This is a genomic window from Amycolatopsis sp. 195334CR, assembly GCF_017309385.1.
Classification (GTDB): Bacteria; Actinomycetota; Actinomycetes; order Mycobacteriales; family Pseudonocardiaceae; genus Amycolatopsis.
On sequence record NZ_JAFJMJ010000001.1, the window covers coordinates 1,241,174 to 1,296,789 of the forward strand.

General features: G+C 70.6%; 54 protein-coding genes (2 of these 54 running past the window's edge). 21 read left to right on the forward strand and 33 right to left on the reverse strand.

From position 1 onward, the window contains the following. Positions 1-825, reverse strand: the 5' portion of a protein-coding gene (locus tag JYK18_RS06060) for a bifunctional o-acetylhomoserine/o-acetylserine sulfhydrylase (protein ID WP_206801165.1). It extends 474 nt beyond the left edge of the window; only the first 825 of its 1,299 coding nucleotides appear in the window; it begins with the start codon at positions 823-825; its stop codon lies off the left edge, out of view. Between the two features lie 168 nt (positions 826-993). On the opposite strand from JYK18_RS06060, the gene JYK18_RS06065 reads away from it, so the two are divergent. Together JYK18_RS06065 and JYK18_RS06070 are read left to right on the forward strand one after the other, a co-directional pair. Next, a complete protein-coding gene (locus tag JYK18_RS06065) occupies positions 994-1,515 on the forward strand; it encodes a hypothetical protein (protein WP_206801166.1) in 522 nt (173 codons plus the stop codon). A 49-nt stretch (positions 1,516-1,564) separates the two neighbouring features. After that, on the forward strand, positions 1,565-3,118 hold the full coding sequence (locus JYK18_RS06070) for a CdaR family transcriptional regulator (protein ID WP_206801167.1): 1,554 nt from the start codon (positions 1,565-1,567) through the stop codon (positions 3,116-3,118). On the opposite strand, the gene JYK18_RS06075 is transcribed toward JYK18_RS06070, so the two are convergent. The 3 genes from JYK18_RS06075 to JYK18_RS06085 all read right to left on the reverse strand — a co-directional run bounded on the left by JYK18_RS06075 (position 3,091) and on the right by JYK18_RS06085 (position 4,778). Continuing rightward, complete coding sequence (locus JYK18_RS06075) at positions 3,091-3,525, reverse strand: pyridoxamine 5'-phosphate oxidase family protein (protein ID WP_206801168.1); 435 nt, start codon at positions 3,523-3,525, stop codon at positions 3,091-3,093. The two genes, JYK18_RS06070 and JYK18_RS06075, sit on opposite strands and share 28 nt — an antisense overlap. Next, entirely contained in the window at positions 3,522-3,803 is a 282-nt protein-coding gene (locus JYK18_RS06080) for a hypothetical protein (protein WP_206801169.1), read from the reverse strand. The genes JYK18_RS06075 and JYK18_RS06080 overlap by 4 nt, the downstream gene beginning before the upstream one ends. 75 nt (positions 3,804-3,878) lie before the next feature. Then, positions 3,879-4,778 (reverse strand): zinc-binding dehydrogenase, encoded by a 900-nt coding sequence (locus JYK18_RS06085; RefSeq protein WP_206801170.1) that lies wholly within the window; start codon positions 4,776-4,778, stop codon positions 3,879-3,881. A 159-nt stretch (positions 4,779-4,937) separates the two neighbouring features. Between JYK18_RS06085 and ald the strand changes: the two genes are divergently transcribed. Next, a complete protein-coding gene (gene ald / locus JYK18_RS06090; protein WP_206801171.1) occupies positions 4,938-6,050 on the forward strand; it encodes an alanine dehydrogenase in 1,113 nt (370 codons plus the stop codon). A gap of 7 nt (positions 6,051-6,057) precedes the next feature. Here ald and JYK18_RS06095 read toward each other — a convergent pair whose 3' ends face one another. Together JYK18_RS06095 and JYK18_RS06100 are read right to left on the reverse strand one after the other, a co-directional pair. Then, positions 6,058-6,771, reverse strand: coding sequence for a TetR/AcrR family transcriptional regulator (locus JYK18_RS06095; RefSeq protein ID WP_206801172.1), 714 nt, complete (start codon positions 6,769-6,771; stop codon positions 6,058-6,060). Next, positions 6,768-8,267, reverse strand: a complete 1,500-nt coding sequence (locus JYK18_RS06100; RefSeq protein ID WP_206801173.1) for an MFS transporter — start codon at positions 8,265-8,267, stop codon at positions 6,768-6,770. The genes JYK18_RS06095 and JYK18_RS06100 overlap by 4 nt, the downstream gene beginning before the upstream one ends. 405 nt (positions 8,268-8,672) lie before the next feature. Between JYK18_RS06100 and JYK18_RS06105 the strand changes: the two genes are divergently transcribed. The 4 genes from JYK18_RS06105 (at position 8,673) to JYK18_RS06120 (ending at position 15,227) form a co-directional block, all read left to right on the forward strand. Next, the gene (locus tag JYK18_RS06105; protein ID WP_206801174.1) at positions 8,673-9,656 is read left to right on the forward strand and encodes an ABC transporter ATP-binding protein; all 984 of its coding nucleotides are present in this window, start codon (positions 8,673-8,675) and stop codon (positions 9,654-9,656) included. After that, positions 9,656-10,540 carry an ABC transporter permease gene (locus tag JYK18_RS06110; RefSeq protein WP_206801175.1) on the forward strand — a complete coding sequence of 295 codons (885 nt, stop codon included), beginning with the start codon at positions 9,656-9,658 and terminating at the stop codon, positions 10,538-10,540. Before JYK18_RS06105 ends, JYK18_RS06110 begins: the two co-directional genes overlap by 1 nt. A gap of 72 nt (positions 10,541-10,612) precedes the next feature. Next, positions 10,613-14,389, forward strand: a complete 3,777-nt coding sequence (locus tag JYK18_RS06115; RefSeq protein WP_374194990.1) for an ABC transporter ATP-binding protein — start codon at positions 10,613-10,615, stop codon at positions 14,387-14,389. A 238-nt stretch (positions 14,390-14,627) separates the two neighbouring features. After that, on the forward strand, positions 14,628-15,227 hold the full coding sequence (locus tag JYK18_RS06120) for a DUF4291 domain-containing protein (protein WP_206801176.1): 600 nt from the start codon (positions 14,628-14,630) through the stop codon (positions 15,225-15,227). Here JYK18_RS06120 and JYK18_RS06125 read toward each other — a convergent pair. The 4 genes from JYK18_RS06125 to JYK18_RS06140 all read right to left on the reverse strand — a co-directional run bounded on the left by JYK18_RS06125 (position 15,182) and on the right by JYK18_RS06140 (position 16,978). Then, positions 15,182-15,541, reverse strand: a complete 360-nt coding sequence (locus JYK18_RS06125) for a DUF6086 family protein (protein ID WP_206801177.1) — start codon at positions 15,539-15,541, stop codon at positions 15,182-15,184. The two genes, JYK18_RS06120 and JYK18_RS06125, sit on opposite strands and share 46 nt — an antisense overlap. 35 nt (positions 15,542-15,576) lie before the next feature. After that, positions 15,577-15,903, reverse strand: a complete 327-nt coding sequence (locus tag JYK18_RS06130; protein ID WP_206801178.1) for a hypothetical protein — start codon at positions 15,901-15,903, stop codon at positions 15,577-15,579. Between the two features lie 189 nt (positions 15,904-16,092). Next, entirely contained in the window at positions 16,093-16,404 is a 312-nt protein-coding gene (locus JYK18_RS06135) for a type VII secretion target (protein ID WP_206801179.1), read from the reverse strand. A 13-nt stretch (positions 16,405-16,417) separates the two neighbouring features. Next, on the reverse strand, positions 16,418-16,978 hold the full coding sequence (locus tag JYK18_RS06140) for a YbaB/EbfC family nucleoid-associated protein (RefSeq protein ID WP_206801180.1): 561 nt from the start codon (positions 16,976-16,978) through the stop codon (positions 16,418-16,420). A 243-nt stretch (positions 16,979-17,221) separates the two neighbouring features. On the opposite strand from JYK18_RS06140, the gene JYK18_RS06145 reads away from it, so the two are divergent. After that, entirely contained in the window at positions 17,222-20,950 is a 3,729-nt protein-coding gene (locus JYK18_RS06145; protein WP_206801181.1) for a multifunctional oxoglutarate decarboxylase/oxoglutarate dehydrogenase thiamine pyrophosphate-binding subunit/dihydrolipoyllysine-residue succinyltransferase subunit, read from the forward strand. A gap of 83 nt (positions 20,951-21,033) precedes the next feature. Here JYK18_RS06145 and JYK18_RS06150 read toward each other — a convergent pair whose 3' ends face one another. Continuing rightward, positions 21,034-22,599 (reverse strand): S8 family peptidase, encoded by a 1,566-nt coding sequence (locus JYK18_RS06150; protein ID WP_206801182.1) that lies wholly within the window; start codon positions 22,597-22,599, stop codon positions 21,034-21,036. A gap of 280 nt (positions 22,600-22,879) precedes the next feature. Between JYK18_RS06150 and JYK18_RS06155 the strand changes: the two genes are divergently transcribed. Continuing rightward, positions 22,880-23,401 (forward strand): GNAT family N-acetyltransferase, encoded by a 522-nt coding sequence (locus tag JYK18_RS06155; RefSeq protein ID WP_206801183.1) that lies wholly within the window; start codon positions 22,880-22,882, stop codon positions 23,399-23,401. On the opposite strand, the gene JYK18_RS06160 is transcribed toward JYK18_RS06155, so the two are convergent. From JYK18_RS06160 to JYK18_RS06175, 4 genes are read right to left on the reverse strand one after another with little or no spacing between them, the layout of a single operon-like run. Beyond that, positions 23,398-24,279, reverse strand: a complete 882-nt coding sequence (locus JYK18_RS06160) for an ABC transporter substrate-binding protein (RefSeq protein ID WP_206804044.1) — start codon at positions 24,277-24,279, stop codon at positions 23,398-23,400. The genes JYK18_RS06155 and JYK18_RS06160 overlap by 4 nt on opposite strands. An 8-nt stretch (positions 24,280-24,287) precedes the next feature. Further along, on the reverse strand, positions 24,288-24,989 hold the full coding sequence (locus tag JYK18_RS06165; RefSeq protein WP_206801184.1) for an ABC transporter permease: 702 nt from the start codon (positions 24,987-24,989) through the stop codon (positions 24,288-24,290). Continuing rightward, the gene (locus tag JYK18_RS06170; protein WP_206801185.1) at positions 24,986-25,690 is read right to left on the reverse strand and encodes an ABC transporter permease; all 705 of its coding nucleotides are present in this window, start codon (positions 25,688-25,690) and stop codon (positions 24,986-24,988) included. Before JYK18_RS06170 ends, JYK18_RS06165 begins: the two co-directional genes overlap by 4 nt. 11 nt (positions 25,691-25,701) lie before the next feature. Continuing rightward, complete coding sequence (locus JYK18_RS06175; RefSeq protein WP_206801186.1) at positions 25,702-26,793, reverse strand: ABC transporter ATP-binding protein; 1,092 nt, start codon at positions 26,791-26,793, stop codon at positions 25,702-25,704. Between the two features lie 94 nt (positions 26,794-26,887). Between JYK18_RS06175 and JYK18_RS06180 the strand changes: the two genes are divergently transcribed. Continuing rightward, positions 26,888-28,264: a bis-aminopropyl spermidine synthase family protein gene (locus tag JYK18_RS06180; RefSeq protein ID WP_206801187.1), complete on the forward strand. Its 1,377-nt coding sequence runs from the start codon at positions 26,888-26,890 to the stop codon at positions 28,262-28,264. A 56-nt stretch (positions 28,265-28,320) separates the two neighbouring features. Here the strand turns inward: JYK18_RS06180 and JYK18_RS06185 are convergent, their stop codons facing one another. Further along, on the reverse strand, positions 28,321-29,493 hold the full coding sequence (locus tag JYK18_RS06185; RefSeq protein ID WP_242578981.1) for an NADP-dependent malic enzyme: 1,173 nt from the start codon (positions 29,491-29,493) through the stop codon (positions 28,321-28,323). Between the two features lie 395 nt (positions 29,494-29,888). Here JYK18_RS06185 and JYK18_RS06190 point away from each other — a divergent pair, with 395 nt between their 5' ends. Further along, a complete protein-coding gene (locus tag JYK18_RS06190) occupies positions 29,889-30,503 on the forward strand; it encodes a dTDP-4-dehydrorhamnose 3,5-epimerase family protein (protein WP_206801189.1) in 615 nt (204 codons plus the stop codon). Here JYK18_RS06190 and JYK18_RS06195 read toward each other — a convergent pair. Further along, a complete protein-coding gene (locus JYK18_RS06195; protein WP_206804045.1) occupies positions 30,487-30,948 on the reverse strand; it encodes a hotdog fold domain-containing protein in 462 nt (153 codons plus the stop codon). The two genes, JYK18_RS06190 and JYK18_RS06195, sit on opposite strands and share 17 nt — an antisense overlap. Before the next feature lie 78 nt (positions 30,949-31,026). Between JYK18_RS06195 and JYK18_RS06200 the strand changes: the two genes are divergently transcribed. Both JYK18_RS06200 and JYK18_RS06205 read left to right on the forward strand, forming a co-directional pair. Further along, positions 31,027-31,611 (forward strand): acid phosphatase, encoded by a 585-nt coding sequence (locus JYK18_RS06200; RefSeq protein WP_206801190.1) that lies wholly within the window; start codon positions 31,027-31,029, stop codon positions 31,609-31,611. 11 nt (positions 31,612-31,622) lie between these two features. Next, a complete protein-coding gene (locus tag JYK18_RS06205) occupies positions 31,623-32,105 on the forward strand; it encodes a GNAT family N-acetyltransferase (RefSeq protein WP_206801191.1) in 483 nt (160 codons plus the stop codon). On the opposite strand, the gene JYK18_RS06210 is transcribed toward JYK18_RS06205, so the two are convergent. Beyond that, positions 32,102-32,569, reverse strand: a complete 468-nt coding sequence (locus tag JYK18_RS06210) for a hypothetical protein (protein WP_206801192.1) — start codon at positions 32,567-32,569, stop codon at positions 32,102-32,104. The two genes, JYK18_RS06205 and JYK18_RS06210, sit on opposite strands and share 4 nt — an antisense overlap. Before the next feature lie 314 nt (positions 32,570-32,883). Between JYK18_RS06210 and JYK18_RS06215 the strand changes: the two genes are divergently transcribed. Together JYK18_RS06215 and JYK18_RS06220 are read left to right on the forward strand one after the other, a co-directional pair. Further along, complete coding sequence (locus tag JYK18_RS06215; RefSeq protein WP_206801193.1) at positions 32,884-33,810, forward strand: diacylglycerol kinase family protein; 927 nt, start codon at positions 32,884-32,886, stop codon at positions 33,808-33,810. A gap of 292 nt (positions 33,811-34,102) precedes the next feature. Further along, positions 34,103-34,357: a WhiB family transcriptional regulator gene (locus JYK18_RS06220; RefSeq protein ID WP_113694291.1), complete on the forward strand. Its 255-nt coding sequence runs from the start codon at positions 34,103-34,105 to the stop codon at positions 34,355-34,357. A gap of 417 nt (positions 34,358-34,774) precedes the next feature. Here the strand turns inward: JYK18_RS06220 and JYK18_RS06225 are convergent, their stop codons facing one another. Both JYK18_RS06225 and JYK18_RS06230 read right to left on the reverse strand, forming a co-directional pair. Then, positions 34,775-36,289 carry a sensor histidine kinase gene (locus JYK18_RS06225; protein WP_206801194.1) on the reverse strand — a complete coding sequence of 505 codons (1,515 nt, stop codon included), beginning with the start codon at positions 36,287-36,289 and terminating at the stop codon, positions 34,775-34,777. Between the two features lie 4 nt (positions 36,290-36,293). Next, positions 36,294-36,509: a biotin/lipoyl-binding carrier protein gene (locus JYK18_RS06230; RefSeq protein ID WP_206801195.1), complete on the reverse strand. Its 216-nt coding sequence runs from the start codon at positions 36,507-36,509 to the stop codon at positions 36,294-36,296. 139 nt (positions 36,510-36,648) lie between these two features. Between JYK18_RS06230 and JYK18_RS48275 the strand changes: the two genes are divergently transcribed. Further along, the gene (locus tag JYK18_RS48275) at positions 36,649-36,723 is read left to right on the forward strand and encodes a 50S ribosomal protein bL37 (RefSeq protein ID WP_098515123.1); all 75 of its coding nucleotides are present in this window, start codon (positions 36,649-36,651) and stop codon (positions 36,721-36,723) included. A gap of 58 nt (positions 36,724-36,781) precedes the next feature. Here the strand turns inward: JYK18_RS48275 and rsrA are convergent, their stop codons facing one another. Together rsrA and JYK18_RS06240 are read right to left on the reverse strand one after the other, a co-directional pair. Further along, positions 36,782-37,105 carry a mycothiol system anti-sigma-R factor gene (gene rsrA, locus JYK18_RS06235; protein WP_206801196.1) on the reverse strand — a complete coding sequence of 108 codons (324 nt, stop codon included), beginning with the start codon at positions 37,103-37,105 and terminating at the stop codon, positions 36,782-36,784. Beyond that, positions 37,102-37,728, reverse strand: coding sequence for a sigma-70 family RNA polymerase sigma factor (locus JYK18_RS06240; protein WP_206801197.1), 627 nt, complete (start codon positions 37,726-37,728; stop codon positions 37,102-37,104). Before JYK18_RS06240 ends, rsrA begins: the two co-directional genes overlap by 4 nt. Before the next feature lie 176 nt (positions 37,729-37,904). On the opposite strand from JYK18_RS06240, the gene ybaK reads away from it, so the two are divergent. Beyond that, positions 37,905-38,384 (forward strand): Cys-tRNA(Pro) deacylase, encoded by a 480-nt coding sequence (gene ybaK / locus JYK18_RS06245; RefSeq protein WP_206801198.1) that lies wholly within the window; start codon positions 37,905-37,907, stop codon positions 38,382-38,384. Positions 38,385-38,420: 36 nt separating this feature from the next. Here ybaK and JYK18_RS06250 read toward each other — a convergent pair whose 3' ends face one another. From JYK18_RS06250 to JYK18_RS06260, 3 genes are all read right to left on the reverse strand, one after another. After that, the gene (locus JYK18_RS06250; RefSeq protein WP_206801199.1) at positions 38,421-39,503 is read right to left on the reverse strand and encodes an IS110 family transposase; all 1,083 of its coding nucleotides are present in this window, start codon (positions 39,501-39,503) and stop codon (positions 38,421-38,423) included. Positions 39,504-39,815: 312 nt separating this feature from the next. Next, entirely contained in the window at positions 39,816-40,427 is a 612-nt protein-coding gene (locus tag JYK18_RS06255) for an alpha/beta family hydrolase (protein ID WP_206801200.1), read from the reverse strand. Next, positions 40,424-41,188, reverse strand: a complete 765-nt coding sequence (locus JYK18_RS06260; RefSeq protein ID WP_206801201.1) for an SOS response-associated peptidase — start codon at positions 41,186-41,188, stop codon at positions 40,424-40,426. The genes JYK18_RS06255 and JYK18_RS06260 overlap by 4 nt, the downstream gene beginning before the upstream one ends. Before the next feature lie 152 nt (positions 41,189-41,340). On the opposite strand from JYK18_RS06260, the gene rsgA reads away from it, so the two are divergent. After that, complete coding sequence (gene rsgA / locus JYK18_RS06265) at positions 41,341-42,345, forward strand: ribosome small subunit-dependent GTPase A (protein WP_206801202.1); 1,005 nt, start codon at positions 41,341-41,343, stop codon at positions 42,343-42,345. Between the two features lie 104 nt (positions 42,346-42,449). Continuing rightward, positions 42,450-43,280, forward strand: coding sequence for a hypothetical protein (locus JYK18_RS06270; RefSeq protein ID WP_206801203.1), 831 nt, complete (start codon positions 42,450-42,452; stop codon positions 43,278-43,280). 62 nt (positions 43,281-43,342) lie between these two features. Here JYK18_RS06270 and pruA read toward each other — a convergent pair whose 3' ends face one another. The 3 genes from pruA to JYK18_RS06285 form a co-directional block, all read right to left on the reverse strand. Next, a complete protein-coding gene (gene pruA, locus JYK18_RS06275) occupies positions 43,343-44,971 on the reverse strand; it encodes an L-glutamate gamma-semialdehyde dehydrogenase (RefSeq protein ID WP_206801204.1) in 1,629 nt (542 codons plus the stop codon). An 81-nt stretch (positions 44,972-45,052) separates the two neighbouring features. Beyond that, the gene (locus JYK18_RS06280; protein WP_206801205.1) at positions 45,053-45,556 is read right to left on the reverse strand and encodes a hypothetical protein; all 504 of its coding nucleotides are present in this window, start codon (positions 45,554-45,556) and stop codon (positions 45,053-45,055) included. Beyond that, positions 45,553-46,956: a wax ester/triacylglycerol synthase family O-acyltransferase gene (locus JYK18_RS06285; protein WP_206801206.1), complete on the reverse strand. Its 1,404-nt coding sequence runs from the start codon at positions 46,954-46,956 to the stop codon at positions 45,553-45,555. Before JYK18_RS06285 ends, JYK18_RS06280 begins: the two co-directional genes overlap by 4 nt. 35 nt (positions 46,957-46,991) lie before the next feature. Here JYK18_RS06285 and JYK18_RS06290 point away from each other — a divergent pair, with 35 nt between their 5' ends. Further along, positions 46,992-47,759: an RNA methyltransferase gene (locus JYK18_RS06290; RefSeq protein WP_206801207.1), complete on the forward strand. Its 768-nt coding sequence runs from the start codon at positions 46,992-46,994 to the stop codon at positions 47,757-47,759. Here the strand turns inward: JYK18_RS06290 and JYK18_RS06295 are convergent. Beyond that, positions 47,751-48,146, reverse strand: coding sequence for an HAD-IA family hydrolase (locus JYK18_RS06295; protein ID WP_206801208.1), 396 nt, complete (start codon positions 48,144-48,146; stop codon positions 47,751-47,753). The genes JYK18_RS06290 and JYK18_RS06295 overlap by 9 nt on opposite strands. Positions 48,147-48,260: 114 nt before the next feature. Here JYK18_RS06295 and JYK18_RS06300 point away from each other — a divergent pair, with 114 nt between their 5' ends. After that, positions 48,261-48,713: an Rv3235 family protein gene (locus tag JYK18_RS06300; protein WP_206801209.1), complete on the forward strand. Its 453-nt coding sequence runs from the start codon at positions 48,261-48,263 to the stop codon at positions 48,711-48,713. A gap of 179 nt (positions 48,714-48,892) precedes the next feature. Here JYK18_RS06300 and secA read toward each other — a convergent pair whose 3' ends face one another. The 4 genes from secA to JYK18_RS06320 form a co-directional block, all read right to left on the reverse strand. Continuing rightward, positions 48,893-51,733 carry a preprotein translocase subunit SecA gene (secA, locus tag JYK18_RS06305; protein WP_206801210.1) on the reverse strand — a complete coding sequence of 947 codons (2,841 nt, stop codon included), beginning with the start codon at positions 51,731-51,733 and terminating at the stop codon, positions 48,893-48,895. 165 nt (positions 51,734-51,898) lie between these two features. Beyond that, the gene (hpf, locus tag JYK18_RS06310) at positions 51,899-52,588 is read right to left on the reverse strand and encodes a ribosome hibernation-promoting factor, HPF/YfiA family (protein WP_206801211.1); all 690 of its coding nucleotides are present in this window, start codon (positions 52,586-52,588) and stop codon (positions 51,899-51,901) included. A 545-nt stretch (positions 52,589-53,133) separates the two neighbouring features. Further along, on the reverse strand, positions 53,134-53,790 hold the full coding sequence (locus JYK18_RS06315; protein WP_206801212.1) for a ComF family protein: 657 nt from the start codon (positions 53,788-53,790) through the stop codon (positions 53,134-53,136). 581 nt (positions 53,791-54,371) lie between these two features. Further along, a protein-coding gene (locus JYK18_RS06320; protein WP_307795795.1) for an LpqB family beta-propeller domain-containing protein crosses the window boundary here: on the reverse strand, positions 54,372-55,616 show its 3' portion. 504 nt of this gene lie beyond the right edge of the window; the window shows 1,245 of its 1,749 coding nt (coding positions 505-1,749); its start codon lies off the right edge, out of view; it ends in the stop codon at positions 54,372-54,374.

Here is a 55,616-nt window from a genome sequence, read left to right on the forward strand (position 1 = left end):
CGCGCCGGTGTCGCGCAGCAACTGCACGCGGGCCTTCGCGGCGTAGGCCCCCGGGCCGAGCGCCTCCCAGTACTTGAGGCCGTTGTAGCTCGGGTCCGGCTCGCTGAACCCGGGGAACTTCGCCGGGTCCGCGCCGAAGTCGAAGGTGCCGGCGTCGACCAGCAGGCCGGCGATCGTGGTGCCGTGGCCGCCGAGGTACTTGGTCGCCGAGTGGATCACCACGTCGGCGCCGTGCTCGATCGGGCGCAGCAGGTACGGCGTGGGAATGGTGTTGTCCACCACCAGCGGTACGCCCGCCTCGTGCGCGGCGTCCGCGACGGCCCGGATGTCGAGCACGTTGCTGCCCGGGTTCGCCAGCGTCTCGGCGAAGAACAGCTTGGTGTTCGGCCGGACCGCCGCCTTCCACTGCTCGATGTCGTCCTGGTCGTCGACGAAGGTGACTTCGATGCCGAGCTTGGGCAGCGTGTAGTGGAACAGGTTGTAGGTACCGCCGTAGAGCGACGGGCTGGAGACGAAGTGGTCGCCGGAGTTCGCCAGGTTCAGGATCGCCGCGTTGGTGGCCGCGGTGCCCGACGCGAAGGCCAGCGCCGCCACCCCGCCTTCGAGCGCGGCCACGCGCTGTTCGAGCACGTCCTGGGTGGGGTTGTTGATCCGGGTGTAGATGTTGCCCGGCTCGGCGAGGCTGAACAGGTCGGCGCCGTGCTGGCTGTCGCGGAAGACGTACGACGTGGTCTGGTAGATCGGCGTGGCCCGCGCCCCGGTGGCCGGATCGGGGGCGGCGCCGGAGTGGATCTGCTTGGTTTCGAAGGACCAGCCGTCGGTCATCGTCGGGACTCCTCGCGGCAGAAGGGGATTTGCCCCGAAGCTAGCCACCGGGTCCGGTCGACCCAACCGCCTCTCACGACGTGGGAGCCGGGTACACCTTCGGGCGTAGGCCGCGAAGCCGCTCTGGACACGACGACGAGACGCCGGTACGCGGTGATCCTGGAGCACATGACCAGGTTGCGTCCCAACACCCGCAAGTGGCTGCTGTTCACCCACGTCGTGGCGTCCATCGGCTGGATCGGCGTGGAACTCTCGATCGTCGCGCTCGGCGCGGTCGGCCTGCTCACCGACGACACCGCGGTGGCGGGCGGGGTGCAGTTGAGCGCCGGCACGCTCGGCGAGATCTTCTACCTGCCCGCCAGCCTCCTCACGCTGGTTTCCGGCATCGCGCTGAGCCTCGGCACGAAGTGGGGGCTGGTGCGGTACTGGTGGGTGGCGGTGAAGATCGCGATCACCCTCGCGCTGACCATCGGCGGCAACCTGGCCGTGGTCCCGAAGTTCGCCGAGGCCGCCGACCTGGCCGCCCGCGGCGAGCCGATCGGCGACACCGCGGTGATGCTGGTGACCGCGATGAGCGCCGGGCTGACGTTGCTGCTGATCGCCACCCTGCTGTCGTTCTTCAAACCCGGCGGGAAGATCAGGCCCGCCGCCACACCGGTGCCACCGGCGAGGACGCGCGTGAGCGCCTGACCGGGGCGGCGAGTTGCGGCGGCCGTCGGCCAGCCCGGAGGATTCCCCCATGGCGTCCGTGCGCACGGTGGTCGATCGGGTGGGACCCACGTTGCTGCACGCCCTGATGCTCCCCGACGACCCGCCCGCCGTCGCGGACGTGGTGATCGCGGAGCCGGGGACGCCCGGCCACCTCGCCGCGGGCGACCTGGTGCTCGCGGTGGCGGTGACCAATCCGGCCGACGCGGTCACCCTGGTCCGGTGCAGTGCGGAGAAGGGCGCGGCGGCGGTCCTGTTCAAACCGCCGCTGGCGGCCAAGCCCTCGGTCAAGCGGGCCGCCAAGGCCGCTGACATCGCGTTGATCGAGGTCAGCGCGGCCACCTCGTGGGCGCAGCTGGTGTGGCTGCTGCGGACCGTGCTCGACGCGCTGACCGACGAGGCCGAGGCCCCGGAGAACGGCGGCGACCCCGGCGGCGGTGACCTCTTCCGCCTGGCCGACGCGGTGGCGGCGGTGGTCGACGCGCCGGTCACCATCGAGGACACCAACTCCCGTGTGCTCGCCTACTCCGCCCGCCAGGACATCACCGACCCCGCGCGCGTGTCGACCATCATGGGCCGCCGCATCCCGGACGACGTGCTGGCGCGGTTCCGGTCCCGCGGTGTGTTCCGCGAACTGTCCCGCGGCCGCCAGACGATCTTCGTGCCCGAGCAGCGCGACGGCACGCTGCCACGGCTGATCGTGCCCATCCGGATGGGTGGTGAGCTGCTCGGCTCGATGTGGGCGGTGGTGCGCGGGCCGGTGTCCGACGAGCGGGCCGCGGCCTTCGCCGACGCGGCCCCGGTGGTCGCGCTGCACCTGCTGCGGCGTCGCGCGCACGCCGACGCGCAGCGCCGGGCCAGCGCCGAACTGCTGCGCGCGGTCCTCCAGGGCAAGGCGAGCCCGCGCAAGGCGGTCGCCGAACTGGACCTGGCCGAGGTGCCGCACCGGGTGGTGGTGATCGACACCCCGGAGGACGGCTCCCGCAACGCCGAGGGCAGCAGGCTGGCGCTGCTGGAACGCATCTCCAGCGGCATCGGGTGGCGGCCGGTGGCCACCGAACTGGCCGGCCTGCTCTACGCGGTCGTCCCGGACGGCGACGCCTGGGCCGAACTGCGCGAGGTCCTCGCCCAGGCCAAGACCAAGCGCGGCGCGCCACGGGTGGCCGCGGGCGGGGCGGGCGAGGTCGCCGACCTGGCGCGGTCCCGCGCGGAGGCCGAGGAAGCCTTCGGCCTGCTGCGCGCCGGGCTGGTGCCGGGCCGGGTGGTCAGCTTCGACGAGGCGTGGACCGCGCTCGCCCTGCACCGCGCGGCGACCGCCGCCGGAGCCGCGAAGGTGGCCGAACTCGGGCCCCTGCAAGCGATCCGCGCCTACGACGACGCCCACCGCACGGACTACACCGACACCCTCTACGAATGGCTGCGCCACCCCGGCGATCCGCGCGCGGCCGCCCGGTCGCTGCGGATCCACCCCAACACCCTGCGGTACCGCATGCGGAAACTGGGCGAGCTGGTGCCGATCGACCTCGACGACCCGGACGTGCGCCTCGCGCTGCTCACTCAGCTCGTCGCGTTGCGCTGGGCCTGATAGCTGAGGTCGACCGCGCGCAGCGACGACGGCCGGAGGCGCAGCCAGCGGCAGCGCGCGTCCTCGTACAGGTAGGCGCGGAACCGCTCGTCCCACCGGGATTCGTCGTCACCGAGGTAGCGGCTCAGCTTCCGCCTGCCACGCGGGACGTCGAACGGCAGCAGCTCCGCCTCGCCGCGCGCGACCACCTGACGCACCAGTCCGGTGTCCAGCTCGCAGACGTCGACCACCAGCGCCAGCGCCGGATCCCGCTCGACCAGCGACGGCAGCCGCGACCACGGGCCGGTGAGGATCCAGAACGCGCCGTCCTCCCAGAGGTACCAGGTGGGCCGCACGCTCGGCCCGGCCGCGGCGACCCTGGCGGTCAGCGGCCGGGCCAGGAAGGCGTCGACGTCGAACGGGCTCACCGCAGCAGTCCGGCGACCTCGCCCAGCAGCTCGATCTGCTCGCCCCGGTCCGGGGTGAACGGCATCGCGGCGAGCCGCTCGGCGACCTGCGCCGGGCTGCCGGTCACCAGCGAGTCCCTGGCCTGTGTCGCGGTCATGCCGTACCCGGTCAGCGAGCGGACCTGCGCGTCGAGCACCGGCCCCACCGCGAGGCTGAGGTTGACCGTGATCCCCGGCGCCAGCGCGAACTCCACACCGTCCACAGTGGCCGGTTTGCCCGCCACCGGGTCCGGCAGCACTTCGAGGGCCGCCGCGGCCTGGCGCGTGCTTCACGAAGGAGTCCACAGTGGACCCGTTCAGGTAGACCCCGAGCTTCACCGGACCTCCAGCAGGGTTTTGCCGAGCGTGGCCCGGCTTTCGATGGCGGCGTGCGCGTCCGCCGCGCGGTCGAGCGGGAAGCGCTGCCCGATCACCGGCCGCAGCCGCCCGGCGGCCGCCTCGGCCAGTGCACGGCGGGACAGCTCCGGCATCTCCTCCGGTTTCGCCAGCGGACCGCGTTCCACCCGGACCCGCCGCTCCGCCGCGTCCCCGAGCTCGGCGGCTTCCCCGCCGGCCTGCCCGAAGACGAACATCCGCCCGCCCGGGCGCACCGCCTCGAAGGCGGCCCGGCCGATCTCCCCGCCGACACCGTCGAACACCACGTCCACCGGTGGCGCCCAGCCGGGCACGCGGTAGTCGACGGCCACGTCGGCACCGAGTTCCTTCGCCAGCGCCAGCTTCTCCGGCCCGCCCGCCGCCGCGACCACCTCGGCACCGGCATTCTTGGCGAGCTGGACGAGGAGGCTGCCCACCCCACCGGCGGCCGCCTCGACCAGCACGCGTTCCCCCGGTCGCAGCGCCGCGGCCCGGCTCAGCATCAGCGCGGTCCGCCCGTCCGCGAGCAGCGCCACCGCCTCCGCCAGGTCCAGCTCCGCCGGGACCTCGAGCACGTTCCCCGCCGGCGCGACCGCCCGCTCGGCGTACCCGCCGCTCCCCCGCAGGCTGCTCACCACGCGCTTGCCGTCCACCAGCCCGCCGACCCCGTTGCCCGGGATCACCGGCAGCTCCGAGCCGAACGGCCCGAAGCCGGTGCGCCGGAACTGCGTCTCGACGTAGGTCACGTTGGCGAACTCGACGTCGATCAGCACTTCACCCGGTCCGGCCACCGGCTCCGGTGCCTCCCCCGCGACGAGCACCTCGGGCCCGCCGAACTCCCCCAGCCACACCGCTCGCATGCGGACAACTCAACAATCTCCACCTCGGTGGAGGTCAAGAGTAGTGCTGCGAAAACCATGAACCGGGGTCAATCCTGTCCGGCCAGCACGATGACACCGCCGTCCGAGTGCTTCACCGTGAAGCAGAGCACCTTCGTAACCACCGCCCAGGAGGCAGCCGTGCGGATCGCCGTCCCCCGTGAGATCAAGACCCACGAGTACCGGGTCGCCCTCACCCCGGCCGGGGTGCACGAGCTGACCCGCCACGGTCACGACGTGTTCGTCGAGGCCGACGCCGGGCTCGGCTCGGCGATCACCGACGAGGAGTACCTGTCGGCCGGCGCGAAGATCGTCGCCAGCGCCGACGACACCTGGGCCGAGGGCGACCTCGTGCTCAAGGTCAAGGAGCCGATCGCCGAGGAGTACCACCGGCTGCGGGCCGACCAGACCCTGTTCACCTACCTGCACCTGGCCGCCGACCAGTCGCTGACCGAGGCGCTGCTGAAGGCGGGCACCACCGCCGTCGCGTACGAGACCGTGCAGACCCCGAACGGCGCGCTGCCGCTGCTCGCGCCGATGTCGGAGGTCGCCGGACGCCTCGCCCCGCAGGTCGGTGCCTACGCGATGATGAAGCCGAGCGGTGGCCGCGGCGTGCTGCCCGGCGGCATCCCCGGGGTGCACCCGGCGCGCGTGGTGGTCATCGGCGGCGGGGTGGCCGGGCTCAACGCCGCGCGGGTCGCCCTCGGCCTCGGCTCGGACGTGGAGATCCTGGACACCAACGTCGACCGCCTGCGGCAGATCGACAACGACTTCGGCGGCCGCATCCGGACGGTCACCTCGAACGCCTTCTCCGTGGAGCAGGCCGTGCTGGAGGCCGACCTGGTGATCGGCGCGGTGCTGGTCCCCGGCGCGAAGGCGCCGAAGCTGGTCTCCAACGACCTGGTGTCGCGGATGAAGCCGGGCAGCGTGCTCGTCGACATCGCGATCGACCAGGGCGGCTGCTTCGCCGACTCGCGCCCCACCACCCACAACGAGCCGACCTACCAGGTGCACGACTCGGTGTTCTACTGCGTGGCGAACATGCCCGGCGCGGTGCCGCGCACCTCGACCTACGGGCTGACCAACGTGACCCTGCCGTACGCGGTGGCGCTGGCCGACCAGGGCTGGCAGGCCGCCCTGCGCGCGGACGCGAGCCTGGCGAAGGGCCTGAACACGCACGCCGGCCAGCTGACGAACGAGCCGGTGGCCGTCGCGCACGGACTCCCCCACACCCCGCTGTCACAGGTCGTGTGACGGCCCCCTAGCCCGGGTCCTCGGCGGCGATTCCGCGGAGGATCCGGGCGAGGCCGTATTCGAAGAGCTCGTCCGGGTTCACCCCGTCGGTGAGGCCGAGGTACCGCGAGATCCGCGGGAACCGGTCGCCGTAGGCCTCGGTGAACCGGGCGGTCACGTCGGCGTTGACCTCGTTCAGGGTCCGCCCGTGCGCGGCCACGCGCTGGCTCCACTTCATCTCGTTCACGATGAAGCCGTAGATGTAGTTGTTCAGCACTCCCGCCGCCGGCGCGATCTCCTCGCGCGGCAGCGGCGAGTCCTCCAGCGCGCCGACGAAGGCGTCGTACACGCGCATCGCCTCGGGGCCGGCGTTCAGCATCACGCCGTAGACCATCGCGGTCCAGGGGTGCGCGCGCACGGCTTCCCGCAGCCCACCGGCGATCGCGCGCAGGCGGTCGGCCCAGTGGTCGTCGTCCGGCGGCAGCGCGATCTCCCCGGACACCGCGTCCAACGCCAGTTCCAGCAGCGCGTCCTTGGTCGGCACGTGCCAGTAGAGCGACATCGGGGCCACGTCGAGCCGGGCGGCGAGCTTGCGCATCGACAGCGCCTGCATGCCGTCGGCGTCGAGCACCGCCACGGCCGCCTCGACGATCTGCTCGCGGGTCAGCCCCGGCTGCCGAGAGGTCGACGGCCGCCGGTCGGTCAGCCAGATGCTGTCGAGCAGCGGTCCCTCATCGGTCACCCATTCACCCTATCGGCGCCCTCCCGGCGCAGGAGGACCCAGGCGAGCGCACCCGCCGCGACCGCGGCCACCGCACCGCAGAGCAGGCTCGTCGAGATGCCGGAGACAAACGCGTCCCGCACGTCACGCACCACCTCGGGCACGCCGCCCGTGGCCTGGAGCGCGAGGCCGACCGACCGCTCCACCCCCTCCGGCAGGAACGACGGCAGTTCGGCGGCGAACCGCGCGGCCACCACGCTGCCGAGGATCGCCACGCCCAGCGAGGTGCCCAGTTCCTGCAGCGTCGAGGTCAGCCCGGAGGCGATCCCGGCGCGTTCCCGCGGGATCGCGCCCATCAGCGCGTTCGCCGAGGTGGGCATGGCGACCCCGACCCCGGCGCCGACCAGCACCAGGCCGAGCAGCGTCGGCCCGTAGCCGCTGTCGGTGGTGACGAAGCTGAGCGCCAGCAACCCGGCGCCGACCACGGTCAGCCCGGACGCGATGGTCGCCGGAACGCCGATCCGCGCGCTGATCCTCGGGCTGAACGGGGTCACCACCAGCACGCTGAGCGCCAGCGGCATCACCCGGAACCCCGCCTCCAGCGGCGAGTACCCGAGCACGAACTGCAGGTACTGGGTGAACAGGAACAGCGAACCGCCCATGGCGAAGGCGACCAGCGCGTTGCTGGCGACCGCGCCGGTGAACCGCGGGCTCCGGAACAGCGCCAGGTCCAGCATCGGCTCGGCGGCACGGCGTTCCCAGGCGATGAAACCGGCCCCGGCGGCCAGTCCGGCCGCCAGCGGGACCAGCACCTGGCCCGAGGTCCAGCCGTGCTCGGGCACCGAGATGATGCCGTAGACCACGCCCACGCTCATCACCACGGACAACAGCACGCCCGGCACGTCGGCGCGACGGCTCGTGGGTGCCTTCGACTCCGGCACCAGCAGCGCGATGGCGGTGATGGCGATCGCGCCGACCGGCAGGTTGAGCACGAAGACCGAGCCCCACCAGTAGTGGTCCAGCAGCGTGCCGCCGATCACCGGGCCGAGCGCGAAACCCAGCGAGGCCACCGCGGACCAGGCCGCGATCGCCTTCGGGCGTTCCTTCTCGTCGAAGATCTGCATCAGCACGGCGAGCGTGCTCGGCATCAGCAACGCCGCCCCGATGCCCATGCCACCGCGGGCCAGGATCAGCTGGAGCGGGGTCTGGGCCAGCGCGGCGATCGCCGAACCGCCGGTGAACAGCACCAGGCCGAGCAGCAGCGCGCGCTTGCGGCCGAAGCGGTCGGCGAGCGAACCGGTGGTGAGCAGCAGTCCGGCCAGCACCAGCGAGTAGGCGTTGATCGTCCACTGGATCTCGGCGGTGGTGGCGCCGAGCGAATCGGTGATGGCCGGGATGGCCACGTTGAGCACGGTGTTGTCCAGCAACACCACCAGCAGGGCCAGGCAGAGCACGGCGAGGATCACCCAGCGGCGCGGGTGCGACGTGCTCTGGCCGGCCGGCGACAGTTGCGTCATGGCCTCCCCTTACGGTGTACGACTCCCTTACACCGTACGAGGACGGGCGCGCGGAAGCCACCCGGGTTCTCGGAGAGCGGATTTCTTCGCGGGAACAGACCGCGGACATGAAGCGGCGGCCCGCTCAACCAGCCTGGGGGTCACTGGGAGCGGGCCGCCAAGGCACAGTCTAGGCACTCCCGCCGCGCTTCGCCCCCCGGGGTGCGGATGAGTTCGTGATTAGTTGTCCACGCGAAGCGCCGCGGTCTGGTGAAAGTCCCAGTGGGACGGCCGCGACCTGCGCTTTCGCCGTCGGCTCCAGTCTGGACGGTCGGAACCGGCGCGGCCGAAAGTGACCGAGATCGCGCCGCGCGCGGGCGCGTACGGCAGGATGCCACCCACAGCAAGCCGACGATCGGGGGCGATATGCACGACGGCAGTGGCCGGATCGTGGTGCAGAACCTCACCAAGCAGTTCGGACCGGTGACCGCGGTGCAGAACCTGAGCTTCGTGGTGGAGCCGGGTTCGGTGACCGGCTTCCTCGGCCCGAACGGGGCGGGCAAGACCACCACCCTGCGCATGCTGCTCGGGCTGGTCAAACCGACGCAGGGCACGGCGACCATCAACGGCCGCACGCACGACCAGCTGGGCAACCCGGCCAGGGTGGTCGGCTCGGTGCTGGAGAACGAGGGCTTCCACCCCAAGCGCACCGCCCGCAACCACCTGCTGGTCTACGCCGCCGCGATCGGCGTGCCGGACCAGCGCGCGGACGAGGTGCTCGGCCTGGTCGGGCTGAGCTCGGCGGCGCACCGGAAGGCGGGCGACTTCTCGCTCGGCATGCGCCAGCGGCTGGCACTGGCCACCGCGCTGCTCGGCGATCCGCAGGTGCTGGTGCTCGACGAACCCGCCAACGGGCTGGACCCCGAGGGCATCGCCTGGCTGCGCACCTTCCTGCGGTCCTACGCCAAGGGCGGGCGCACGGTGCTGGTCTCCAGCCACCTGCTCGCCGAGGTCGAGCAGACCATCGACCAGGTGGTCATCATCAGCCGCGGGCAGACGATGTACCACGGCCGGGTCGACCAGCTGCGCGGTTCGCAGCAGGCCCGCGTGGTCGTGCTGCCCTCGGACCTGAACAAGCTGGGCACGGCGTTGCAGGAGGCGGGCGTCGCGGACGTGCAGGCGATGCCGGACGGCTGGCTGACCGTGGCGGGCGCGACCGCGCGGCAGGTCGGCGACCTGGCGCTGGCGCAGGGCGTGGCGATCTACGGGTTGCGCGAGGAGACCGCGGACCTGGAGAAGCTGTTCTTCCAGCTGACCGCGGGCCAGTTCAGCGCGCAGCAACCACCGCCGGGCTGGGGCCCGCCGCCCCAGCAGCAACAGCAGCAGCAGTACTGGGGAGGGCAGCGCTGATGGGCAGGCTGATCAAGGCGGAGTTCCGCAAGACGCTGTCCACCAAGAGCTGGTGGGGCCTGCTGATCCCGGCGATCCTGTTCGCCTTCGTCTTCTCGCTCGGCTGGGGCTTCACCACCAACGACTTCGCCGACTTCCTCGGCAGCTCGGACACCCGCGAGCTGACCAGCATGCTGGGCATCAACGTCGGCGAGTGGCCGGTCGGGCTGCTGGCGATGGCGCACGGCATCAACGTGGGCACGCTGTTCCCGGTGATCTTCGGCGTGTTCGCGCTGGCCGGGGAGTACTCGAAGAAGACGATCACCACCACCTTCCTGACCGCGCCGAACCGCGGCATGGCGCTGACCGCGAAGATGATCACCTACGTGGCCTGGGGCGTGCTGTACGGCGTGGTGCTGGTCGGCGCGGCTTCGCTGGGCACGGTGCTGACCGTGGACAGCCAGCTGATGCCGAGCGCACCGCAGTTCCTCGGCGTGCTGGGCGCGGGCATCCTGGCGACCGTGCTGGCCACCCTGTTCGGCATCGGGGTCGGCGCGATGTGGAACAGCGTGGTGGGCAGCGTCATCACCCTGGTCATCTACCTGCTGATCGTGGAGAACCTGCTGGTCATCGTGGCCTTCGGCTGGCTGGACGTGACCTGGATCGGCGGCATCCTGCCGAACGGCACGGTCAACGGCATCGTCGGCGCGATCGGGGCGGAGGCCTTCGGCGCGGCCGGGGTGACCCTGCCCGGGCTCGACGACGAGCTCCAGTGGGCGCTGCAGTACGCCGCCGGTGCGCCCGGTGCCTTCTCGTGGTGGGCCTCGGCGCTGATCTTCGCCGGCTGGACGGCGATCTTCTTCGTCGGCGGCTGGCTGGTCAACCAGCGTCGCGACATCACCTGAGTTCGACCGCCGCCGGGTGTCCGAGCGGACACTCGGCGGCAATTGTCGGTGCACGCGCCTAGCCTGGCGATCGTGACCACTGCCCCACCCCGTCCTCGCAGTCCTCGCACCGAGGCGCCCGCGGAAGCCCCGTCCACCGGCCGGACCGGCTGGATCCGGCGGCTCGCCGCGGCCTGCTGGCGCCACCGCGCGCTGGTGGTGCTGTCGCTGGGCGCCGCCGTGCTGGGCGTCGGGTTGCAGGCGGTCGGGCCGCTGGTGGTGCGGTCCGCGGTGGACGACGCGGTGGCGGGCGAAACCGCGCGGCTCGGCCTGCTGGCGGGGTTCCTGATCGGGTTGCAGGCGCTCAGCTTCGGGACCGCCTTCCTGCGCCGGTACGTCGGCGGGCGGCTCGCCCTCGACGTGCAGCACGACCTGCGCCAGGCCGTGTTCGGCGCGGTGTCGCGGTTGGACGGCGGCAAGCAGGACTCCCTGCGCACCGGGCAGATCGCCTCGCGCGCGATCACCGATCTGCAGCTGGTGGTCAGCATCCTGATGCAGGTCCCGCTGTCCGCCGGTTCGGTGATCTTCGCCCTGCTCGCGCTCGGCGCGATGCTGTGGATGTCGCCGCTGCTCACGGTGATCGCGCTGGTGGTGGCGCCGGCCGTGGCGATCGTGGTGGCGTTGAGCCGGAAGCGGTTGTTCCCGGCGACGTGGTCCGCGCAGCAGCGCGCGGCCGATCTCGCGCAGCACGTCGAGGAGACGGTCACCGGGGTCCGCGTGGTCAAGGGCTTCGGCCAGGAGGCGCGCGAGGTCGCCCGGCTGGAACGCACCGCGCGGAAGCTCTTCGGCGAGCGCCTGCGGGCGGCCCGGCTGTCCTCACTCCCGGCCGCCACCACCGCCGCGCTGCCCGCCGCCGGGCAGGTCGCGGTGCTCGGCGTCGGTGGCGTGCTGGCGCTCAACGGGCAGGTCAGCCTCGGCACGTTCCTCGCCTTCGCCACCTACGTCTCGGCGTTGATCGGTCCCGCGCGGATGCTGTCCAGCCTGATCGTGCAGGCCCAGCTGACCCGCGCGGGCGCGGAACGGGTGTACGAGCTGATCGACGCGCAGCCCGAGGTGGTCGAGAAGCCGGACGCGCGGCCGTTGCCGTCCGGTCCGCTGGAGATCCGGTTCGACGACGTCCGCTTCGGCTACACCCGTGCGGAACCGGTGCTCGACGGGCTGTCGCTGCACGCGAGACCGGGCGAGACGCTGGCGCTGGTGGGTACCGCGGGGTCCGGCAAGTCGACCATCTCGCTGCTGCTGCCGCGGTTCTACGACGTGCACGCCGGGTCTGTCCACATCGGACAGGAGGACGTCCGTGACCTCCGGCTCGCCGAGCTGCGGCAGGCCATCGGCGTGGTGTTCGAGGAGGCGTTCCTGTTCTCCTCGTCGGTGCGCGACAACATCGCCTACGGCAAGCCGGACGCGACCGAGGAGGAGGTCGTCGCGGCGGCGAAGGCGGCCGAAGCGCACGAGTTCATCCAAGCGCTGCCGGACGGGTACGACACCCTCGTCGGCGAGCGCGGGCTGACGCTGTCCGGCGGGCAGCGGCAACGACTGGGCCTGGCCCGCGCGCTGATCACCGATCCACGCGTACTGCTGCTGGACGACGCCACGTCCGCGGTGGACACGGTCACCGAGGCGGCGATCCACGAGACCCTGCGCTCGGTCACCGCCGGGCGCACCACGCTGCTCGTCGCGCACCGGCGTTCGACGCTGGCGCTGGCCGACCGGATCGCCGTGCTGGACGCGGGGCACGTGGTCGACGTCGGGACCGCCGAGGAGTTGGAGGAGCGCTGCCAGCTGTTCCGCGAGCTGGTCGCCGGGCCCGGTGAGGACGTCGAAGCGGTGCACCACTGCTCGCCGCTGCGGCGCGACGAGCGCGGGATCACCCCGGAACTCTGGCCGGAGGACGAACCCGAGGACGAGATCGCCCGGCTGGCCGACGCCGCCGGACAGCGCACGACCACGCCGAGCCCGCGGGCGCTGAGCGGACCGCGCGGCAGCGGCTCGCTCGACCTGCCGCCGACCGAGGAACTGATCGAGGGCGTGCGGAAGCTGCCGCCGGTGCGCGACGAGCCGTCGCTGGACGGGATGGACGTGACCGCGCCGGATCCGCGGTTCCGGCTGGCCGCGATGCTGCGGCCGGTGCGCTGGCTGCTGGCCGGGGTGGTCGCGCTGGTGGCGGCGGACGCGGCGGCCAGCATCGCGCTGCCCGCGTTGTACCAGCAGGGGGTCGACCGCGGGGTGGTCGCCGGTTCGGCGACCGCGATCTGGGTGGTCGCCGGGATCGGTGCGCTGGTGATCGCGGTGAACTGGCTGGTGATCGCCGCGCAGACCAGGCTCACCGCGCGCAGCGGCGAGACCGTGTTGTACGCGCTGCGGGTCCGCAGCTACGCGCACCTGCAACGGCTCGGGCTCGACTACTACGAGCGCGAGCTGTCCGGGAAGATCATGACCCGGATGACCACGGACGTGGACGCGTTGTCCACGTTCCTGCAGACCGGACTGGCCACCGCGGTGGTCAGCGCGCTGACCCTGGTCGGTATTTCGGTGGCACTGCTGGTGATCGACGTTTCGCTGGCGCTGTACGCGCTCGCCGTGCTGCCGGTGTTGCTGGTGGCCACGGTGATCTTCCGGCGGCTGGCTTCGGCGGCGTACACCGAGGCACGCGAGCGGGTCAGCGTGGTCAACGCGGACATGCAGGAGAACGTCACCGGGATCCGGGTGGCGCAGGCGTACACCCGCGAGGAGCGCTCGGCGGAGTCGTTCGCCTCCAAGAGCGACGCGTACCGCCGGTCGCGGTTGCGGGCGCAGCGGTACATCGCCACGTACTTCCCGCTGGTGACCATGTTGTCCGGTACCGCGGAGGCGGTGGTGCTGGTGGCCGGGGCGAACCGGGTGGCGGAAGGGACGCTGTCGGCCGGGGTGCTGCTGGCGTTCCTGTTGTACCTGGGGCAGTTCTTCTCGCCGATCCAGCAGCTCTCGTCGGTGTTCGACGGGTACCAGCAGGCGAAGGTGGGGCTGAAGCGGATCGGCGACCTACTGCGCACCCCGACTTCGGTGCCCGCCGCGGCGAACCCACGACCGGCCCCCGCGCGCCTTCGGGGCGAAGTGACCTTCGACGCGGTCGATTTCGCTTACGCGGGAACGGACACCCAGGCGCTCTCGGAGGTGTCGCTGGACGTGCGGGCGGGCGAGACGATCGCGCTGGTGGGTGCCACGGGCGCGGGCAAGTCGACCGCGGTGAAGCTGGTCGCGCGGTTCTACGACGTGACCGACGGGGTGGTGCGCATCGACGGGGTCGATGTGCGGGAGTACGACCTGACCTCGTTGCGGGGGCGGATGGGCGTGGTGCCGCAGGAGGCGCACCTGTTCTCGGGCACGGTCGCGGACAACGTGCGATACGGCCGCCCGTCGGCGACGGATGCCGAAGTGGAGGCCGCGGTGCGCGCGGTCGGTGCGCTGGACGGGGTTGCCGCCCTACCGCAGGGCTTCCGGCAGCCGGTGGGGGAACGGGGGCGCTCCTTGTCCGCGGGGCAGCGGCAACTGGTCGCACTGGCGCGGGCGGAACTGGTGGACCCGGACATCCTGCTACTGGACGAGGCGACGGCGGCCCTGGACCCGTCGACGGAAGCGGCCGTCCTGGCCGCCACCGACCAGATCGCCCGACGGCGGACCACCTTCGTTGTCGCCCACCGCCTCGCCACCGCGGCCAGGGCGGACCGCATCGCCGTCCTGGCACACGGCCGCATCGTCGAAACGGGTCCGCACCACGAACTGCTCACAAATTCGGGGCCTTACTCGCGCCTTTGGGAGCTGAGCAAGTAACAAGCCGCGGCAGCCTTGCCGTATCCGCACGCCCGGGTTCCGGCGGCTGAAGCCCTGGCCCTGACGAGCCCGGCCCACACGCATCCACGGCCAGCACCAAACCACCCCGCCCTCGAACCCGCAGCCGAGTCGCCGCGGCCAAGGGGCGCCACGCGGCACCAACCTGCGCGGCCGCTCACCTGCTCCACCAGGGAAAACCGCGTGCCCCGGCACCATCATCGCTGTCACCATGGCGGACATGAGAGACATTCCGTACCGAGAAATCCGGGCCCTTCACGACGACCGCACGGTCCGCGTCTACCAGGCCTACTCCCCCGCCATCGCGGAGCCGGCGCTCGCGGCGGGCACCTTCGTGCCGCCCTTCAAGCGCGAGCGCATGACCTGGATCAAACCGTCCTTTCTCTGGATGGCCTACCGCTGCGGCTGGGCGAGCAAGCCCGGGCAGGAGCGCGTACTCGCGCTCGACCTCACCCAGGAGGGCTTTGCCTGGGCGCTCGGCCATTCCGCCCTGAGCCACTTCGACCCCGACTTCCACCCCGACCGCGAAACCTGGGCCGCCCAGGTCCAGACCACGCCGGTCCGCATCCAGTGGGATCCCGAGCGCGGGCTCCACCACCAGCCGCTGCCCCACCGGTCCATCCAAATAGGACTCCGAGGTGAAGCCGTCGGCCGTTACGTGGACGACTGGATCACCGCGATCACCGACGTCACGGCGACCATGAAGGAGATCGGCAGCCTGGTCGCCGACCGCGAACTGGAGCGCGCGCGGGCACTGCTCCCGGACGAGCGCCCCTACACCGGCATCCTGCCGGACAGCTTCTCCGCCTCGGCCAAGTAGAGGCGCTGCTCCTCGGTGTCCGGCTCGATCCGGCCACCACCGCGCACCAGCATCACGATCGACGGCCGCAGCACGCCGTCCACCATGGTCCGGCGCAGTTCGTGACCCGACCGGAAATATTCGCGGAATACGTGCCGGGTGAACATATCGAATTGAACAATGTCCACCCGGTGAAAATCCGCCGCCATCGCGGTGAATCCGGTCGGTACCCCGACCAGTCCGGCCAGCCCCTCGGCCAGCGCCAGATAGGTCTCGCCGACGCGCAGCGCCGGGTTCCACACCGTTTCCTCACCGACTTCGAAAACGCAGCTCACCGAAACTCCACCACCCAACCCGGCGAAAAGAAGGTTCATCCTAGAGCGGTTTCGTCCACTTCGAGGTCGAAAACGGCGAGCATTTCCGCGATATGCCCGATCAGCAGTACCGCCATCGGCGAACCGGCGGCCGGGCACTCCGCCAATCGCAGGCGCAACTCCACCAGCGCTTGTCGATCACGGGGACCGCCCGCCAGCAGCACGTCGAGCCGCCCGTCCTCGAAGAGGCGCAGGTATTCGATCAGGCGCAGATCGTCGGCGTCGGCGAGCCGCCAGCCCACCAGCCGCCCCTCGGCGACCAGCAGCTCCCGATCCCGCGCGAGGCGGATCCGCACCACCTCCGCGAACCGGGAGCGTTGCACGGCAGAACCACCTCCACCCCCGATGGTCCCGCCTCGACGCGGCGTACCGCAACGATCCGCCGGCTACTGGCTCAGCGTGACCGACCCAGCGGCGATATCACCGAGGTCGACCGCGAACTCCGACTCCCGCTCCGCGATCAGCACCACTCGGGCCGCCCGGGGTGCCGAAGTACGTTCGAGCTGGAGAAGTCAGCCGGCTTCGGCGTTCTTCAGCGCCTTCCCGGTGGTCCCCTCGCGTTCGGTGTAGGCGGCCGCCGAGTCCCGCACCTTGGTGGCGGTCTCCGACAGCGACTCCACCGCCGTCTTCAGCGCGTTGACGCCCATCTCCTCGAACGGCTGCAGCAACATCGCGAACGGCTGGCAGATCACCCCGTACGCGCTGTCGTCCATGGTCACCGTGTTCGCCGCGTCGACCGCGGTCTGCATCCGCTCGGAGAAGCCGTCGACCTTGCCGGCGTGCACGGTCAGTTCGTCGTTGAGTACCTCGTAGCCCTGTGGCATCGGTCACCCCTCACTAGTCGCGGCGCAGGAAGGACTGGTCGCTGAAGTCCTCGCCGTCCTCGTCGTCGGGACCGGCCTTGCGGCGCGGCGTCGGCTTCGGCGCGGGCGGCGCGGCCTTGGGCGGCACCGGCTTGGCGGGCGCGGGCTCCTCGTCGGACTCGTACAGCTGCCGCTGCGGCGGCTGACCGGCCGTCGAAGGCTCCTCCTCCTCGGGCGGCGCCGGGAAGTTGTCCACCGCGGTGGCCACCAGGTGCCGCGTGGTCGCGTCGTCACCCACCGTCTCGGCGGTGATCTCGGCGAGCCGCTCCGGGTACTTCGACTGCGCCTTCTGCATCGCGCGGAGCACGTTGGCGGCGATTTCGTCCGGGCTCATCTTCAGCACGGCCTGGGTCATCTTGACGTCGGTCGGCAGGCCGTTGTGCCCGACGGTCACGCTCACCGCGCCCGACGCCACCGACTCGGTGATCGAGATGCGCTCGACCTCGGCCTGCATCGCCTGGTACTTCTGCGACGTCTCCGCCGCGTTCCGCTCCCAGTCGGTCACCATGCGCTCGACGTCGGCCAAGTCAGCCACCGGACACCCCTCACCTAGTCCCTACCGAACACAGACGGCCGCGCACGGCCCGTGGTTCCCCATCATCCCGCGCGGGTCCGGGACCCCGGCGCAACCACCCTCCCGTATCGATTCAGTGACAAATGCCAACCTCCGGCGGCCTTGCTAGGGCCACTTCGGTCACACGCACCAGAGCGAGGGGGTTAGCCTGGTAGGCGCGTAACCGGACCCAAGATCGAGTATGGATAGAGGCGAGCCCAAGCCGTGTCCAGCAGCAGCCCTGCGTCACAGTTCGGCCCCAACGAGTGGCTGGTCGAAGAGATGTACGACCAGTTCCTGGCCGACCCCTCATCGGTAGATGCCGCTTGGCATGACTTCTTCGCCGACTTCAAGCCCACCCAGGACGCCCAGGCCAAGGCCGACAACGCCCGCGCGAGCGCCAAGGCGGAAGCCTCGGCCAGCGCGAACGGCCAGGGCACCCCGCCGTCGTCCCAGTCGCGGCAGAACGCGGACTCCGCCGCCCGCCAGTCCTCGGCGAAGGTGAGCGAGCCCGCGAAGGCACCGGCCAAGCCGGCGCCGGCCAAGGCCGCCGCGCCGGCGAAGGCGCCGGAGAAGAAGGCCCCCGCGGCGAAGACCGAGACCAAGACCACCGAAGCCGAGAGCAAGCCGCTGCGTGGCGCGGCCGCCGCGATCGCCAAGAACATGGACGCCTCGCTGTCCGTGCCGACCGCGACCAGCGTGCGCGCGGTGCCCGCCAAGCTCATGGCGGACAACCGCATCGTGATCAACAACCACCTGAAGCGGACCAGGGGCGGGAAGATCTCCTTCACCCACCTCATCGGCTACGCGATGGTGCGCGCGCTGCGCGACTTCCCGAACATGAACCGGCACTACCAGCTGATCGACGGCAAGCCGTTCGCGGTGACCCCGGAGCACGTGAACTTCGGGCTGGCCATCGACATGAAGGGCAAGGAAGGCGCCCGCACCCTGGTGGTGGCCTCGATCAAGGCCACCGAGAACATGACCTTCCTGCAGTTCTGGCAGGCCTACGAGGAGATCGTCAAGAAGGCCCGCAACAACAAGCTCACCGCGGACGACTTCGCCGGCACCACCATTTCGCTGACCAACCCGGGCGGCATCGGCACCAACCACTCGGTGCCGCGGCTGCAGGCCGGGCAGGGCTGCATCATCGGCGTCGGCGCCATGCAGTACCCCGCCTCGTTCGAGGGCACCAGCGAGAAGACCCTGGTCGACCTGGCCGTCAGCAAGATCATGACGCTGACCTCCACCTACGACCACCGGATCATCCAGGGCGCCGAGTCCGGCGAGTTCCTCAAGCGCATCCACGAGCTGCTGCTCGGCTCGGACGGCTTCTACGACGACGTCTTCACCAGCCTGCGGCTGCCCTACGAGCCGATCCGCTGGGTCGCCGACATCCCCGAGGGCGCGGTCGACAAGACCGCCAGGGTGATCGAGCTGATCGACGCCTACCGCATGCGCGGCCACCTGATGGCCGACACCGACCCGCTGAACTACCGCCAGCGGCGCCACGAGGACCTCGACGTGCTCACCCACGGGCTCACCCTGTGGGACCTGGACCGCGAGTTCCCGGTCGGCGGCTTCGCCGGCCAGGAGCGGATGAAGTTCCGCGACATCCTCGGCGTGCTGCGCAACTCGTACTGCCGCACGGTCGGCATCGAGTACACCCACATCCTCGACCCCGACGAGCGCCGGTGGATCCAGGACCGGGTGGAGGTCCCGCACGAGAAGCCGGACCCCGCGGTGCAGAAGTACGTGCTGTCCAAGCTGAACGCGGCCGAGGCCTTCGAGACCTTCCTGCAGACCAAGTACGTCGGGCAGAAGCGGTTCTCCCTCGAAGGCGGCGAGACCGCTATCCCGCTGCTGGACACCGTGCTGGACAAGGCCGCCGAGTACGAGCTGGACGAGGTCGTCATCGGCATGCCGCACCGCGGCAGGCTGAACGTGCTGGCCAACATCGTCGGCAAGCCGATCTCGCAGATCTTCCAGGAGTTCGAGGGCAACCTCGACCCCGGCCAGGCGCACGGCTCCGGTGACGTGAAGTACCACCTCGGTGCCGAGGGCAAGTACTTCCGCATGTTCGGCGACGGGGAGACCAAGGTCTCGCTCACCGCGAACCCGTCCCACCTGGAGACGGTCGACCCGGTGCTCGAGGGCATCGTCCGCGCCAAGCAGGACATCCTCGACAAGGGTGGCGAGGGCTTCACCGTGCTGCCGGTGCTGCTGCACGGCGACGCCGCCTTCGCCGGTCAGGGCGTGGTCGCCGAGACGCTGAACCTGGCGCTGCTGCGCGGGTACCGCACCGGCGGCACCGTGCACCTGATCATCAACAACCAGGTCGGCTTCACCACCGCGCCGGAGCACTCGCGCTCCTCGCAGTACGCCACCGACGTGGCGAAGATGATCGGCGCGCCGGTCTTCCACGTCAACGGCGACGACCCGGAGGCCGCGCACTGGGTGGCCAAGCTGGCGGTGGACTACCGCCAGGCGTTCAACAAGGACGTGGTGATCGACCTCATCTGCTACCGCCGCCGCGGGCACAACGAGGGCGACGACCCGTCGATGACGCAGCCGGCGATGTACGACATCATCGATACCAAGCGCAGCGTGCGGAAGACCTACACCGAGTCGCTGATCGGCCGCGGGGACATCTCCGTGGAAGAGGCCGAGGCCGCGCTGCGGGACTTCTCCAGCCAGCTGGAGCACGTCTTCAACGAGGTCCGCGAGCTGGAGAAGCACCCGGTCAAGGCGAGCCCCTCGGTCGAGGAGGAGCAGCAGGTGCCCGCCAAGGTGCCGACCGCCATCTCGCGGGAGGTCGTCGAGCACATCGGTGACGCGTTCGTCAACGTGCCGGAGGGCTTCACCCCGCACCCGCGCGTCAAGCCGGTGATGGAGCGCCGCCACAAGATGTCCCGCGAAGGCGGCATCGACTGGGCCTTCGGCGAGCTGCTGGCCTTCGGCTCGCTGGCGATCGAGGGCAAGCTGGTGCGGCTGTCCGGGCAGGACTCCCGCCGCGGCACCTTCACCCAGCGGCACTCGGTGTTCATCGACCGCAAGACCGGCGAGGAGTACTCGCCGCTGCAGCACCTGGCCGACGAGCAGGGCCGCGTGATGATCTACGACTCGGCGCTGTCCGAGTACGCGGCGGTCGGCTTCGAGTACGGCTACTCGGTGGCCAACTCCGACGCGCTGGTGATGTGGGAAGCCCAGTTCGGCGACTTCGTCAACGGCGCGCAGACGGTGATCGACGAGTACATCTCCTCCGGTGAGGCCAAGTGGGGCCAGCTCTCCGACGTGGTGCTGCTGCTGCCGCACGGCCACGAGGGCCAGGGCCCGGACCACACCTCGGGCCGCATCGAGCGCTTCCTGCAGCTGTGCGCGGAGGGCTCGATGACCGTCTCGGTGCCGTCGACCCCGGCGAACTACTTCCACCTGCTGCGCCGCCACGCCCTCGACGGGGTCAACCGGCCGCTGGTGGTCTTCACCCCCAAGCGCCTGCTGCGCGACAAGGCGGTGAAGTCGTCCATCGAGGAGTTCACCGAGCAGTCGAAGTTCCTGTCCGTGATCGACGACGGCAACATCGACCCTGGCAAGGTCCGGAAGGTGCTGCTGACCTCGGGCAAGATGTACTGGGAGCTGCTCGCCGAGCGCGAGAAGCAGGGCATCACCGACGTCGCGCTGGTCCGCGTCGAGCAGTACTACCCGCTGCCGAAGAAGAAGCTGCTGGCCGCGGTGGAGCGGTACACGGCGGCCTCGTCGATCATGTGGGTCCAGGAGGAGCCGGAGAACCAGGGTGCCTGGCCGTTCTTCGGGCTGAACCTGCCGCGGAAGTTCCCGGAGATCTTCGGTGGCCTGGAGGTCGCGGCGCGGCGTCCGATGGCGGCGCCGTCGGCGGGTTCGTCCAAGGTGCACGAGGTGGAGCAGAAGGCGATCATCGCCAAGGCCTTCAGCTGAGCTGACCAGCCAATGCCATGAGTGGGGCATTACTTGCGTTGAATGCAAGTAATGCCCCACTCATGGCGTTCAGGGGTGGTGCGTCAGACGGTCAGGGTCCAGCTGTCGATGTACCCGGTGTCCGCGCGGTAGATGTCCTGCACCCGCAGCTTCCACACGCCGTTGGCGGCTTCGGCCGAGGCGTTGACGGTGTAGCTGGCGTTCACGTCGTCGCCCGAGTCGTTGTTCGCGTTCTTCAGGCGGTACGCGGTGCCGTCCGGCGCGAGCAGGTCGATCACCAGGTCACCCCGGTACGAGTGCTTGATCTGCACGTCGACCTTGGTGGTGGCGCTGGCGTTGCGCGCGCATTCGGCGATGGTGATGGAGCTGCTCACCGCGGCCGCCGGGGCGTCCGGGATGGCCACGTCACCGGCGTTCGCGGTGGTGGCGCACGGCGTCGGCTCGGGGTCCGGCGCGCCGGTCCCGGTGTAGAGCAGCACGTTCGGCGAGCCGGTGCCCGGGTTGGTCACCTTGTCCTTGGTGCCGTTGGCGACCAGCGCGGCGGAGACCTGCGCCGGGGTGGCCGTCGGGTTCGCCGCCAGGTACAGCGCCGCGCCGCCGACCACGTGCGGGGTGGCCATCGAGGTGCCGCTGATCGTGTTGGTGGCGGTGTTGCTGCCGATCCACGCCGAGGTGATGCCGCTGCCGGGCGCGAAGATGTCCAGGCAGTCACCGATGTTCGAGAAGCTGGAGCGCGCGTCGGTGTTGGTGGTCGAGCCGACGGTGATGGCTTCCTTGGTGCGCGCCGGCGAGGTGTTGCAGGCGTTGGCGCCGGAGTCGTTGCCCGCGGCGAGGCCGTAGGTCACGCCGGAGGCGACCGAGTTGCGGACGGCGTTGTCCAAAGTGGTCGAAGCGCCGCCGCCGAGGCTCATGTTGGCCACCGCGGGCTTGGCCGCGTTGGTGGTCACCCAGTCTACGCCGGCGATGACGCCCGCGGTGGTGCCGGAACCGCTGCAGTTCAGCACGCGGACGGCGACCAGCTTGGCCGCCTTGGCCACGCCGTGCGCGGTGCCGCCGACGGTACCCGCGACGTGCGTGCCGTGGCCCTGGCAGTCGGTGGCGTTGTTGTCGTTGTCGACGAAGTCGTAGCCGTGCGTGGCCCGGCCGCCGAAGTCGTTGTGCGTGGTGAGGATGCCGGTGTCGATGATGTACGCGGTGACGTTGGCCGCGTCGGTACTGTAGCTGTACTTCTGGTCCAGCGGCAGGTTGCGCTGGTCGATCCGGTCGAGGCCCCACGACGGCGGGTTGAGCTGGTCCGCGGTCGCCCGCACCACCTTGTTCTGCTCCACGTAGGCCACCGCCGGGTCGGCGGCCGCCCGCTTCGCCTGCGTCTCGCTCATGTTCGCGGAGTAGCCGCGCACGCTCGCGTTGAACAGCCGGTCCAGCGTGCCGCCGTGCCGGGAGAGCACGTTCTTCGCCGTGCCCTCCACCGACTGCGCCGACACACCGTCCTTGAGCACCACGATGTAGCTGCCAGGTACCGCGTCGGCGCTGTTCGCGTCGACGACCGTGCCTTCCTGTGCCGCGGTGGCGGTGGTACCGCCGAGCACGGTCAGCACGGCGACACCGGCCGCCAGGCCGAGCGCGGCCACTGGTCTGCGCTTGCTCATCTGGGTCCTCCCGTAGGCAGGGTTCGCCGACCCACCGCGCGAGCGACGGGCAGCGATAGAGGGGTTACCGGGGAACGGAGCTGTGCGCGGTGGGTGAAAGGATCTTCACCCTCTGTCGCACGCAAGAGAGCGTAAGTCCGAGATTCCCCCGAAGGTAGACCTTGAAATCAACTTTCCCACGGAGTATGTGGTTACTCGAACGGCCGCCGACGAAAGTAGGGATTACCGGCACGGCCGAGTGAGCTTGCCCTCTTCAGCGGCCTGCGGCAGGGTTCGGCGCATGCTGATCCGCCGGGCGGCCGAGGCCGACGCCGCCGCCATCCGGGTGGTGCACGACGCCGCGTTCGCCAAGCCGGGTGCACCCGGTGCGGAAACCGTGGAGGCGAAGCTGGTCGGCGAACTCCAGGCGGACGGCGACCTGGTCCCGGCGCTGTCGCTGGTCGCGGAGCGGGACGGCCGGGTCGCCGGGCACGTCTGCTGCAGCCACGCGCGGATCGGCAGCACCCCCGGCCCGGTCGGCCTCGGGCCGCTGGGCGTGCTGCCGGAGCTCCAGTCCACGGGTGTCGGCTCGGCGTTGATGCACGCGGTGATCGCCGCCGCGGACGCACTGGACCTGCCCGCCGTGGTGCTGCTCGGCTCCCCCGGCTACTACGCCCGGTTCGGCTTCGTGCTCGCCGCGGAACTCGGCATCACACCGTCCACTCCGGACTGGGCAGCGCGGCTCCAGGTGCGCCCGCTGGCGAACTTCCCGGCCGATCTCACCGGCACGTTCCACCACGCACCGGCGTTCGACCGGTTCTAGGAACTCAACCCGTTGTCGCGGAGGAACTTCTCGGCGATGTCGAGCGGGTTCTGCTTCTCCTCGCTGAACTCCACGTTCAACCGGGTCAGCTTGTCGGTGGTCAGCACCGCGGAAACGTCGTTGAGCGCCTTGACCTCGCGGTCGTTGAGCGTGCCCTTGGCCACCAGCGGCACGATGTTCTGCGCCGGGAACATCGACTTGTCGTCCTCCAGCGGCACAAAACCGTTGGCGGCGATGGTCGACGAGGTGCTGAACAGGTCCGCCACCTGGATCTCGCCGGAGCGCAGCGCGGCCACGGTCACCGGCCCGCCGGTGTCGGTGGTCCGGATCTCCTTGAACTCGCAGCCGTAGAGCGCCTTGATCTTCTCCTTCCAGCGGTCGCTCCACTGCCCGGGCCCGCCGAAGACCAGCTCGCCGCAGCGCGGCCCGAGATCGGAGAAGGTGCGCACCCCGGAGTCCGCCAGTTGCTTGCGCACCACCAGGAGGTCCTTGTCCTCGGCGGGCGCCTGGTCGAGCACCTCGAACCCGGCGGGCAGCTTCTGCCGCAGCTCGCCGTAGACGTCCGCCGGGGTGGTCGCCTCGGTGTTCTTGTCGAAGTACCGCAACAGGTTGCCGGAGTAGTCGGGCACCACCGACAGCGAGCGGTCCTGCAGTGCCTTGACCACCACCTCGCGGCTGCCCACCGGCGGCCGCACGGTGACGTTCTCCGCCCCGGCGTTGCGCAGCGCGCCCGCGTAGATCTGCGCCAACAGCAGGCTTTCGCCCACGTCCGAGGCGCCGATGATGATCTCGCCGGTCGGCCCGCCCTCGGCGCCGCCTTCGAACGGATTGCCGCAGGCGGTGGTGAGCAGCGCGACCACCGCCAGCAGAGCTCCCAGCCGCCGCTTCACTCCGCGCCTCCCGCCGCCTTGGCCTGCTTCCCGGCGGCCAACGCGGCCAGCCGGACTCCCTTCGGCACCACGGCCCGTTGCAGGCCCGCGAACACCAGGTCCAGCACGATCGCCAGCAACGCGGTCAGCACCGCGCCCGCCACCACCTTGCCGTAGTCGAACACCGCCAGCCCGTCGAGCAGGAACCGGCCGAGGCCGCCGAGCCCGACGTAGGCCGCCACCGCCGCGGTCGCCACCAGCTGCAGCACCGCGTTGCGCACGCCGCCGAGCACCAGCGGCAGCGAGATCGGCACCTCGACCTTCCACAACCGCTGCCAGCCGGTCATGCCGACGCCCTGCGCGGCGTCGACCACGCCGTGGTCGGTGGCCTGCAACCCGGCGTAGGTCCCGGCGAGGATCGGCGGAATGGCCAGCACCACCAACGCGATGGTGGTAGCCGGACCCTCCACTGTGAACAGCAGGAAGAGGAAGGTGACCAGGCCGAGCGTGGGCAGCGCGCGGATCGAGTTGCTGCCGGCCACCAGCACCACCGCGCCGCGCCCGGTGTGCCCGACGAACAGGCCGAGCGGCACCGCGATGACGAGCGCGATCACCAGCGCCAGCAACACGTACCCGACGTGCTCGGCGAGCCGGTTCGGCACCCCGTCCACGCCCTGCCAGTTGGCCGGATCGCCGAACCAGCTGAAGATCTCGTTCATCCCGCACTCCCCGCGGTCGCGTCGGCCGCCGGTCCGGCGGTGGCCCGCTGCCAGGGCGTGCTCACCCGGAGCAGCCACACCAGCAGCAGGTCGGTCACCAGTGCCAGCAGCAGGGTGAGCACGATGCCGACCACGATCGGCGAGAAGTACTCACGCTGGAAGCCGTCGGTGAACAGCACGCCGAGGCCGCCGGTGCCGATCAGCGCGCCGACGCTGACCAGGCTGATGTTGCTCACCGCGCCGACGCGCACGCCCGCGGCGAACACCGGCACCGCCAGCGGCAGTTCGACGGTGAAGAAGCGGCGCACCGGCTGGTAGCCGATCGCGGTCGCGGCCGCGATCACCGGCGGGGACACCGAATCCAGCGCGTCCAGCACCGGGCGCACCAGCAGCGCGGTGGTGTAGATGGTCAGCGCCACGATCACGTTGACGCTGTCCAGGATCTTCGTCCCGATCAGCCCCGGGATGACCACGAACAACGCCAGCGACGGGATCGTGTAGAGCAGGTTCGACACCACCATCGCCACACGGCGCGCGGTCCGCCAGCGCTTGCCCGCCCAGCCGACGGCCACCGCCAGCACCACGCCGAACACCAGCGGCAGCAACGCGAGGTAGATGTGCTCCAGCAGGTTCTGCAGCAGTTGCGCGCGGTTGTTGGCGCTGGCCAGATACCGCCCGAGCTCGTCGAAGAACTCGCCCATGACCCCGCCCCCTATCCGGCCGCTCCCTGCGGGTGCTGCTCGATCACGTCCAGCACCTGGCGGGCGGTCACCGCGCCGATCACCCGGCCGTCGTCGTCGACCACCACGCCGAGGCTGGCCGGCGAGGACAGGGCCGCGTCCAGCGCGCCGCGCACCGGGGTGCCCTTCTGGTACAGCGAACCGCCTGCCACCAGGTCGGTCTCCGCCAGCTCACCGTCCACAGTGGAATTCGGTGGCAGCCAGCCGCGCGGCTCGCCCCGGTCGTTCACCGCGATCCGCCAGGTGGCGCCCTCACCGGGCACGCTGCCGACGTCGACCGTCTCGATCGGGTCGATCTGCACGGCTTCGGAGGTCAGGAAGGACAGGCCCCGGTACCCGCGGTCCTTGCCGACGAAGGAGGCGACGAAGTCGTCGACCGGGTGGCGCAGCACGTCCGACGGCGTGCCGTACTGGGCGAGCTTGCCGCCCACCCGCATCACCGCGACCTTGTCGCCGAGGCGGACGGCTTCGTCGATGTCGTGCGTGACGAAGACGATGGTCTTGCCGAGCTGCTGCTGGAGGCGCAGCAGTTCGTCCTGCAGGCCCTCGCGCACGATCGGGTCCACCGCGGAGAACGGTTCGTCCATCAGCAGCACCGGCGAGTCGGCGGCGAGCGCCCGCGCCACGCCGACGCGCTGCTGCTGGCCACCGGAGAGCTGCGCCGGGTACCGCTTGCCCAGTTCGGTGGGCAGGCCGACGGTCTCCAGCAGTTCGGCCGCGCGGTCGCGGGCCTTCGCCTTGCCCCAGCCGGACAGCAGCGGCACGGTGGCCACGTTGTCCAGCACCGTCCGATGTGGAAAGAGGCCGGCGTGCTGGATGACGTACCCGATGCCGCGGCGCAGTTGCGCGGGCGGCGAGTCGTTGACGTCCTTGCCGTCCAGCAGCACGGTGCCCGAGGTCGGCTCGACCATGCGGTTGATCATCCGCAGCGAAGTGGTCTTGCCGCAGCCGGACGGCCCGACGAACACGGTGATGGTGCCGTCCTCCACCGTGAGACTGAGGTTGTCGACCGCGACGGTCCCGTCCGGGTACTTCTTCGTCACGCCCTGGAACTCGATTGCCACGTGGCACTCCCATCCCGACCCTGGAGGGTCCACAGGTCGGAAAACCCTAGCCCAGATCAATGCCGGCGGCACGGCATTCCATATGTTGTGCGTCGTGAGTTCACTGAACGAGGTCCTGGCGTCCCACGGGGTGCACCAGCGTCCGCTGCGCACGGCGCTCGCCCTGCTCGGGGACGGCTGGATCCGGTTCGACGAGCTGATCCGGCGGGCCGCGGCACCGCGCCGGAGTGTGGAGGAACTACTGGATTCGCTCGGTGCCGACCTCGAACGCGACGGGGACGCGGTCCGGCTGCGGCCGTCCGCATCGGCGCGGTACGCGGAATTCCGGCCACGCACCGAGAAATCCGCCCCCGACCTGCTGGCGGAGATGACGCGGCTGATCGAGCGCGTGCCGCCGCCGCTGCCCGCGCTGGACCACGTCCAGGCCACCGCGGAAACCGTGGTGCGCCGCGCGGTGTGGCTCGACGCACAGTACGAACTCGGCAGGCTGCTCTTCCTCGGTGACCACGACCTCACCTCGCTCGCCGTGCACCGGCTGCGGCCGGACGCCGAGTTGACCGTGGTCGACCTCGACGAGCGCGTGCTGGCCTATGTGGAGGAACACTCCGGCGGCGCGATCCGCACGCTGCACGCCGATCTGCGCGTCGGCCTGCCGCACGCCGTGGCCGGCAGCGCGGACCTGGTGTTCAGCGATCCGCCGTACACGCCCGAGGGCATGGGCCTGTTCGCCGCGCGCGGGGTGGAGGCGCTGGCGGACCCGCCGCTGGGCAGGCTGCTGCTGGCCTACGGGTACAGCCCGCGGCACCCGGCGCTGGGCGCCCAGGTGCAGCAGGAACTCCTGCGGCTGGGGCTGACCTTCGAGGCGATCCTGCCGGACTTCCACGCGTACCACGGCGCGCAGGCGATCGGCGCGGCCGCGGACCTGTACGTCTGCCAGCCGACCGCGAAGGCGCGCAAGCAGAAGGTCAAGCAGGGCATCTACACGCACGGGCCGCAGTCGGTGGAGTCCGCCGGCGCTTCGGCGGCCCTGATGGACCGCGTGCGCGAGCTCGCCGAGCGGCCGTCGGTGGAAACGGCGCGCGCGGACTGGTCGAAGCCGATCAACGGCGAGGCGCTGGCCTTCGACCTGCGCGCGGACCCTGGCCCGTGGCTGCTGCGCGTCCTGCTGGCGGCCAACGCGCCCCGGCTGGCGGTCCTGGTGCCGAACTCGCACCCGGACCTGGTCAACGCCGAGGCCCAGGCCGCGCTGCACGACCTGGTCGGCCGGAAGTACCGGCTGAAGCTGCTGCGGAGCCTGCCGGACAACAAGCACGCGGTGGTGGTCGCCGATCTGGTCGACTCCCCCGCGGTGCCGCTGACCAGGGCGCACGCGCGCCTGGCCAACGTGCCGGGGGTACCGCTGGCGCTGCACCCGTACCGCCTGATCGACCTGCCCCGGCACGTGCTCCAGGACCTGCTGCCGACCCTCTGAAACGCCAACGGGGTGCCACTCGACGCGAGCGGCACCCCGGTGGGCGAAAGCGCAATCTAGGAGTCGACGCCGTCCTCACCGGCTGCCTTCGCGACGGCCGCGGCCACTTCGAGGGCGACCCGCGGGTCGAGCGGGCTCGGCACGATGCGGTCCGGGCCGAGGTCGTCCGAGGCGACCGCGACGATGGCGTCCGCGGCGGCGATCTTCATCCGTTCGGTGATCGCCCGCGCCCCCGAGTCGAGCGCGCCGCGGAACACACCGGGGAAGGCCAGCACGTTGTTGATCTGGTTCGGGAAGTCGCTGCGCCCGGTGGCCACGATCGAGGCGTACTTCGCCGCCACGTCCGGGTGGATCTCCGGGTCCGGGTTGGACAGTGCGAACACGATCGAGTCACCGGCCATGGTGGCCAGCAGCTCCTCCTCGATGGTGGAGCCGGACAGCCCGAGGAACACGTCGGCGCCCCGGATCGCCTCCGGCAGCCCGCCGGTGAGCCCGCTGGCGTTGGTCGACGAAGCCAGCCCCTGCTTCACCGCGTTCAGCCCGTCGCGGCCCTCGTGGATGATGCCCTTGGAGTCCAGCACGGTGACCTCACCGATGCCGGCGGCCTGCAGGATCCGCGCGCAGGCCACGCCCGCCGCGCCGGCCCCGGAGATCACCACCCGCTGGTCGGCGAGGTTCTTGTCGAGCACCAGGTTCGCCCCGCGCAGCGCGGCCAGCGCCACGATCGCGGTGCCGTGCTGGTCGTCGTGCATGACCGGGCAGTCGAGCGCGGCCTTGAGCTTGTCCTCCAGCTCGAAGCAGCGCGGCGCGGCGATGTCCTCCAGGTTCACCGCGCCGTAGGACGGGCGCAGCCGGACCAGCGTCTCGACGATCTCGTCCACGTCGGTGGTGTTGAGCACCAGCGGGATCGAGTCCAGGTCGGCGAAGGTCTTGAACAGGACCGACTTGCCCTCCATCACCGGCAGCGAGGCGCTCGGGCCGATGTCGCCGAGGCCGAGCACCGCGGTGCCGTCGCTGACCACCACGACCAGCCGCTCGGCCCAGGTGTACTGCCTGGCGAGCGCGCGGTCCTCGGCGATGGCGCGGCTGACCTTGGCCACGCCGGGCGTGTAGGCGATCGACAGGTCACGCGCGACCGAGATCGGCCGCTGGGCGGCCACGGAGAGCTTGCCGCCTTCGTGACCGGTGAAGATCTCCTCGTCGGTCACCGGCGTGCTGTCTGCGTTCATGGCTTTTCCCGTCATGGTTCCGTCTTCACCGGAAACCGAACCTTCGACTGGTGCGTAGGTCACTGGACTTTTCTCCCGGGACTTCGAACAGGGAAACGGCGGACGCCGTCCCTGAGTTGCTTGGGCTCCTCGAGCGCGGCTGTCCAGCGCGGTAGCGCCTACGACCGGGCGAGGCGTCCGTCGATGCCCGTGGTGAGGCTGCATCTGGTCCGGCTCCCCGGCGGGGGGAACCGCGGACGCGGCGGTCCGGACAGTGTGGCAGGCCGGTCCGTGGTTGTGGCCCCCTGGTGCGGTTGATGTCACATATTCAGGGGTTTTCCCTTGCCGGATCCCGTTTTAGCAAGACGTCCGTCCGGATTGGGAAGCCGGGGAAGCACTGGCCTAAGCTGTCGGCCATGCAGGTGCGCCAGTTGGCCGTGCGGGATTGCTTCGAGTTCAACCCGCCCCAATTCCCCGACCACCGCGGGCTGTTCACCGCCCCGTTCCAGGAAGAGGTGTTCCGCGAAGCGGTCGGCCACCCGCTCCACCTCGCGCAGGTGAACTTCAGCACCTCGCGCCGCGGCACCATTCGCGGCATCCACTTCGCCGACACGCCGCCGGGCCAGGCCAAGTACATCCACTGCCCGCGGGGTGCCCTGCTCGACGTGGCGGTCGACCTCCGCGTCGGCTCGCCCACCTTCGGTGCCTGGGACGCGGTCCGGCTGGACGCCGGGAACCAGCGCTCGATCTACCTCGCGGAGGGCATCGGCCACAGCTTCATCGCGCTCGAGGACGACACCGCGATGACGTACCTGTGCTCCGTCGGCTTCAACCCGTCCGCCGAGCACGGCGTCAACCCGCTCGACCCGGAACTCGGCCTGCCCTGGCCCACCGACCTGGAGCACATTCTGTCCGAAAAGGACCGGAACGCGCCGTCGCTGGCGCAGATGGCCGCCGAAGGCCGCCTGCCCACCTATGAAGCGTGCGTGGCGCGCTACGAGGAACTCCGCGGCGCTATTTCTTCCCAGTGACCGGCTTCTGGGTGACCCAGATGGTGATCGTGGCGGTGACCACCGGTTTGCCCGCCTTGTCCCGGATCACCACCGGTACGGCCACCTCGGTTCCCTCGTCGCCGAACTCCGGGACCACCTCGAGTTCGGCCACCGCGGTCAGCCCGGTCTCCGCCTTCGCCACGTAGTCCACCGACATGCCCTTGGGCAGCCAGCGGTGCGTCGGCGGCACGGTCGCCTCGGCGAGCATGCCCATGGCGATCTCGGCGAGGTTGCACGCGGCGATCGCGTGGAAGGTCTTGAGGTGGTTGTGCACGCCCCACCACTTCGGCGCCGACACCTCGCACCGGCCGGGCCGGAGGTCGCGGACGTGCGGCAGCACCGTGCGGAAGTACGGCACCCGCAGGCACATCGCGGCCGAGAAGAGCAGCTTGCCGCCCGGCCTGGCGGCCAGCGACCGCCACATCGGGTAGGTCCGCACGATCGGTTCACCTCCGTTGTTACTCGTCAGTAGCGAAGCACACCGGCGGCTATATTCCAACCCGTGGCACACCCCCTCTTCCTGCTCCGGCACGGCCAGACCGAGTGGTCGGCCCAGGGCAAGCACACCGGCCGAACCGATCTCCCGCTCACCGAAACCGGCCGCGAGCAGGCCAGATCCGCAGGTCGGGCGCTGGCCGGGCGGTTACCGGCCGAACCGGCCGACGTGCTGTCGAGCCCGCGGCAGCGCGCACTGGTCACCGCCGAACTCGCCGGGCTCGCCGTGTCCGAGGTCACCGAGGACCTCGCCGAGTGGGACTACGGCGACTACGAGGGCATCACCACCGACGAGATCCGCGAGACGGTGCCCGGCTGGACCGTCTGGTCGCACCCGATGCCGAACGGCGAGAGCGCCGAGCAGGTCACCGCGCGGGCCGACGGCGTGCTGACCCGGATCCGCGAACGGCTGGCCGAACGCCCGGTGGTGCTGGTCGGCCACGGGCACTTCAGCCGCGTGCTGGTGGCGCGCTGGCTCGACCTCGCGGCCACCGACGGCGTGCGGTTCGCCCTCGAACCCGCCGGGCTCACCGAACTCGGTGACGAACGCGGCGTCCCGCAGTTGCGTCACCTGAACATCCCGCCCAGCTGAGAGGAAAACCGTTGTCGCAGTTCACCATCCGTCGCGTCCAAGAGTCCGATGTGGACGCTGTGGTCGGTCTGGTCCACGACCTGGCCGAGTTCGAGAAGGCACCGGAGGAGTGCCACCTGGAGGCCGCGCAGCTGCACACCGCGTTGTTCGGCGAGCGGCCGGCGGTGTTCGGGCACGTCGCCGAATCCGGTGGTGAGATCGCCGGCTTCACCCTGTGGTTCCTGAACTTCTCCACCTGGCGCGGGGTGCACGGCATCTACCTGGAGGACCTCTACGTGCGCCCGGAGCACCGCGGCACCGGGCTGGGCAAGGCGCTGCTCGCCACGCTCGCCGGGGAGTGCGTGCGGCAGGGGTACGGGCGCCTGGAGTGGTCCGTGCTGGACTGGAACCCGGCGGTGGAGTTCTACCGCGCGCTGGGCGCCGAACCGATGGACGAGTGGACCGTGCACCGGCTCGCCGACGAGCCGCTGCGCAAGCTGGCGGAGACGCTCTAGCCTTCGCGACCGCGGCGGCGGCGTTCGGCATCGCGCTCGGACGCCTCCGCCTCGTCCTCGCCCTCGGCCATGCCCAGCACCCACGCGCGGGACGGGCGGCGGAACAGCAGCACCACCACGACCAGGCCGCCGATGATCAGCGGGACCCCGTAGCCGGGACGGCCGGACGGGCCTGCGGTGTACCAGCCGATGCCGACCACCATCAGGGCCACCACCACCGACGGCGAGCGCGCCCAGGTGCGCCCCAGCAGCAGGCCGATGCCGCAGGCCATGGTCCCGGCGCCCAGCACGGCGTAGTAGCCGGCCTCGGCGTAGATGTTGCTCGCCCTGGCCCCCTCCGCGCCGAAGGCGGTCACCAGCAGGACGACCGCGATGACCACCGAAGCCAGGCCGGGGATCGCGGTGAGCGCGCCGGCGAGGCGGACCTCACGCGGTGCCGGCTGGAGCTTGTCGGCGAACGGCACGTGAACTGCACCTTCCGTACGGCCGGAACGGGGCACGGAGCCGGTGCGGACGCTGCCGAACAACGTCCAATGGAGACGGGTGACCGTGCGTGAACACATTCGATGTTATGCCACCCGGTCGGCCGTTTTCGCCCGGGCGCCGCACGGGTCAAGATCTGGGTGTCGTCTGATGAGCCGGGCGGTCCCGGGGTGCACTTGTCACGACGAGCGTCGAGTCCACGCGCGATCGAGGAGGAGGCAGCCGGCACAGTGACGAGGCTCGCAGCTTCCCGCTGACGGTCGGAACGCGTGCGTTTCTGACCTACCCTGCGGTAGTGCGCGCAGTGCTGATCGTCAACCCGCAGGCCACCGCGACCACCCCCGGTGGTCGGGACGTGCTCGCGCACGCGCTGGCCAGCGAGGTGAAGCTCGACGTGGTCGAGACCGACTACCGCGGCCACGCGCTGGCCGTGGCCCGCTCGGCCGCCCGCGACGGCATCGAGCTGGTGGTCGCCCACGGCGGCGACGGCACGGTCAACGAGGTCGTCAACGGCTTGCTGGCGGACAACCACGGCGTGCCCGGCGGGGCGCACCGCGTGCCCGCGCTCGGTGTGGTGCCCGGTGGCTCGGCGAACGTGTTCGCCCGCGCGCTCGGCCTGCCCAGGGATCCGGTCGAGGCGACCTACCACCTGTTGCAGGCGATCGAGCACGAGCGCACCCGTCGCGTGGGGCTCGGCCTGGCCGACGGCCGCTGGTTCACCTTCAACGCCGGGCTCGGCTGGGACGCCGACGTGGTGGCCGGGGTGGAGAAGCGCCGCGGCAAGCGCGCCAGCCCGGCGCTCTACACCCGGATGGCGCTCACCTCCTACTTCCGCCCGCCGAACGGGCGCCCGCCGCTCACCGTGCGGGTGCCGGGTGCCGAACCGGCCGCGGTGCGCACCGCGTTCGTCTCCAACACCGATCCGTGGACCTATCTCGGGGACCGCCCGGTGCACCTGAACACCGAGTGCTCCTTCGACAGCGGGCTGGGATTGTTCGCGCTGCGGAGCATGGCCATGCCGACCGTGCTCAACCAGGCCAGGCAGGCGCTGCGCACGCGGAGCAGGCACCGGGGCAAGCGTTTGCTGCGTCACGATGACCTGGCGATAGTGCGCATAGACGCGGAAGAGCCGGTAAACTTCCAGGTGGACGGTGACCTGATGGGTCAGCGGAGCAGTGTGGAGTTTCTCAGCGTGCCGGATGTGCTGACGGTGATGGTGTGACGGTCACCGCGGCCGGTGTCACGGGGCCGGTGATCGTGCGCGGCAAAGTGGTTGGTGCCGTTCGTCGACCGGAAACCTCCGTTCACCGCATCTCCCCTTCCGCCCAGCGGGCAGTTTCGGACTGAAACCGCAGGTCAGGCTAGTCGCCCGGCCGGGTGAGGTGACTCACCGATCCGCAGAAAACTCTTGTCGAAAACGGGTCTTCGTGAAAGCATTCACAAGCACCCCAAAAAACGACCGCCATGACGACTATGGCGCGGACTCCCGCGCCATCATGAAGGAGCTCAGTAAAATGGACTGGCGCCACGACGCGGCCTGCCGAGACGAGGACCCCGAGCTGTTCTTCCCCGTGGGGACCAGCGGTCCTGCCATCTCCCAGGTAGCCGCGGCGAAGGCCGTGTGCCACCGTTGCACCGTCGCTTCCGATTGCCTGGCCTGGGCTTTGGCCAGCGGGCAGGACGCCGGCGTGTGGGGCGGGATGAGCGAGGACGAGCGACGCGCGCTCAAGCGTCGCCGTGCGCACATCGGCACGCGCACCAACGCCTGATTTATTTCTCCAGCACCACCCGCGGCCGACGCCCGCCACATCCGCCGGCGTCACGGCCGCCAGGGACCCAGAGTCCCTCCGCCAACACGTTTGAGGGCGGGCACCGTCTCAGGTGCCCGCCCTCAAGTGTTTGTGGCGTCACAGGGATTGCGTGCCCGCAAGGGCAGCGCCACCCGGCCCCGGCCCGACGAGCCTGCACCATCTGCAAACCCGGAATTGCCCACAGTAAGGTCCCCGCGCAAACCGCCGCCCCAGACACAATGCCACCCGGCTCCGGATCAATGAGCCTTGCACTATCTGCAAACCCGGAGTTGCCCGCAGTAAGCCACCGCGCAAGCCGCCGCAGAGACAGCGCGCCACTCGGCCCCCGAGGGTTTCGCACTATCTGCGAATCGGGGCCGGGCAATCACCAACCTCTCAGAGGCGACGCGACAGCGGAATCCGCAAAGCGGCCTCCGTACCCCGCCGCCCGCCGCCTGCCTCCGAGCGGCCCGGGCGCAACGAGAGCGACCCGCGCAACTCCGACTCGATCAGCGTTCGCACGATCTGCAAACCGAGGCCGTCCGCGCGTTCCAGCGAGAAACCCTGCGGCAGCCCCTGCCCGTCGTCGCTGATGACGATGTCCAGCCAGCGCGCCGACCGCTCGGCCGAGATCTGGACCTTGCCCGGCCGCCCGCCGGGGAACGCGTGCCCCACCGCGTTCTGCACCAGCTCGGCCACCACCATCACCAGCGGCGTGGCGATCTCCGCCACCACCACCCCGAACGCCCCGGTCCGCGACAGCGTCACCTGCGACTCGGCGGTGGCCACCTCCCCGACCATCGGCAGCACGTTGTCCAGCAGCTGGTCCAGGTCCACCCGCTCGTCGACGGACATCGACAGCGCCTCGTGCACCATCGCGATCGACGACACCCGCCGCACCGACTCGCCGAGCGCCAGCCTCGCCTCCTCGCTGGCCGTCCGCCGCGACTGCAACCGCAGCAGCGCGGCCACGGTCTGCAGGTTGTTCTTCACGCGGTGGTGGATCTCACGGATCGTGGCGTCCTTCGACAGCAGCGCGCGATCCCGCCGCTTCACCTCGGTCACGTCGCGCACGAGCACCAGCGCGCCGGCGGGCTGCCCGGCCGGCCGCAACGGCAGCGCACGGAACAGCACGACCGCGCCACGGCGTGAGTCGGCCTCGGTGCGTGAACCCGGCTTGCCGTCGAGCGCGTCGATGATGCGGTGGGAGACCTCGGTGGCGTCGAACGGGTCGCGGATCAGCGACCGGGTCAGCGGCGCGAGCCGCACGCCGACCAGATCGGACTCGTAGCCCATGCGGTGGTAGGCCGACAGGCCGTTCGGGCTGGCGAAGACCACCGTGCCCGACTGGTCGAGCCGGATCAGCCCGTCCCCGACGCGCGGGCTGGTGTGCACGTCGGTGAGCGTGCCGTCGGCCGGGAAGCTGCCGTCGGCGATCATCTGGCACAGGTCGGCCGCGCTGCCGAGGTAGGCGATCTCCAACGGGCTCGGCACGCGCGGCGAAGCCAGGTTCGTCTCGCGGCTGAGCACCGCGATCACCTGCTTGCCGAAGGTCACCGGGATCGCTTCCCGCCGCATCGGCAGGTCGCGGTACCAGTGCGGGTCCTCCTCGCGGCTGATCTTCACCTCGCGCATCGCGCGCTCGAGCTGCGGGTGCTCGTCGATGGTGAACCGGCTGCCGACCACGTCCTCGGGGTGCGCGGTCGGCGCGGTGGTCGGCCGGGCCTGCGCCACGCAGACGAAGTCGCCGCCGTCGGGCTGGACGTTCTCAGCCACCGGTACCCAGAGCAGGAAGTCGCTGAACGACAGGTCGGCCAGCAGCTGCCACTCGGCCACCACCGACTGCAGGTGGTCGGCCGCCTCGCCGGACAGTCCGGTGTTCTCGGCCAGCAGATCGGAGAGAGTGCTCACGCACCTATTCCAGCACGGCCAGCAGGTCGCCCTCCTGCACCACGTCCCCTTCGCCCACGGCGAGCCGCGAAAGCCGGCCCGAGCCCTCGGTGAGCACCGGGATCTCCATCTTCATCGACTCCAGGAGCACCACGGTGTCCCCCGTGGCGAGGTCGTCCCCGACCTCGGCGACCACCTTCAGAACGTTGGCGACGATCTCGGCCCGGATCTCCTCGGCCATCGGCGATGCCCTCCTGCGCTCGAGTGGACCTCAATCCAACCAGAGGATCGGGGTCGCGGCACAGGCCGAACACCCCTGTTCTAGGGCACGTGCCACACTAGGGGGGTTGCCCGGGTAGAGATCCACCGAGGAGTGATCCATGTCGAAGCGAGCTCGCAAGCGCCGCGACCGTAAGAAGAACGGCGCCAACCACGGCAAGAAGCCCAACGCCTGAGCTCGGCGTAGGCAAAGCCCCGGCCACCATCGGTGACCGGGGCTTTTGCGTGCTCGGGTTATTCGGTGACGCGTTCGACCTCAATCTCGGTGCGCTCGATGAGCTTGCCCGAGCGCTCCTCGACGGTCTTGCGGATCGACGCGCGCAGCTTGCTCTTCAGCTCCGCCGGGGCGAGGTCGCCGCCGCACTTGCGGGCCAGGATCTGCTTGATCTGCTCGTCGATCCCGTACTCCTCGAGGCAGGGCGGGCACTCGTCGAGGTGCCTGCGCAGCTCGACCTCGTGCTCCTTGCTGCACTCCTTGTCCAGGAGCAGGTAGATCTCGGCCAGCGCCTCGTCGCAGTTGACCTTCGCCTGGCCGTCGTCACCGGAGCAGTGGTTCATCGCCCTGCCACCTCCTGCTTGGGCCCGCGGATGAACCCGCGTTCACGAGCCACATCGGCGAGCAGCTCGCGCAGCTGGGCGCGGCCGCGGTGGAGGCGGGACATCACAGTACCGATCGGGGTGTCCATGATCTCAGCGATTTCCTTGTAGGCGAAGCCCTCGACGTCAGCGAGGTAGACGGCGAGCCGGAAGTCCTCCGGCAGCCGCTGGAGCGCGGCCTTGACGTCGGCGTCCGGCAGCTTGTCCATGGCCTCGACCTCGGCCGAGCGCAGGCCGACCGACGAGTGGTTCTCCGCCTTGGCCAGCTGCCAGTCGGTGATCTCCTCGGTGGGCTGCTGCACCGGCTGGCGCTGCCGCTTGCGGTAGCCGTTGATGTAGGTGTTGGTCAGGATGCGGTACATCCAGGCCTTGAGATTGGTGCCCTGCTTGAACGAGGCGAACGCGGAGTAGGCCTTGAGATAGGTCTCCTGCACCAGGTCCTCGGCGTCGGCCGGGTTCCGGGTCATCCGCATCGCGGCCGAGTACAGCTGGTCCAGCAGGGGCATCGCGTCGCGCTCGAAGCGCTCGGTGCGCGCCTGCACGTCCTCCTGCTCGGTGGCGGCAGACTCTGAGGTGCTCGGCAAACCGTTCCCTTCCCAATCCACGTCGGGCAGACGTGCGTACTTCTGCCCTGAGGATACGCGGGCCGCTCGGGCCCGGCTGGGCGCGGTGAGCCGCTCTTCGCGGGGGGATACCTTGGTCAACACGCTCGGTTCAACAAGTTGCGGTGCCCGCGCATTCCCGCCCTAGGCTGCGTTCCATGGCTGGCAAGGGCACCCCGGCGACGGCGCTGCTGGTGAAGCAGAAGATCACCCACAAGTTGCACGCGTACGAACATGATCCTCGCCACGAATCGTATGGCGGGGAGGCCGCGGAGATCCTCGGCCTCGACCCGGCGCGGGTGTTCAAGACCCTGGTGGCCGAGGTGGACGGGAAGCTGACCGTGGGCGTGGTGCCGGTCACGGGCTCGCTGGACCTGAAGGCCCTCGCCGCGGCGGTCGGCGGGAAGAAGGCGCGCATGGCGGACGCCACCGCCGCCCAGCGCGCGACGGGGTACGTGCGCGGCGGAATTTCCCCACTGGGCCAGCGAAGCCGGTTGCCGGTGGTGATCGACTCCTCGGTTTCGCAGTACGACACGGTGCACTGCTCCGCGGGACGGCGGGGGCTGGAAATGGAGCTGGCCCCGGAGGACCTGATCCGCCTCACGAACGCGACGGTCGCCCCGATCGCGGCCGCCTAGCTCCGCCAAGTGCTGTGAATGATGCTCCTATTGAGGTCAAGGGGTTGTTGCGAGGTTGGCCATGTCTGTGGTGATGGTTCGGTGGATTTCGCGTGCGATGTAGCGTTTGAGGCAGCGGATGATGTGTCGTTTGGGGAGGCCTTCGCGGGTGCGTCGTTCGAGGTAGGCGCGGGTGCGGGGGCAGTGGCGCAGGCGGACGATCACTATTCGGTGGAGGGCGGCGTTGGCGTGGCGGTCGCCGCCGCGGTTGAGGCGGTGGCGGTTGTTGCGGCCGCTGCTGGCGTCGATCGGGGCGGTGCCGCAGAGGTGGGCGAACTGGGCTTCGGTAGTGATGCGGTCGGGGTTGTCTCCGGCGGTGGCCAGGAGCTGGGCGGCGGTGTCGGGGCCGACGCCGAACACGGCGGTGGTGGCGGGCAGGACCTGGCGGGTCAGGGTGTTCAGGTCGGTGGTGGCGTCGGTGATCTCGGTGGTGAGGTCGGTGATGCGCCGGGCGAGGCGGCGGAGCGCGGTTTTCGTGGCGTTGACGGGGCTGGTGAGGTCGGTGCCGGGGCGCAGCCGGGCGCAGGCCCTGATCAGGGTTGTGCCGGTCAGGCCGGACAAGGATTCGCGTAGCGGGGCGGGGGCGGTGACGATCAGGGCGTGGAGCTGGTTGAGCGCGGCGGTGCGGGATTTGACCGCGCTGGTCAGCGCGGTGCGCAGGGCGGTGATCGCGGCGGCGGGCCCGGTGCCGGCTTTGGGGGTGGCCTCAGCGTGGCCGGCCAGGACGGCGCGGGCGGTGTTGATCGCGTCCTGGGTGTCGGTCTTTCCCTTGCGGCGGCGGGCATGCCGGTCGGGCTGGTTGACCTCCACCACCGTGACACCCTCGCCGGCCAGGTAGCGGGCCAGGCCCGCGCCGTAGGAACCGGTGCCCTCCACCCCGGCCGCGGACACCGTGCCGAACCCGGCCAGCCAGGTGCCCAGCGCGGTGTAGCCGGCGGTGGTGGCCGGGAAGGTGTGCGTGCCCAGTACCCGGCCGACAGGATCGAGCGCGGCGGCGGTGTGGGTGTCTTTATGGGTATCGACCCCGGCGATCACCGCGGTGTGCTGGGCAGTGTCGACGCCGGTGTGCTGATCAGTCATCCTGGTCTCTGCCGTCCCGTGGTGTTCAGTGGTCAGGGAGGGCACGTACCGGGCCAGCAGGGGTGGACAGCACAGTGATGGGTGTCCTGGTGGCACAGGCTCCTATCAAGTCACATCCCCTGGCCTGGTGACGTGCACGAACGGAGACCACCCCGGAACCGGCAGATCATTCGCAAGACAACCCCGGCCAGGGCATCAGTGGCTTTCCGGGCCAAGCCCCGGGGCAGCCCCCGTCCATACACACCATCATCACTGTGGCTTTCACTGCGGATTCCGCTGTGAAAGCCACATTCACAGCGCAGGACAGGCGCCTCAGTCCAGCGGGCGCAGGACGCGTTCCAGCCATTCCGAGGTCGCGCGTGCCACGCCGTCCAAATCGGCGCTCAGGCTGTGGTCGCCCGCCAGGAGGACCAGCTCGTGGTGCGGCCCGGCGGCGGGCACGCCGAACGGGTCCCGCTCCCCCTGGACCACCAGGGTCGGCACCTCGACCGCGTCCAGCTCCGGCTGCCGCGTCTTTTCCGGCTTTCCCGGCGGGTGCGTGGGAAAAGCCAGGCACAGCACCGCCACCGCCTGCCCGGCCGCGGCCGTGCGGCAGGCGACCCTGGCACCCGACGAACGCCCACCGAAAACCGCGGGCAGGCCGTCGAACTGGCCGTCGGCGAGTTCTTCGGCGACGGTCAGCCAGGCGTTGTCCAACTGCCGGGCCGGCGCCGGGGCGCGACGGCCAGCCACCCGGTACGGCTGCTCGACCAGCGCCACGTGCACCCCGGCCGCCTGCGCCGCCCGGGTCACCACGATCAGGTCCTTCGCGCCGAACCCGCCACCGGCGCCGTGCCCCAGCAACAGCACCGCGCGACCCTCTTCCGCGCAGTGCAGCTCGACCCGCGCCGGGCCGTAGTCCGTCTCGACCTGGACGCTGGTCATTTCGACCGCACGTCGAACAACGAGTCCAGCTCGGCCGCCTCTTCGGCCCGCTCCACGTTCTCCGGACCGTTGTTGCGGACGTTGTTGACCCGGCTGGACACCGGCCGCAGCTCCAGCGCGTCGACCAGGTCCTGCCCCGGCGGCGCCAGCAGCTCGCCGACGTCCTCGCGATCCGGGTCCAGCCAGTTCGACCAGTTGTCCTTGGCCAGCAGCAACGGCATCCGGTGGTGGATGTCCGCCAGCTGCCCGACCGCGTCGGTGGTCAGCACCGAGCAGGTGATCAGCGGCGGCGCCTCCGGGTCCTCCCGATCGCGCCAGCTCTCCCAGATCCCGGCCATGACCAGCGTGGACTCGTCCCGCGGGGTCATGAAGAAGGGCTCCTTCTCCTTGCCGTTGCGGCGCCACTCGAACCAGCCGTCGGCCGGGAGCAGGCACCGCTTGCGCGCGAGCGCCTTGCGGAACGCGGGCTTCTCGTGCGCGGTCTCGGACCGGGTGTTGATCATCCGGCTGCCCACCGACGGGTCCTTGGCCCAGAACGGCACCAGCCCCCAGCGCATCACCCGCAGCGTGCGCACCGACGGCTCGTCCTCGAGCACCTGGCCGTCGGCGTCGCGCGGGTGGCGCTGGACCACCGCGAGCACCTTCTTCGTCGGCGCCACGTTGTGGTCCGGCGACGGAGCGTGACCAGCCGTCTCGTCGGCCGCCTCGAACTCCTGGACCAGCTTGGCCGGGTTCTTCGTGGCGGCGTAACGACCACACATCGCGGCCCCACCTCCGATCTGCGTTCGGTGTCCTCGGCGTCCCCAGCCATGGTTCCACGGTCGTGACGGCCTTGGCGAGTGCGCCGCGTGACCGGCGTCCGCCCGATGGGGGATCATTCAGCGCACGGCCACCGGGAGAAGGGGATGGGCGATTGAGCCGACGGGATTGGCGCAAGCTGGATGAATCGGACGTCCGCGTCCGCCCTGGCAAGGGCACCCGCCCGCGGAGCAAGCGCCGCCCCGAGCACGCCGACGCCACCTCCGCGATGGTCACCGGCGTCGACCGCGGCCGCTGGACCTGCGCGATCGAGGGTGACCCCGAGCGCTCGGTGACCGCCATGCGGGCCCGCGAGCTGGGCCGCACGCCGGTGGTGGTGGGCGACTCGGTCGGCCTGGTCGGCGACGTCAGCGGCCGCCAGGACACCCTGGCCAGGATCGTCCGCGTCGACGAGCGCACCAGCGTGCTGCGCCGGACCGCCGACGACACCGACCCGTACGAACGGGTGGTGGTGGCCAACGCCGAACAGCTGGTCATCGTCACCGCGCTGGCCGATCCGCCGCCGCGCGCCGGGTTCATCGACCGCTGCCTGGTCGCCTGCTACGCGGGCGGGCTCGAACCGCTGCTCTGCCTGACCAAGGCGGACCTGGCCGATCCGGCCGAACTGCTCGCCGGGTACGCCGACCTGGCCGTGCCCGCCGTGGTCACCCGGCACGACGCCGAGCCCGACGAGTTGCGCGAGCGGGTCGAGGGCCGGGTCTCGGCGCTGGTCGGGCACTCCGGCGTCGGCAAGTCCACCCTGGTCAACCGGCTGGTCCCGGACGCCTTCCTGGCCACCGGCGTGGTCAGCGCGGTCGGCAAGGGGCGGCACACTTCGGTGGCCGCGGTCGCGCTGCCCCTGCCCGGGGACGGCTGGGTGATCGACACCCCGGGCGTGCGCTCGTTCGGCCTGGCCCACGTCACCCCGGACGACATCGTGGACTCGTTCGAGGAGTTCACCGAGGCCGCCGAGGAGTGCCCGTCGGGCTGCGGCCACCTCGGCCCGCCGGAGGACCCGGACTGCGTACTGGACGACGTGGTCACGGACGGTGACGCCAAACCCGAACGGCTCGCTTCACTGAGAAGGCTGCTTGTTTCCCGCGCCGGTCTCGAATCGTGACCTTTAATCCGGCAACCTGCCCCACCCGGGTGTGCGTGTCTGCAACGCTGTAGCTCTACTGGGGGACGAACCACCCAGACGATCACAAGATGTGAGGTATCCGAATGCGCAAGACAGCGCTCGCTGCCGGCGGCTTCGCGCTGCTGCTCGCGCTCACTGCCTGTGGCAGCGAGACCGCGCCGACCACGAACAACACCGCGGCCCCGCAGGCCGCCGAGAAGCCGGCGTCCTCGCTGTTCAACGACGCCCAGGAACTGGTCCGCGCCGCCTCCAGCCGGGCGGACCAGGCCAAGACGGCGAAGTTCACCCTCGAGATGGACATGATGGGCCAGAAGATCTCTGGCTCCGGCCAGGGCTCCTTCGAGGGCGCCAACAGCAAGATGACCATGAGCATGCAGATGATGGGCATGTCCATCGAGATGCGCATGGTCGACGGCCAGGTCTTCATGAAGATGCCCGAGGGCCAGAACCCCACCGGCAAGCCGTGGGTCAAGATCGAGGGCGCCGACGCCGCGGAGCTGAGCTCGGCGATGGACCAGGCCGAGCAGAGCGACCCGCGCAAGATCCTGGAGATGGTCCAGAAGGCCGGCAAGATCACCAACGCCGAGTCGACCACGCTGGACGGCCAGCAGGTCAGCCACTACACGGTCGACCTGGACCTGAAGAAGGCCGGTGGCCTCGGTGGCGCCAGCGAAGCGGACCTCAAGCAGCTTCCCGACGGCATCACCGTGCCGATGGAGCTGTGGCTGAACGCCGAGCAGCTGCCCGTCCAGATCACCATGGACATGGGCGTGATGATGCAGAAGGTGGCCGAGCAGTCCGGTCAGCAGATGCCCGGCGGCAGCGCCAAGATGACCATGAAGTACACCGACTGGGGTGCCCCGGTCGACGTCGAGGCCCCGCCCGCCGACCAGGTCGGGTCGATGCCGAAGTAAGCAGCACCAGAACGACGGAAACGCCCCCGGAGCCGCCTGGCCCCGGGGGCGTTTTCCGTGGTTCAGCCCATGTGCGGGTAGCGGATGTCCGTCGGCGCGTCGAAGGTCTCCTTGATCGCGCGCGGGCTGGTCCACCGCTGGAGGTTGAACATCGAGCCCGCCTTGTCGTTGGTGCCCGAGGCCCGCGAGCCACCGAACGGCTGCTGGCCGACGATCGAGCCGGTGGGCCGGTCGTTGACGTAGAAGTTGCCCGCGGTGAACCGCAGCGCCTGGTGCGCCTGCTGCACGGCCGCGCGGTCGTCGGCGAACACCGCGCCGGTCAGCGCGTACGGCGCGGTCTGGTCGGCCAGTTCGAGGATCCGCGCGTAGTCGGCGTCCGGGTAGACGTGCACGGCCAGGATCGGGCCGAAGTACTCGGTGGCGAACACCTCGTGCGCCGGGTTGTCCGAGACCAGCACGGTCGGCTCGACGAAGTAGCCGATCTGGTCGTCGCAGTTCCCGCCGACCAGCACCTCCAGCTCCGCGTCACCGTCCACACCGGACAGCAGATCGCGGTGCTTGGCGAAGGCGCGTGCGTCGATCACCGCGCCACCGAAAAGGGACAGGTCGGTGACGTCGCCGTACTTCACCGTGCGCGTCAGGTCGGCCAGTTGCTCGCGCAGTCCACCCTCCCAAAGGGACCGTGGAAGGTAGGCACGCGAAGCGGCGGAGCACTTCTGGCCCTGGTACTCGAACGCGGCCCGCACCAGCGCGGCGCACAGCTTGTCCGGATTGGCCGAGGAGTGCGCGACCACGAAGTCCTTGCCACCGGTCTCACCGACGATGCGCGGGTACGAGCGGTAGGTGTCCAGGTTCTCCGCGATCTTGCGCCACAACAGCTTGAACGTGGCGGTGGACCCGGTGAAGTGCAGTCCGGCGAAGTCCGGGTCGGCGAGCGCGACCTCGCTGACCGCGCGCCCGTCCCCGGTGACCATGTTGATCACGCCCGGCGGCAGCCCGGCCTTTTCGAACACCTCCATCGTGTAGTGCGCGGCGAGCTGCTGCGTCGGCGTCGGCTTCCACACCACGGTGTTGCCCATCAGCGCCGGGCTGCTCGGCAGGTTGCCCGCGATGGCGGTGAAGTTGAACGGGGTGATCGCGGTGACAAACCCGTCCAGCGGCCGGTACTCCATCCGGTTCCACGCGCCGGGCACCGACAGCGGCTGCTCGGCGAGGATGCGGCGGGCGAAGTGCACGTTGAAGCGCAGGAAGTCGATCAGCTCGCAGGCGGCGTCGATTTCGGCCTGCTGCACCGATTTCGACTGCCCGAGCATGGTCGCCGCGTTGAGCGTGTCGCGGTAGGGCCCGGCCATCAGGTCGGCCGCGCGCAGGAACACCGCGGCCCGCTCGTCGAAAGGCAGCTCGCGCCAGCCCGGCGCGGCCTCCTTCGCCGCGGTCACCGCGTCGGCGACGTCCTCGGCGGTGGCGTTCGCGGAGACGCCCAGCACGTGCGCGTGGTCGTGCGGCTGGACCACGTCGAAGGCCTCACCACCGGCGAAGCGGCGCCGACCGCCGATGGTCTGCGGCAGTTCGTGCTTCTCCCCCTCCAGCTCGGCGAGCCTGCGCTGCAAGGACTCCCGCTCGCCGCTGCCGGGCGCGTAGGTGTGCACCGGTTCGTTGACCGGGTGGGGAACGGATGTCACCGCGTCCATGACTTGCTTCGCCTCCTGTGGTTTCTCGGGCCGGACGGGCGCCTTGTGGGCGCGGTGCCCATCCTGGCACGGAAACCGTGGTCAAAGCAGTTCGAGCAGGAACGGCAACTCCTGTGGGGCATACCAGGCCAGCTCGTGGTCCTCGGCCTCGCCGAGGGCGAATTCCGCGTCGTCGTCACCGAGGTCGGCGGCGTCGATCACCGCGGCGGCGGCGACCACGGCGGCCTCGGCCTCGGCGGTGTCCACGTGCACCGCGGCGATCTGCGCGAGTTCCACCGGACCGGAGATCCGCACCACCGCGGCGTCCAGGTCGGGGCGCGGCGTGGCCTGTTCGACGTCGGCGGAGATCACCACGCGCCGCGGCGGGTTCTTCTCGTCGGCGTCCTGCTCCGCGGCGATCAGCCGCAGCGAGGCCCTGGCCGCGTCCAGCAGGGCGGCGTACTCCAGTTCTTCGGTGTCCCCGCTGGTGTAGGACTCGCGCAGGGCGGGGGTCAGCGCGAAACCCGTGCCGCTGAGCGGGGCGAACCGCCCGTCCTCGACCAGGCGGCGCAGCGTGCCGATCGTCGCCGGCAGGTAGACCCTCACCAGTCCGCTCCCCTGAGTTCTTCCAACGCCTCTTCGATCATCCCGCCGAGCAGGTCCACGTCGTACACCGCCTTGCGATCCCCGTTCAGTCCGAAGTAGACACCCCCGTGGTAGGAGGTGACCCCGATCGCCAGCACCTGGTTCTTCGCCAGCGGCAGCACCGGGAACATCTCGGCCATTCTCGCCGGACCGGCGTAGAGCGGCACCTGTGGCCCCGGCGAGTTGGTGATGACCAGGTTGAAGAACCGCCCGGAGAACGAGTTCGCCGCCCTGGCGCCCAGCGAGTGCAGGGTGGCCGGGGCGAACCCGCCGACCTTGAGCAGCGTGCGCGCGGCCACCGAGCGGCCGGAGTCCAGGTGCGCGGTCATCGCGTGGCCGATGTGCTGCAGCCGCAGCACCGCGTTCGGCTCGCCGACCGGCAGGTCGACCAGGTACGCGGCCACCTCGTTGCCGACCAGCCCGGCCGAGGAGAACTCGGTGTCGGCGTCGCTCACAGCCAGCGGGACCAGCGCGCGCACGGTCGAGTCGGAGGTGAGCGCGGACCCGCGCGAGAGCAGCCACTCCCGCAGCGCGCCGGCGACCACCGCGAGCACCACGTCGTTGACCGTGCCACCGTGCTCGGCGCGGACCTTGCGGAAGTCCTCCAGGCGCGTGCGCACCACGGAGAACATGCGGCCGCCCGAGACCGGCGCGTTCAGCGGCCCCTCCGGCGCGGGCCTGGCCACGCTGCGCAGCGTCGCGGCCACCCCGCTGACGGCCTCGGTGACCTTGCCGACCGTGGCCACCGCGTCCTTCGCGGCCACCACGGCCGTGTTCACCAGCTCGGTCGGCCGCTGCACGGTCTCGCTGACCGCGTCGAGCACCAGCTGGGTGCGGCTGGGCTGGCGGCGCGGGGTCCAGGTGTCCTCGAACTCCTCCGCCTCCGCCGCGACGTCGTCGAGGATGAGCTGGCCCAGCTCGATGGTGCCGGTGCCGTCGACCACCGCCTGGTGGGTCTTGGTGACCAGCGCGACGCGGTCGTCGGACAGGCCCTCGACGTAGTAGACCTCCCAGAGCGGGCGCTCCAGCGCCAGCGGGCGCGAGACCAGCCGCGCGACCAGGTCGAACAGCTGGTCGTCGGTGCCGGGCCCGGGCAGCGCGGACCGGCGCACGTGGTAGTTCAGGTCGAAGTCGACGTCGTCCACCCAGACCGGTCTGGCCAGGTGGCCCGGCACGCTGAGCACGCGCTGGCGGTACCGCGGCAGGTAACCCAGCCGCTGGCCGATCAGCGCGAGCACGTCGGGGTAGTCGAACCCGGTGCTCGGCCGTTCGAAGACCGCGACACCGCCGACGTGCATCGGCGTCACCGGGTCCTCCATGTAGAGGAAGGACGCGTCGAGCGCGGACAGGCGGTCTTGCATGCGGTGATCCTGGCACACCCTGTTCTAATGCTCTCGTGCGTGAGTCGAATTCAGCGGTGTCGCCGAAGGACCGGTTCCTGACCGTCTACGGGCGCAAACCCGTGCTGGAGGCACTGGCCGACCCGACGCTGGAAGTCGACAAGGTGATTCTGGCGGACACCGCGCGCGGTCCAGCGGCCACCGAGATCCAGCGCGCGGCGAAGGCGTCCGGGGTGGCGGTCCAGCGGGCCAGCGCGCACCGGGTGAAGGTGCTGGCGGGCAACGGCAAGCAGGACCAGGGCGTGCTCGCCGACGTGGTGGCGCCGCGCATGCGCCCGCTGCACGCCGCGCTGGACGACCGGGTGCCGCCCGGGCGGCTCCTGCTGCTCGACGGCATCACCACGCCGGCGAACGTGGGCATGATCCTGCGCACCGCGACCGCGGCGGGCGTCGGCGGCATCGTGGTGCCGCGGCGCGGGGTGGCCGCGCTGGATCCGCTGGTGGTGAAGGCTTCGGCCGGGGTGGCGTTCCGGGCGCCGGTGTTGCGCTGCGGGAGTGCCGAGGAAGCCGCCACCCAGCTCACGGAGGCCGGGTACGCGGTCTACGCGCTGGGGTCCGGTCGGCGGGCCGCGTCGATCTTCGAGGCTTCGTGGCCGGAGCGGGCGGTTTTTGTGCTCGGCGGGGAGACGGGCGGGGTGAGCCCGTCGGTCGGTGAGCTGGCGACGGGCTGGCTGTCGATCCCGATGCCGGGTGAGGTGGAGTCGCTCAACGTGTCGGCCGCGGCGGCGGTGCTGTGCTTCGAGCTGGTGCGCCGGTCACGCTGATTCCTCGGCGAAGAGGGCGTCGAGCTCCAGCAGGGTGGCGTTGACCGAGGTGTGGTGCACGCCGACCATGCCGGCCGCGACCGCGCCGCGGACGTTGCCCGCCGAGTCGTCGACGAAGGCGCAGTGCTCGGGCGGCAGGCCGAGGCGGTCGGCGGTGAGCAGGAAGACCCGTTCGTCCGGTTTCGCGACGCCGACCTCGCCGGAGAAGACGAGCGCGTCGAAGAAGGGGGCCAGGCGGCGTTTGGCCGGGCCGGAGGCGCCGGGGGCGTTCGACAGGAGCGCGGTTTTGACGCCGCGGTCGCGCAGGAGGTCCAGCGCCTCGAAGAGGGCGGCGGCATCGGGGTCGGTGAGCACCCCGGCGTAGTCCAGAACGAGTCCCCGAAGCATGGTCCACCCTAGCCCGTCACCGGGTCGGGCGATCTTGGACCGGATTCGCGGGGCCCGGCGCTCTACGAGGCGACGCGGTCGACGTCGGCCGCCACGGACCTGGGGAGCGACCCTGTGGATGTCAGACCGCTGAACGCGCCGGAGACGGCTCGTCGGTTGCGTGCGGTGCCGACCCAGCTGGAGCTGCCGATATTCGACGACGACGGCGGCGGTCGGCCCCGCCCCGGGCCGCCGGTGCCGGGCAGGCGGACTCTGGAGCGGATGGTCACCGCGATCCTGGAGCTGTGCTGCGGCCGCCGGGCGCGCGCCCAGCTGCGCCCGCTGCTCCGCCCGGACGTCTACACCAGACTCACCGGGACGATCACCCCGCGGTATGCGCTGGTGAATTCGGTGCAGGCGTGCTTTCCGCAGGCGGGCGTCATCGAAACCTGCGCCACGGTCACCGGAGGCGGGCACCCGATCGCCGTCGCCGCCCGGTTCGAGGCCACGCCGGAGGGGTGGTGGTGCGTGGCGTTCGACCTGATCGGGGTGCCGGACACGCGGAACCAGCCACGCCACGTGAGCTGACGCTGCTTGGACCTGGCCGCAAACGTTTGCGCGAGTTCGGTGGAGGGGCGGGAACGGCGAAGGCCACGCACCCCAAGGAGTGCGTGGCCTTCGAACCTGTCGAACCGAGTTACCGGGTTACCGGCTTGTCGTACCGGATTACCGGCTTGTCGAACCGGGTTACGGGCTGTCGTACCGAACTACCGGCGCGGGCCCTTCTTGCCCTTCTTCGCCTGGGCGCGGGCGGCTGCCCGCCGCTCGCGGCGCGTGCCGCCGGCGGAGTCGTCGGCGTCGGCGGAGGTGTCGCCGTGGGATTCGACGCCGCCGTCCTCGGCGGGGCCCGAGTACGTCAGACCCCGCTGGGCACCGCCGCCGTCGAGGCCCTTGCCCCGCAGGGCGGCGGGCACCGGGTCCGTCTTCGGCTGCGGCGGAACGGGCTGCGCGTGCCGCCCGTTCTCCTGCGGCGCGGCCCCATTGGCCACACCGCCCCCGCCGGTCGGCAGCGGCACCGGCAGATCGGTGGCCGGCTCCGCCGCGGGCGGCGGGTCCTGCCGCTCGACCTGCAGGTTGAACAGCAGCCCGACCGCGTCCTCCTTGAGCGCCTCGACCATCCGGTCGAACATGTCGAAGCCCTCGCGCTGGTACTCGATCAGCGGATCGCGCTGGGCGACCGCCCGCAGGCCGATGCCCTCCTTGAGGTAGTCCATCTCGTAGAGGTGCTCACGCCACTTGCGGTCCAGCACCGACAGCATCACCCGGCGCTCCAGCTCCCGCATCGCGCCCTCGCCCACGGTGGCGTCGATGTCCGCCTCACGCCGCTCGTAGGCCGCGTGGATGTCCTCGACCAGCGCGTCGCGCAGCGACTCGGAGTCCAGGTCGTCGCTCTCGTCGGCGAGGTCCTCCCACTGCACGCTGACCGGGTACAGCATCTTCAGCGCGGTCCACAGCTTGTCGTGGTCCCAGTCCTCGGCGTACCCCTCGGCGGTGGCCTCGTTGACGTAGGCGGTGACCACCTCGCTGAGCATGTTCGTCACCTGGTCGCGCAGGTCCTCGCCCTCCAGCACCTTGCGCCGACGGCTGTAGATGACCTTGCGCTGCTGGTTCATCACCTCGTCGTACTTGAGGACGTTCTTGCGGATCTCCATGTTCTGCTGCTCGACCTGCGTCTGCGCGCTCTTGATCGCCTTGGAGACCATCTTGTGCTCGATCGGCACGTCGTCCGGCAGCCGCATCGTGGTCATCACGCGCTCGACCATCGTCGCGTTGAAGCGCCGCATCAGCTCGTCACCGAGCGAGAGGTAGAACCGCGACTCACCCGGGTCGCCCTGACGGCCCGACCGGCCGCGGAGCTGGTTGTCGATGCGGCGAGACTCGTGCCGCTCGGTGCCCAGCACGTACAGCCCACCGGCCTCGCGGACCTCCTCGGCCTCGCTCTTGACCTCGGCGTTGACCTCTTCGAGCACCTTCGGCCAGGCGGCCTCGTACTCCTCCGAGTGCTCCACCGGGTCGAGCCCGCGCTCGCGCAGCACCTCGTCGGCGATGATGTCCGGGTTGCCGCCGAGCACGACGTCGGTACCACGACCGGCCATGTTCGTGGCCACCGTGACCGCGCCCTTGCGCCCGGCGCGCGCCACGATCAGCGCCTCCCGGTCGTGGTACTTCGCGTTCAGCACCTCGTGCGGGACCTGCAGCTTGAGCAGCAGCTTCGACAGGTGCTCGGACTTCTCCACGCTGGTGGTGCCGACCAGCACCGGCTGGCCGTTCGCGTGCCGCTCGGCGATGTCCTCGGCGACCGCCTCGAACTTCGCCTCCTCGGTCTTGTAGATCAGGTCGGCCTGGTCGGCGCGGACCATCGGCCGGTTCGTCGGGATCGGCACCACACCCAGCTTGTAGGTCTGGTGGAACTCGGCGGCCTCGGTCTCGGCGGTACCGGTCATGCCGGCGAGCTTGTCGTAGAGGCGGAAGAAGTTCTGCAGCGTGATCGTGGCCAGCGTCTGGTTCTCGGCCTTGATCTCGACGCCTTCCTTGGCCTCGATCGCCTGGTGCATGCCCTCGTTGTAGCGGCGGCCGGCCAGGATGCGGCCGGTGAACTCGTCGACGATCAGCACTTCGCCGTTGCGGACGATGTAGTCCTTGTCGCGCTTGTACAGCTCCTTGGCCTTCAGCGCGTTGTTCAGGTAACCGACCAGCGGGGTGTTGGCCGCCTCGTAGAGGTTGTCGATGCCGAGCTGGTCCTCGATGAACGAGACGCCCTTCTCGGTGACACCGACGGTCCGCTTGCGGATGTCGACCTCGTAGTGCACGTCCGCCTTCATCAGCGGCGACATCCTGGCGAACTCGACGTACCAGCGCGAGGACTGGTCCGCCGGGCCGGAGATGATCAGCGGGGTCCTGGCCTCGTCGATCAGGATGGAGTCGACCTCGTCGACGATGGCGAAGTTGTGCCCGCGCTGGACGCAGTCGTTGATGTCCCACGCCATGTTGTCGCGCAGGTAGTCGAAGCCGAACTCGTTGTTCGTGCCGTGCGTGATGTCGCAGTTGTAGGCCGCGCGGCGCTGCTCCGGGGTCATGTCGGAGAGGATCACGCCGACCTCGAGGCCGAGGAAGCGGTGGATGCGGCCCATCCACTCGGCGTCACGTTTGGCCAGGTAGTCGTTGACCGTGATGACGTGCACGCCCTTGCCGGAGATGGCGTTGAGGTAGGCGGGCAGCACCTGGGTCAGGGTCTTGCCCTCACCGGTCTTCATCTCGGCGACCTGGCCGAGGTGCAGCGCGGCCCCGCCCATCAGCTGGACGTCGAAGGGGCGCTGGCCGATCACCCGCCAGGCGGCCTCGCGGGCCACCGAGAAGGCCTCCGGCAGCAGGTCGTCGAGGGATTCCCCGTTGGCGAACCGCTCGCGGAACTCGCCCGTCTTCGCCTGCAGCTCGGCGTCCGGAAGGTTCTTCACGTCGTCTTCGAGGGTGTTGATGTGGTCCGCGATGTTGCGCAGGCGCTTGACCATCTTGCCCTCGCCCGCGCGGAGCAGGCGGTTCAGAACCATCTCAGGAGACCTCACTATGACTATGCGTACTTCGGGGGTCGGGGGGTTGCCCGTCCACCATCGTAGGGAACGTGCCCCGGTCAGCGCACGCACCGCCGTACGAAAGATGCTGCTCGGACAGGCCGACGGCCCGCACGCGGTGGGCGTGCGGGCCGTCGGGCGGGGTCACTTGGCGAGCTGGATCACGCCGTAGTCGAAGCCCTTCCTGCGGTAGACGACACTCGGCCTGCCGGTGTCGGAGTCGTTGAAGAGGTAGAAGTCGTGCCCGACCAGCTCCATCTCGTAGAGGGCCTGGTCGACGCTCATGGGTTCCGCGTCGTGCTGCTTCTCGCGGACGATGCGGCCGGGGAGGTGTTCGGCCACACCGTCGTCCCAGCGCTGCTGGGGCACGTCGATCTCGGCTGCTCTTCCGGCCTCGCCGTCGAGCGGCATCTCGTCGTAGACGGGCGCGTCCAGTACCGCGGTGCTCGCGGCGGGCCGCCTGCCGGAATCGGCCATTCCGCCTGCCACCGAGGTCGCTTCGGCGACCGATTCGGAACGGCGGCGTCCATAGTGGACACGACGCCGGTCGTGGGACCGGCGGAGGCGGTTCTCCAGCTTGGTCACCGCGGCGTCGAGCGCGGCATAGAAGTCGCCGGCACAGGCTTCCGCGCGCACGGCCGGACCCTTGCCAACCACGGTGATCTCCACGCGCTGGCAGTTCTTCGCCTGGCGGCGGTTGGGCTCGTGGAAAAGTTCCACGTCGTAACGGATGACCTTCTTGTCATAGCGTTCCAGCCGCGACAGCTTTTCGCTGACGTGTGCCCGGTAGTGCTCGGGCACCTCCACGTTACGGCCCTTCACGACGATGTCCATACACGACCTCCCTCGCTGAATTGACTGCGAGCTTGTGAGCATTACGGCGCCGGTGAAATCGGGACTGCGGTATTTCGGAATCCGCCGGAGCGGCAGAACGGAAGTACGCCTCGCTGAGAGAATCCGGCGACACGGTCACGACGTCTCGTGGCGGCCGACCGGACGCGAGCTCAGCGCGCCTCCGGCGCCAGGGACATGGGCTTCTCACCTCCCCGCCTACCGGGATTGCTGATAGCGGAGCACGTTAGCCCGCTCTGGCCCGGAACAACAGCCCCCGAGCCGGGGGATGTCAAGCCGTGAGAAGCCGTCACTGCGCGCAATGGACTACGCCGGTTACTCGTCAGTTTCCGACCCGTTCGGAGCATTGCGTGGTCCCGGCTTTCACGCCAAAGGCTCAGCGAAAGGGGCCGGGAATTCGCGACGGTGACGGCGGCGGCGGGAACGGCGACCACTCCGGCAGGACCTACTCCCCGGGGCGCTGAACTCACTGACCGCGTCATATCCAGACAACGGGCGGGGGCCGCCGAAATGTTCCCGGGCCAGCTTCACTCGGACGAGTGAGCGTTGGTCAGGGTTAACCCGCCGGTAACCGGGTATCCGGACGCACGCAATGCGCGAGCGCACGCTGACACCGTGGAACCGGTGGTCAGCACGTCGTCGAGCAGCAGGACCGGGGTGCCGGGCGGCGGCAGACCGGCCGGCTCGGGCGTGATCCGGCCGGCCAGGTTCGCCGCGCGCTGGTGCCTGGCCAGGCCGGCGGCGTCCTTGGCATGGGAATCCAGCACCAAGCCGGGCGCGACGGCCGCGCGATGGCCCTGCTCGGCGAGGTGGCGGGCGCAGGCGCGCGCGAGCCGGAGCATGTGCGGACCACCCCTGATTCGTGAGGCGACGCGTCGGGAGGGCACCGGGACCAGCCACCAGAAGCCGTCGGGCGCGGGACTCACCCCGGGTAGGTACGGGATGGCGCGCGCGAGGAGCGCGCCGAGCACGGGCGCGAGGTCGCGGCGGCCGCGTTCCTTGTAGGCGAGGACCAGCCGGCGGGCGACGCCGTCGTAGGCCGCGAGCGCGAAGGCGGCGAGGGTGGCCAGCGGGATGGGGATGGGGGCGCCCCAGACCCGGGCGCAGGCGGCGCAGCACGCGGCGCCGGGCGCTCCGCAGCCGGCGCAGGTGGGCGGGAGGACGAGGTCGAGGAGTTTGCTCATGCGGGACAGCCTGCCGACCAGCCCCGACAGCCTCGCCCCAACGACAACTTTTTCCAGTTGGGGGCCCGCCCCGGGTGTCCGGAATGTGGCTTTGGGGGCGGATTGCGCCCCGAAGCCACACCCGTGTCCAGGCGACCAGGGGCCAGGCCGGACGCAAGGGGGCAAGGGGCTAGGGCGCCCGGGGCCGAAGCCGGAGGCCGGGTGCTGGAGGCGGGGACCAAGGCGGGCGCCAGGGGCCGGGGCGCCAGAGGGCAAGGCGCCGGGGCCAAGGCACCAGAGGGTCAGAGACCAAGCCGGGCGCCACGGGGCCAGGGCGCCGGGGGCCAGAGGGGGCAAGGGACCAAGCTGGGCGCCGGGGCCAGAGCCGGGGCTCCGGGGCTCCGGGGCTGAGGTTAGAGCCAGGGCGCCAGGGACAGGGACAGAGACCAACCCGGGCACCTGAGGACGCAGGCACCCGCCGGGAGGTCGCGCCGGGGCTTGAGGAGGGCGCTCGACTCGGCCCCCAAGGCCGTGGCGAGTGCCCTCCTCAAGCGTCGGCTCAAAAGCGACCTCCCCGCCTCGGCGGAGCCGAGGCAAAGAACTCAGCCTGGGTAGAACGGGATGGCGTCACCCGGGACGGAGTGGTCGTGGGGGCTCCAGACCTCCCCCACCTCCGAGGCCGTCCACAGGCCTTCGACGTCGGCGACCACCACCGGACGGCTCGGCGCGGCGGTGATCGCGTGCAGCGGCGGCGTCAGGTTCGACAGGTTGAACTGGTCCAGCCGCAGCCCGTCCACCGGGACGCGGACCACCGGCAGCGAGCGCGAGTCGGTGATCGCCACCAGGCTGTCCTGGCTGACCCAGTCCACATCCTTCACGTTCCGCAGCCGCTCGGCCTGGAGCATGCGGGGCGACCGCAGGCTCACCGAGTCCGCGTTCCGCACCACCGACGCCACCACCAGGTTCCCGGCCACCACCATCGCCGCCCTGGTGCCGTCGCGGGAGAGCCGGATGGCGGAGATCTCCACCCCGAGCGAGCGCACCATGTCCGCGTTCACCACCTGGCTGGACCACGTGCCCTGCGCGGTCCGCAGCACCCGCACCACCTGCGAGCCGTCGACCACCGTCCACACCTCGCCGCCACCGCCCGAGCCCGGTAGCGCGGGCCGCCACGTCGGTCGGCTGAGCCGGTCCCCGCTCAGCTCGGTCCTGGCCAGCTCGTTGCCGAACTCCCCGACCCGCAGCCACAACCGCCCGTTCTCCCGCTCGACCACGGCCATCTGCCTGCCGTCGAGCGACTGCGCCGCGGTCACCACGTCGTACGCCCGCGAACCCGCCGGCCCGAGGATCGGCGCGCCGTCGCTGAGCGAGCGCACCCGGCCACCGGACACCATCAACCCGGGCAGGCTCGACTCCGGCGAGGCCTCCGGCTCGTACGACGGCACGTCGCTGGCCCGCCACTCTTCGCGACCGGCGACCAGCGGTGCCCCGTCCGAGAGCAGCCTGATCCGGCTGCTGGTCACGCTCTGCAACGACTTGACCACCTGTGCCGCGATCAGCTTCTTCTGCTCGTCGCTCTGCCCGCCGACGCCGGTCAGCGGCACCGTCACCACCCCGTCCGGCCCGCCGACCACGTTCTGCTCGATCGCCGCCTGCTCCCCGAGCGGGTTGTTCACCGCGCCGTCGAGGAAGTCCGACGGACCGGCGAGCAGCAGGTCGACCACCCGGCCGGGCAGGCCGGACTGCGGCTTCTGCACCACGTACCGCAGGTCCGGCACCAGCGCGTTCCGGTCGGTGGCGAAGAAGTACACCGGCACGCGGAAGTAGTTGCGGGTGAACTCCGGCTC

What these genes read in the sequence shown, in the direction of transcription:
- JYK18_RS06260 (WP_206801201.1), bottom strand. Translation starts at nt 41,188, where the DNA reads ATGTGTGGTCGTTACGCCGCCACGAAGAACCCGGCCAAGCTGGTCCAG.
- JYK18_RS06295 (WP_206801208.1), bottom strand. Translation starts at nt 48,146, where the DNA reads ATGCTTCGGGGACTCGTTCTGGACTACGCCGGGGTGCTCACCGACCCC.
- JYK18_RS06195 (WP_206804045.1), bottom strand. Translation starts at nt 30,948, where the DNA reads ATGTGGCGGTCGCTGGCCGCCAGGCCGGGCGGCAAGCTGCTCTTCTCG.
- JYK18_RS06170 (WP_206801185.1), bottom strand. Translation starts at nt 25,690, where the DNA reads ATGGGCGAGTTCTTCGACGAGCTCGGGCGGTATCTGGCCAGCGCCAAC.
- JYK18_RS06120 (WP_206801176.1), top strand. Translation starts at nt 14,628, where the DNA reads ATGAGAGACATTCCGTACCGAGAAATCCGGGCCCTTCACGACGACCGC.
- JYK18_RS06085 (WP_206801170.1), bottom strand. Translation starts at nt 4,778, where the DNA reads ATGCGAGCGGTGTGGCTGGGGGAGTTCGGCGGGCCCGAGGTGCTCGTC.
- JYK18_RS06105 (WP_206801174.1), top strand. Translation starts at nt 8,673, where the DNA reads ATGCACGACGGCAGTGGCCGGATCGTGGTGCAGAACCTCACCAAGCAG.
- ybaK (WP_206801198.1), top strand. Translation starts at nt 37,905, where the DNA reads ATGGCTGGCAAGGGCACCCCGGCGACGGCGCTGCTGGTGAAGCAGAAG.
- JYK18_RS06220 (WP_113694291.1), top strand. Translation starts at nt 34,103, where the DNA reads ATGGACTGGCGCCACGACGCGGCCTGCCGAGACGAGGACCCCGAGCTG.
- JYK18_RS06185 (WP_242578981.1), bottom strand. Translation starts at nt 29,493, where the DNA reads ATGAACGCAGACAGCACGCCGGTGACCGACGAGGAGATCTTCACCGGT.
- secA (WP_206801210.1), bottom strand. Translation starts at nt 51,733, where the DNA reads ATGGTTCTGAACCGCCTGCTCCGCGCGGGCGAGGGCAAGATGGTCAAG.
- JYK18_RS06255 (WP_206801200.1), bottom strand. Translation starts at nt 40,427, where the DNA reads ATGACCAGCGTCCAGGTCGAGACGGACTACGGCCCGGCGCGGGTCGAG.
- rsrA (WP_206801196.1), bottom strand. Translation starts at nt 37,105, where the DNA reads ATGAACCACTGCTCCGGTGACGACGGCCAGGCGAAGGTCAACTGCGAC.
- JYK18_RS06110 (WP_206801175.1), top strand. Translation starts at nt 9,656, where the DNA reads ATGGGCAGGCTGATCAAGGCGGAGTTCCGCAAGACGCTGTCCACCAAG.
- JYK18_RS06165 (WP_206801184.1), bottom strand. Translation starts at nt 24,989, where the DNA reads ATGAACGAGATCTTCAGCTGGTTCGGCGATCCGGCCAACTGGCAGGGC.
- JYK18_RS06285 (WP_206801206.1), bottom strand. Translation starts at nt 46,956, where the DNA reads ATGCAAGACCGCCTGTCCGCGCTCGACGCGTCCTTCCTCTACATGGAG.
- pruA (WP_206801204.1), bottom strand. Translation starts at nt 44,971, where the DNA reads ATGGACGCGGTGACATCCGTTCCCCACCCGGTCAACGAACCGGTGCAC.
- JYK18_RS06315 (WP_206801212.1), bottom strand. Translation starts at nt 53,790, where the DNA reads ATGAGCAAACTCCTCGACCTCGTCCTCCCGCCCACCTGCGCCGGCTGC.
- JYK18_RS06135 (WP_206801179.1), bottom strand. Translation starts at nt 16,404, where the DNA reads ATGCCACAGGGCTACGAGGTACTCAACGACGAACTGACCGTGCACGCC.
- JYK18_RS06270 (WP_206801203.1), top strand. Translation starts at nt 42,450, where the DNA reads ATGCGCAAGACAGCGCTCGCTGCCGGCGGCTTCGCGCTGCTGCTCGCG.
- JYK18_RS06250 (WP_206801199.1), bottom strand. Translation starts at nt 39,503, where the DNA reads ATGACTGATCAGCACACCGGCGTCGACACTGCCCAGCACACCGCGGTG.
- JYK18_RS06070 (WP_206801167.1), top strand. Translation starts at nt 1,565, where the DNA reads ATGGCGTCCGTGCGCACGGTGGTCGATCGGGTGGGACCCACGTTGCTG.
- JYK18_RS06230 (WP_206801195.1), bottom strand. Translation starts at nt 36,509, where the DNA reads ATGGCCGAGGAGATCCGGGCCGAGATCGTCGCCAACGTTCTGAAGGTG.
- JYK18_RS06155 (WP_206801183.1), top strand. Translation starts at nt 22,880, where the DNA reads ATGCTGATCCGCCGGGCGGCCGAGGCCGACGCCGCCGCCATCCGGGTG.
- JYK18_RS06150 (WP_206801182.1), bottom strand. Translation starts at nt 22,599, where the DNA reads ATGAGCAAGCGCAGACCAGTGGCCGCGCTCGGCCTGGCGGCCGGTGTC.
- JYK18_RS06190 (WP_206801189.1), top strand. Translation starts at nt 29,889, where the DNA reads ATGCAGGTGCGCCAGTTGGCCGTGCGGGATTGCTTCGAGTTCAACCCG.
- JYK18_RS06100 (WP_206801173.1), bottom strand. Translation starts at nt 8,267, where the DNA reads ATGACGCAACTGTCGCCGGCCGGCCAGAGCACGTCGCACCCGCGCCGC.
- JYK18_RS06065 (WP_206801166.1), top strand. Translation starts at nt 994, where the DNA reads ATGACCAGGTTGCGTCCCAACACCCGCAAGTGGCTGCTGTTCACCCAC.
- hpf (WP_206801211.1), bottom strand. Translation starts at nt 52,588, where the DNA reads ATGGACATCGTCGTGAAGGGCCGTAACGTGGAGGTGCCCGAGCACTAC.